This is a genomic window from Pseudomonas sp. GW822-FHT06B12, assembly GCF_058799675.1.
This window is the reverse complement of sequence record NZ_JBXALR010000013.1, coordinates 56357-113680: the sequence shown is the minus strand read 5'-3', so window position 1 is coordinate 113680 and position 57324 is coordinate 56357. Positions and strand designations below refer to the sequence as shown.

The window sequence follows — 57324 nt, the reverse complement described above, 5'->3', positions numbered from 1 at the left end:
AAAGGCGGCTTGAAGCGCCTCGGCGAGCGCGTGTTCGCGCCGTTGGCCGACGGCAGCGTGATCGAAGCGGAAATCGTTTCTTCGGTGTTCTTCGATCCGAAAGGCGATCGCCAGAACATTTGATGGCCTCGGGTCCTGTGGGGTGGCAGCTGAACCGCGTTGACTGCATCGCGAGCAGGCTCGCTCCCACAGGATCGAAGTCACCAAGGGAATTTGAGTCAGGCATCAATCAATGTGGGAGCGGGCTTGCTCGCGAAGACGGCAGTCCAGTCACCACAAGGGTCGAGACCAACCGCACAACAGAATTGAAGACAGGTGCTTTATGACCACAGCCAACGTTTACCAACAGCGCCCAACCACTGGGGCAAAGGCCGAGTCGTCGCTGCACCACGCGGGCCTGCAAAGCCTGGTGGGCAAGGGCCGTAAAAACGCCGGTGTCACCGTGCGTGAGAAAAAACTCCTGGGTCACCTGACCATTCGTGGCGATGCCCACAACCCGGCATTCGCCGCTGGCGTGCACAAGGCCCTGGGCCTGGAACTGCCAGTCGCCCTGACCGTGGTCGCCAAAGGCGAAACCAGCCTGCAATGGATGGGCCCGGACGAGTGGCTGCTGATCGTGCCGAGCGGTGAAGAATTCGCCGCCGAGAAAAAACTGCGCGAAGCGCTGGGCGATCTGCACATCTCCATCGTCAACGTCAGCGGCGGTCAGCAGATTCTTGAACTGAGCGGCCCGAAAGTCCGCGAAGTGCTGATGAAGTCCACCAGCTACGACGTGCACCCCAACAATTTTCCGGTGGGCAAAGCGGTGGGCACGGTGTTCGCCAAGTCGCAACTGGTGATCCGCCATACCGCTGAAGACACCTGGGAACTGCTGATCCGCCGCAGCTTCTCGGATTACTGGTGGCTGTGGTTGCAGGATGCCGCGGCTGAGTATGGCCTTAGCGTTCAGGCTTGATCTGTGGCGAGGGAGCTTGCTCCCGCTGGGCTGCACAGCAGCCCCAAAGTCATCTATAGCGTTCTGTCAGTGAGATCGCATCCGTAGATTTACGACTGCTACGCAGCCGAGCGGGAGCAAGCTCCCTCGCCACACAGGAGTCACCGCATTATGAGCCGCGCCCCAGATACATGGATTTTGACCGCCGATTGCCCAAGCGTTTTGGGCACGGTGGATGCGGTGACCCGTTTTCTGTTCGAACAGGGTTGCTACGTCACCGAGCACCACTCCTTCGATGATCGGCTTTCGGGCCGCTTCTTCATTCGTGTGGAGTTCCGTCAGCCCGACGCCTTCGACGAACAGGCGTTTCGCGCAGGTCTGACCGAACGGACCGACGCGTTCGGCATGGTTTTCGAACTGACGCCGCCGCACCACCGGCCAAAAGTGGTGATCATGGTCTCCAAGGCCGATCACTGCCTCAACGACTTGCTCTATCGCCAGCGCATCGGCCAATTGTCGATGGACGTGGTGGCGGTGGTGTCCAACCACCCGGACCTCAAGCCGCTGGCCGACTGGCACGGGATTCCCTATTACCACTTCCCGCTCGACCCGAACGACAAACCCGCGCAAGAGCGGCAAGTCTGGCAGGTGATCGAAGAGTCCGGTGCAGAGCTGGTGGTGCTTGCGCGCTACATGCAAGTGCTGTCGCCGGAGCTGTGCCGCAAGCTCGACGGTAAAGCGATCAATATCCATCACTCGTTGCTGCCCGGTTTCAAAGGCGCCAAGCCGTATCACCAGGCCTACAACAAGGGCGTGAAACTGGTGGGCGCCACGGCGCACTACATCAACAACGACCTCGACGAAGGCCCGATCATTGCCCAAGGCGTGGAAGCGGTGGATCACAGCCATTACCCCGAAGATTTGATCGCCAAAGGGCGTGACATCGAAGGCCAGACATTGGCCCGGGCGGTTGGGTATCACATTGAGCGAAGGGTATTCCTCAACGCGAACCGTACCGTCGTTCTTTAGATCGCCATCGCGAGCAGGCTCGCTCCCACAGGGGAATGCGGTCAAATGTGGGAGCGAGCCTGCTCGCGATGGCGGCATAACAAACAACACAAAGCACACAGGCAATAAACCCGAGCAATCAACGCGCCGCCGATCCCTGGCGACGCGACCGCTACATAAAAACAACAGCGAGGTGAAAGCATGTCTGGTAATCGTGGTGTGGTGTATCTCGGCAATGGCCAGGTCGAAGTACAGAAAATCGACTATCCCAAAATGCAGGACCCGCGCGGCAGGAAGATCGAGCACGGTGTCATCCTGCGTGTGGTATCCACCAATATCTGTGGTTCCGACCAGCACATGGTGCGTGGCCGTACCACGGCCCAGACCGGTCTGGTGCTGGGTCACGAGATCACCGGTGAAGTGATCGAGAAGGGCAGTGATGTCGAGAACCTGAAGATCGGTGATCTGGTATCCGTGCCGTTCAACGTTGCTTGCGGGCGCTGCCGTTCCTGCAAAGAGATGCACACCGGTGTCTGCCTGAGCGTTAACCCGGCGCGTCCGGGTGGTGCCTATGGTTATGTCGACATGGGTGACTGGACCGGCGGCCAGGCCGAATACGCGATGGTGCCGTATGCCGACTTCAACTTGCTGAAACTGCCGGATCGCGACCGGGCCATGGAAAAAATCCGTGACCTGACCTGCCTCTCGGACATTCTGCCGACTGGTTACCACGGCGCTGTCACTGCGGGTGTTGGCCCGGGTAGCACTGTTTACATTGCTGGCGCTGGCCCGGTTGGCTTGGCAGCTGCCGCTTCCGCTCGTCTGCTGGGCGCGGCGGTGGTGATCATCGGTGACGTCAACCCGATCCGTCTGGCGCACGCCAAGGCTCAGGGTTTTGAAATCGCCGACCTGTCGACAGACACCCCGCTGCACGAACAGATCGCCGCGTTGTTGGGCGAGCCAGAAGTGGATTGCGCCGTCGATGCCGTGGGCTTCGAAGCCCGTGGTCACGGCCATGACGGCGTGAAACACGAAGCACCGGCTACCGTACTCAACTCGCTGATGGGCGTGGTTCGCGTTGCCGGCAAAATCGGTATCCCTGGCCTGTACGTAACTGAAGATCCGGGTGCAGTCGATGCGGCCGCGAAAATGGGCAGCCTGAGCATCCGCTTCGGTCTGGGCTGGGCCAAATCCCACAGCTTCCACACCGGCCAGACTCCGGTGATGAAGTACAACCGCCAGCTGATGCAGGCGATCATGTGGGACCGCATCAAGATTGCCGACATCGTGGGTGTTGAGGTCATCAGCCTCGACGACGCGCCACGTGGTTACGGCGAGTTCGATGCCGGTGTACCGAAGAAGTTTGTGATCGACCCGCACAAGTTGTTCAGCGCGGCGTAAGGCTTGGAGCAAGACGGAAAAAAGGGCGACAGTGATGTCGCCCTTTTTTGCATGCATGACAGCGCATCCCTTGTGGGAGCGAGCCCGCTCGCGATAGCAGTGGGTCAGTCGACACTCATGTTGAATGAGCTACCGCCATCGCGAGCAGGCTCGCTCCCACAGGTTTTGTACCTTGATTCAGAGTCCCGCCAACGCCCCTTGATACAACACCGGCCCGGTCGGTTGCCCGGTCGGCGAACCGCCTTCGGGCTCCAGGCTGACTGCCAGTGCTATCGGTTTACCCAGCAGCGCATGCTGTTCGTCGCTCAATGCGACCCGACCTTTACCGCCCGACGGGATCACGCCCAGGGAGATCGGTTTGCCATCCGCTGGAACTGCCCACAATTCGAGGCTGTGTCCGGGATCGACGGCGGCCAGGGTCAACGGTTCGATTTGCAGATAATCGTCGTGAGCCTTGATCCTCAGGGCAGGCTGCGCGCTGGCGCTGAGCAAGGTTGCGCTGTACTGGGCGCTGTCGCGGTTGTAGAGAATACCCAAAGTCACCGCCACCAGTAGCGAGCAGACCGCGACTGTCACGCGCAGCCAGTTCCAGAACGGACGTTTGGCCGGCACGTGCAATTCTTGCGGCTCAATCCGGGCATTGATGGCGGCCCACACCCGATCGGGTACGGGCACTTCGACCAACGGTTCGTTGAGGCTGGTCAGGCTTTCCTGCCACTTGGCCAGTTCAATGCGCAGTTCGGCGTCATCCAGCAGCAGCTGTTCGAAGCGTCGGCGAGCGGCGGCGGGCATCAGGCCAATGGCGTAGTCGGCGGCGAGGGCACGGCGCAGGCGTCTGTTTTGATAGTTCATGATTCAAGGCACCTGCGCAGGCGCTCCATGCCACGGCGAATCCAGGATTTTACCGAGCCCAGGGGCGCCGCCAGGTGGTCGGCCAGTTCAGCGCAGGACAAGCCCTGAAAGTAGGCCACGGTGATCGATTGACGCTGCATGCCTTCGAGGGTGTCCAGGCAGCGCTTCAGCGCGCGGGCTTCACGGTCGCTGCTGAGTAACTCTTGAGCCGAGGGCGCTTCGTCGACCAGCGCCTGTTCTTCCGGTTCGCTGAGGCGCCGGTCGCGGTGTTTGCGTAACTGGTCGATGGCCTGATTACGGGTGATGTTGATCATCCAGGTCATCGGTGCCGACAAATGCGCTTGGTAACGCGAGGCGTTGTTCCAGATGCGCACGAAGCTTTCCTGCAGCACTTCTTCAGCCAGGTCGCTGCGCCCCATGAAGCGCAGCGCCACGCCGTGCAGGCGCGGTGCAACACTGCGGTAGAGCGTCTCGAATGCACGGCGGTCGCCCAGTGAACATTGGGCGAGTAGTTGTCTGAGCGGTTCGGTGTCGGCGGTGGAAATGACCGTTCTCCAGATAATGTCGGTCGGCATGCGGCGCCGGTTGCAGGCAGAGGTTAGTTCACGGTGCGCAGTTGTTCCATTCACGGCGACAGACCTCAGGGCAACGCCGGCCCTGATGCACAGGGCCGGCGTCAGTGCTTAGCTTTTCGGCATCAGCACTTTGTCGATGACTTGAATCACGCCGTTGGACTGGTACACGTCGTAGGTAGTGATGTCGGCAGTGGCGCCTTTTTCGTCCTTGAGGGTGATGTTGTGCGGGCCGTTCATCGTCACCCACAGCTTGCCGCCGCTGACGGTGGTGAGTTCGGCTTTACCGCCGCCGGCCTTGATCTGCTGGGCCAACGCCGCCATGTCGAGTTTCCCGGCGACCACGTGGTAGGTGAGGATGTGGCTCAGCGTGGCTTTGTTGGCGGGTTTGAGCAGGGTATCGACGGTGCCGGCGGGCAGGGCGGCGAACGCCGAGTTGACCGGTGCGAACACGGTGAACGGGCCCTTGCCCTTGAGAGTATCGACCAGACCAGCGGCTTTCACGGCGGCGACCAGGGTGGTGTGATCCGCCGAGTTCACGGCGTTATCGATGATGTCTTTGCTCGGCATCATGGCCTGACCGCCGACCATCACAGTGTCGTGGCTCATGTCTGCCGCTTGCACAGTGTTGAGGGCTAAACCGCAAGTCACGGCCAGGCTCAGCAGGCTGGCGATCAACGGGGTTTTAATCGTAGTGCGCTTCATGGTGATTGTCCTTGGTGAGGAATCGGCCAGGAATGTCTGTCCGTGCTTGATATACGCAGCCAGGCAAACAGTGGATGCAGCGCAGGAAAAATATTTCTGAATTGGATTTCAGACGATCGGTGCGGTGCACAATGGCCGGGAACAATTAGTGTCACGACCAGTCAAACGGCTGGTTTCCACCACCTGATTGCAGGTGGCTTTCAGGGTTCAGGAGTTAGTTTCGATGAAGATTTCACGCGGTTTTGCTTTGGCTTCGCTCATGACCCTGGCGACCAGCCCGGTCTTCGCCGCCGGCTTCAGTCTGAACGATGTGGCGGGTGCCGTGTCCGGCATGCAGGGCGGCGACAATACGGCTGCCGCAGCACCGACTTCACAAACAGCCGGCTTGCTGAGCGCGCTGAGTGCGCTGGACGTGACCCCGGAACAGGCCATCGGTGGCACGGGTGCCATGCTGGGTCTGGCAAAGAACCAGTTGAGCTCGACCGATTATTCACAGTTGACCAAAGACGCGCCGGGGCTGGGCATGCTGTCGGGTAACGGCGGTCTGGGTATGCTTGGCGGACTGCTCGGTGGTTCGTCCGGCAAGTCGTCGCCTCTGGACAGCGCCTTGGGCAACCTGGACAACGTGAAGAATACCGATGACCTGAACAGCGCCTTCAGCGCGCTGGGCATGGACGGCGGCATGATCGGCCAGTTTGCCCCGATCCTTCTGCAATACCTCGGTCAGCAGGGTGTCGGCGGTTCGCTACTCAATAGCCTCGGCGGGATTTGGGGCGCCGGCGGCTGATTCAGCCCGCTCGGCGCGCAACGCGTCGATGCGTGAGTCCTTCTCGGTCCAGAGCTGGTTGACCCAGTTCTGGACGCTCTGGCGAAACGCCGGATCGTTTTCGTAATCGCCCTGCCACAACGCCGGATCAAGTTCACGGGTCTTGATGTCGATGATCACCCGTGGCACCGCGCCGCTAATCAAATCCCAGAAGCCCGGAATCTTCGTCTGTGGATAAACCACGGTCACATCAAGCACCGCATCCAGCTGCTCACCCAACGCCGCCAAAACAAACGCCACGCCGCCCGCCTTGGGCTTGAGCAAATGCTTGAAGGGCGATTGCTGTTCGGTGCGTTTGACCGGGGTGAAGCGAGTGCCTTCCAGGTAATTGACCACGCTCACCGGTTGGCGCTTGAACAGCTCGCAGGCGGTTTTGGTGATCTCCAGATCCTTGCCGTGCAACTCCGGGTGCCGGGCCAGAAAGGCTTTGCTGTAGCGCTTCATGAACGGGTAATCCAGTGCCCACCAGGCCAGGCCCAGAAACGGCACCCAGATCAGCTCTTTCTTCAGGAAGAACTTGAAGAACGGCGTGCGCCGGTTGAGGGTCTGGATCAACGCCGGGATGTCGACCCAGGACAGGTGGTTGCTGATCACCAGATACGAGGTGTCGACCCGCAGGCCGTCACCGCCGCGAATGTCCCATTGCGTGGGGATGCACAGGGCGAAAATCAGCTTGTCGATCTCGGCCCAGGTTTCGGCAATCCACATCACCGCCGCGCTGGCGTAATCGCGAAAACGTCCGGGCAGGAGTAGTTTGAGCAGGGCAAACACCATCAGCGGACCAAACAGGACCAGGGTGTTGAGTAACAGTAGCAAGGTGACGAAACAGCCGGTGAGCAGGCGGCGCATAAATAACTCTTGGAAACGTTTGGGCGCGCAATGATAAGCAGCTTCGGCCCTGAGGCCAAATCCAGGTGGCTGACGAATGTTTCACTTGTCTCGGGGTATGTTCGTTTCCTTAAGATTTTGTTGACCCGCAAAAGATCGCAGCCTGCGGCAGCTCCTACAAGGTTGCGACCTTTTGATCTTCAACGATACCGAACGAATTCAAAGGCAACGGTCTAAAATTCCGCTGTCCCTCTTCCGAAGGAAAACCATTACGTGAAATCCGTCCTTGCACTGCTTTCCCTTCTGGCTCTGCCGGTCATGGCGGCCGAGCCGACCCTGTATGGCCGTTACGAATACATCAAGCTGCCGGAAATCGGTGGCCAGGTCCTCAAGGCCAAGATGGACACCGGTGCGCTGACGGCTTCCCTGTCGGCCAAGGACATCGAAACCTTCACCCGCGATGGCGAAGACTGGGTGCGCTTCCGCCTGGGCACCAAGGATGCGAGCAACAAGGTTTTCGAACACAAGATCTCGCGGATCAGCAAAATCAAAAGCCGCGCCGACGAAGACGACGAGAAGAATGTGGCCGATGTGGCGAAGCGTCCGGTGATTGATCTGGAACTGTGCCTGGGCAGCATCAAGCGCACGGTCGAGGTCAACCTGACCGACCGCAGCAGTTTCAATTACCCGCTGCTGATCGGTGCCAAGGCCTTGCGTGAGTTCGGTGCGGCGGTGAATCCGGCCAGACGCTTCGTCGCGGAAAAACCTGACTGCTGATTTGCGCGACTACCGCAAATTCAAACCGGTGGTTGAGTCGCGAGCATCGACGGCCGCAGGCAGACCTCGGCATACCAGGCGCTGAGTTGCGGGTTGGTCTTGCGCCATTCCAGGTCCGGGTGGCGGAAATCCAGATAACCCAAGGCGCAGGCAACGCTGATGGCGGCGACGTCGAAATGGCTGGTCAGCTCGGCGATGGCGTCGGCTTCCAGCACTGCCAAGGCACGGCGGATCTTCTCGCGCTGGGCATCGAGCCATTGGTCCCAGTGTTTCTCCGGGGCGCGCAGGGCGAGTTCGTAACGGATCGTCACCGAGGCGTCCATGATCCCGTCGGCCAGCGCGGCCAGGGTCAGGCGCCGCCAGCGTGCCGAGCCTTCGCGAGGGATCAGCGGGTTGCCGACATGTTGCTGGTCGAGGTAATCGAGGATCACCCGGCTGTCGTACAACACGTTACCGTCGGCCAGGCGCAGCGCCGGGATCTTGCCCAGCGGGTTGTCCTGGTTCAACGTGGTGTCCGGGCTGACCGGGGTCAGTTGGCTGTGTTGCAGCGTCACGCGGTCCAGTTGACCGGTTTCAAGCAGCAGCACCATCACTTTGCGCACGTAAGGCGAGGCTGGGTTGTGGAACAAGGTCATGCTGGGAGCGGACATGGACATTCCTCGGCGGTATTCAGGGAGCATGGGCAAGCGTTCTAGCCTAGTAAGTTCCGGCGCGGCTGGCGAGGGGTTTGATGGCGCCCATTAAATCGCCATCGCGGGCATGGCCTTCAATTCGGCCGTGTCGCCCAACAGGTGGTCGACTTCGTGATGGAAGATCAACGGCAGCATCAGATGAGTGAAGCGGTGGGGCTTACCACCTGTAGTTCACACTGGCGACCACGTTGCGTTGGTCGCCGTAGTAGCACCAGAACCCATCGCAGGTGGACAGGTAGTCCTTGTTGAAAATATTTTTCGCATCCACCGCCACGGTTGCGCCCTTGAGGCTGTTGCTAAGGCGTCCGAGGTCGTAATGCACCGAGGCGTCATATACGGTGTACGAACCCACATGCCCCAGATAGGTGTTGCTCTGATTGCCGTAGGTGTCGCCGACATAACGGGCGCCGGCACCGATACCGAAGCCATCGAGCACGCCGTTGTGCCAGGTGTAGTCGCCGCGCAAGGTCGCCTGATTGCGTGGTACCTGAGGCATGCGGTTGCCGTTGCCGTCACCCTTTAGGATTTCGGTGTCGGTATAGCTATAGGCGCCCACCAGCCTCAGGTTTTCGGTCACGTCGGAGGTGGCCTCCAATTCGAGGCCGCGGACTTTGATTCCGCCAATCTGGCTGGTGATGTCGTGTTCGGTGATCGAAACATTCTTCTGACGCAGGTCGTACACGGCGGCGGACAGCAGAGTTTGGGTGCCGGGCGGCTGGTACTTGAGGCCGGCTTCGTATTGCTTGCCCTGGGTCGGCTTCAGCGACTCGGTGGCCGACACATTGATGCCGGCGGAAGACTGGAACGACTCGGTGTAAGAGACATACGGTGTGAGGCCGTTATCGAACACATAGCTCAAGCCGACGTTGGCGCTGAAATGCTTGTCGCGCTGGGTGCTGCTGGTATCGGTCTGGTTGAAGTCGGTACCGGTATGGACCCAGTCCTCTCGTCCGCCGAGGGTCAGCCGCCAGTTGTCCAGGGCCATCTGATCCTGGGCGTACAGACCGGTCTGCCGGGTTTTCTGGTTGTAGTCGTACAGGGTCGAGTACAGAACCTTGGAGAAATCCTGGCCGTACACCGGGCGGTTGACGTTGGTGCTCGGAACGTTGACGTTGCCAATGAGCCACTGGTAGTTGGTGTCGGAGCGCTGGTGATCCAGACCTAGCAGCAAGGTGTGGCTCAGGACGCCGGTCTGGAAGTCGGCCTGGAAATTGTTATCCACGGCGAACTGGCCGATGTCTTCGTTGACGATACCAGTGCTGCGTTCCACGGTGCCATCGGGGCTCACCGTGTCGGTGCCGGGGGCAACACGATGAGCGGTCTGGAACGACAGGTCACTCTTGGTGTAACGCAGGTTCTGACGGAACTGCCAGACGTCGTTCAGGCGATGGTCGAAGGCATAACCAAGGGCGAAATAGGTGCGGTCGTAGAACTCCCAGTCCGGGTCACCGAGGTTCTTGTGGCGGGAAATCTTGCCGGCGGCGGAATCGATCTTGGTTCCTTGCAACGGCAGGAATTGCGTGGTGATTCCGGTGTCATCGCGGGTGTATTGCGAGATGAAGGTCAGGTGGGTGTCGTCGTCGATGTTCCAGGTCAGACTGGGCGCGATGTTGTAGCGTTTGTCCGGGGTGTGATCCACCGGCGTATTGCTGTCTCGCACCACACCGCTGACGCGATAGAGGAACTGGTCTTCGTCGTCGATCTTGCCGGTGCTGTCGAAGTTGATCTGTTTGTGTCTGTTGCTGCCGGTCTGAAATTCGACTTCGTTGGTGCTTTCGGCCTGAGGGCGACGGCTGACCATGTCGAGCATGCCTCCGGGCGGGGTCTGACCGTAAACCGACGATGCCGGGCCGCGCAACACGGTGATGCGTTCCAGGTTCCAGGGCTCGACCTTCGGATTGGCGTAGGAGCCTTTGGGCAGCGGCAGACCATCGAGGAACTGGGCGGGATCGAAACCGCGAATTCGCAGCCAGTCGGCGCGGGAATCGGAGCCATAGCCACTGCTGGTGACGCCGGCGGTATAGCGCAAGGCATCGTTGAGGCTGAGCACCGAGCGGTCATCCATTTGATTGCGGGTGATCACCGACATCGAGCGCGGTGCTTCAACAACCGGCGTATCGGTCTTGGTACCGGCCGCAGTGCGGGTGGCGACGTAGCCTTCAACCGGGCCCCAGGCGGTTTCGTATGCCTCTTGGCCCACGATGCTGGTGGTCGGCAGGGTCATCGCGCCCTCCGGGACAGCCACCAGACTGAAGGTGCCGGCGTTGCTCTGTTCCAGTTGCAGATCGGTACTGCTCAAGGCTTCACGAAGGGCTCCGACAGCGTCGAACTGACCGTTGACCGGAGCCGATGTCTTGCCATTTGCCAGGGATGGATTTAACGCCAACGCCAGACCAGCCTGACTGGCGATCTGGTTCAAGGTGCCGGCCAACGGGGCGGCCGGTAGATTGTAGGCGCGAACGTTGGACGCCTGTTCGGCAGCTATCAGTGCAGTGCTGGTCAGCGGGGCGCTGAGGGCAATGGCCACGGCCAACAGGCTGGGGCGCAACAAGGTGTCTAGCGAGCGGGACATACGGCGGCTCCTGAATGGAAATATTTCTCAGTTGCCTGGGTGCCGTATGAAAGTTGAAAAGTGATAGGTGCGGGTGAAAATTATTTCGAATCAGGGGGCGGGGGGCGAAAAGATCGCAGCCTGCGGCAGCTCCTACGGGATGTGCGATGTTTCTTTGCGTAGGAGCTGCCGCAGGCTGCGATCCTTTAAGGAGCGGTCTTCGCCACGACTGTTACCCACCACGACGTGTGCCGTTCGATCTGCACCGGCAGGGTTGGCAGCAGCGCTGTCAGCGCCATGTCGGTGTCGTCCAGCGGGAAGCTGCCGGTGATGCGCAGGTCGGCGATGTTCGCGGCAACGCCGAGATGGCCGGGGCGATAGCGGCCGAGTTCGTGGACCAGGTCTTCCAATCGCGCGTTGTCCACCACCAGCATGCCGCGGGTCCAGGCGTCGGCGCTGGAATTGAATGCCACCAGCGGGCCGAGGCCGTCTCGGTGCATCAGCACTTGCTGGCCCTCGTGGAGAATCTGTTCGTCGGGGCTGGATTGCGGCTGTGCCGCCACCGCCGAATTCAACACGCTCAACCGCGTACCATCGTCCTCGCGCTTGACCAGAAACCGTGTACCGAGTGCATGCAGGTTGCCGTCGCGGGTTTCGACGATGAACGGCCGGGTATCGTTGTGGCCGGTTTCGATGAGGATTTCGCCTTCCTGAAGAATGATCCGCCGCTGTTTCTCATCGAAACGTACGTCCAGCGCGCTATGAGTGTTGAGGTTGATCAGCGTGCCGTCGGCCAGGTGTAGCGTGAGTTGCTCACCGGTTGCGGTGCGATGGTCGGCCAGCCAGTAGTCGAGTGGCAGATATCGCTCACCGGCAAACAGCGCCAGCCCGATAAACAGCAGTACGCTGGCCACGCCGCTGCCCAGTTTGCGCACGCGCCGCCGAATGCCTTCACGCGATTGCAGCAAGGCTGCGCGGGCCGGCCCACTGGCGACGCTGAAACGCTGATCGAGCATGCTCAGTTGTCGCCAGGCGCGCGCGTGTTCTTCATCGGCGGCGTGCCACTTGGCGAATTCTTCGCACTCCACCGGGCTGTCGCTGCCAGAGTCGAGAGACAGTTGCCAGGCGATGGCCGCGTCGAGCACCCGGGCCGAGACCGGTTTTGAGCTGATCTGATTCATGCCGGTTCGCCGTACAGCGCCACGTAACACTGGCGAATACCTTGCGCCAGGTACTGCCGCACGCGTGGTACGGAGACGCCAAGGCGTTCGGCAATTTCGGCATGACCGAGACCGTCGAGGCGGTTATAGAGGAAGGCTGCGCGGGCTTTGCTCGAGAGTTTGCCGAGCAGGCGGTCGATGGCCTTGAGGTCTTCGAGGATCAGTTGCTGCTCTTCCACGGACGGTTGTTGCGCTTCGGGAATCAGCATCAGTTCGCTGAGGTAGGCCTGCTCCAGCGCTGCGCGGCGGAAATAGTCGAACAACAGGCCCTTGGCGATAACCACCAGAAACGCCCGCGGTTCACGCGGCGCTTTGAGTTCTTCGCGATTGAGCAAACGTACGAAGGTGTCCTGACTCAGGTCTTCGGCCCGGGACGGACAGGCCACGTTGCGCCGCAGCCAGGCCAACAGCCAACCGCGATGGTCGCGATACAACGCACCAACGAGCTCACTGTGAGGGCTTTGGACTGACGACACGCAGCATTACCGATTGGGAAGTGTTAACTAACGAGAATTGTTCGCGATTGTGGCAGAGGCAATGGATGGGCGCAATTGGTGTTGGTCGGGTGAATGTATCCCCCTGTGGCGCTTAGAAAGAAGGCGCCTGCTGCCGGCGTTTCCACTGGCTCAACCGCTGTTGCAGATTCAACGGGCTGTGAATCTGCTGCGCCCGTGCGCGGTTGAACAGGATCAACGCCAATTCAGCGGTGGCCATGGCATCGGCGCTGGCGTTGTGGCGCTCAAAGACCTGCAACTTGAACCAGTCGATCCAGTCGTCCAGCCCGGCTTCGCGGATGTTGGCTTGCGGGCAAAGCAGCGGCGCCATGTCGGCGACGTCGAGGAACGGATGCTGCAAGCGATAACCCAGGCTGTCCTTCAGGGCGCGACCGAGCATGTGCTGGTCGAACGGTGCATGAAACGCCAGCAACGGACTGTCACCGACAAACTCCATGAAATCCAGCAAAGCCTCCAGCGGATCGCAGCCAGCGGCAATCGCGCTCGGGCCCAGGCCGTGCAGCAACACGCTAGGTCCGAGTTTATGGTCGCGGCGCTGCAAGGTTCGCTCGAACTGCTGACTGAAATCGATCGCGCCGTCTTCGATCACCACGGCACCGATCGACAGCACCACGTCCTTGTTCAGGTTCAACCCAGTGGTCTCCAGATCGACCACCACCCAGCGTTGCTCGCGCAGACTGCATTCGCCCAGCGTCGGGGCACTGGGCAGTTGATTCAGGCGTTGTTGCTGCGCGGCCGTCAATGTCGGACCTGCAGGGCGCAGCCAGGAAAACAGCTTCATAGCTGATACCGCAAGGTCAGGCTGCTTTGCAGGCGTTGGGCCTGACGCAGGGACTCGCGCAGGATGCGCCGGTCCAGATGATTCAGGCTGTCCGGATCGACCCGATTGGAGTAGGGCAAGTTCTCGCGGGACTGTCGCTGATGTTGCTGCATGCGGGTTTGCTGGATGAAGTGGTAGGCCTCTTCATAGGCCGCACCGTCCAGTGGGTCGATGACTTTTTTGGCCACCAGCTGGCGAAAGCGCTCCAGAGTATTGTTGACCCCAATGCCATGGGCCAGCGCCAACACTCGGGCACCGTCGACAAAAGGTGTCAGCCCTTGGACTTTCAGGTCGAGGGTGGCTTTTTCACCGTTCTTTTTCGCCAGCACGAATTCGCGGAAACGCCCAACGGGCGGGCGTTGGCGCAGGGAATTTGCGGCCAGCATGCGCTGGAACAGCCGATTGTCCGCCACCTGATCAAGAATCGCGCGGCGCAATTGCTCACAACCTTGTTCATCGCCCCAGACCACCCGCAGGTCGAAGTAGATGCTCGACCCCAGCAAGTTTTCGGGCGTTGCTTCGCGGATAAACGCCGCAAAACGCCGCGCCCATTCGGCACGGGACAAACACAGGTCCGGGTTGCCGGCCATGATATTGCCCTTGCACAGGGTAAAGCCGCAGAGCGCCAGGCTCTGGTTGATCTGCTGGGCAATCGGCAACAGCTTGCTGCGAATCTCGGCCGCATGCGCCGCATCGCGTGCTTCGAAGAGAATGCCGTTGTCCTGATCGGTGTGCAGGGCCTGCTCGCGGCGGCCTTCGCTGCCGAAACACAACCAGCTGAACGCTATGCCTGGGTCGCCTTTATCTGCCAGCGTCAGCTCAATGACCCGACACACGGTGTGATCGTTGAGCAAGGTGATGATGTGGGTAATTTGGGTCGAGGACGCGCCGTGGGCGAGCATGCGTTCGACCAGTTGGCCGATTTCACCGCGCATCGCCACCAGGTTTTCTACCCGTGGTGCGCTGCGAATGGTCCGTGCCAGGTGCACCAGATCGACGCGTTGCAGGGAAAACAGGTCGCGTTCCGAGACCACGCCGCATAACCGTTGGTCCTTCACGAGGCAGACGTGGGCGATGTGCCGCTCGGTCATGGCAATGGCCGCATCGAACGCGCTGTGGTCCGGCGTCAGGAAAAACGGCGCCTGAGTCATGTGCCGCTCGATGGACTGGTTGAAGTCGCTGGTGCCGTCGGCGACCACCTGACGCAAGTCGCGCAAGGTGAAAATCCCCAGCGGGGCCTTCCGTTCATCGACCACTACGATGCTGCCGACCTGTTGCTCGTGCATCAGGGTCACGGCTTCACGCAACGGGGTCGCAGGGCTACAGGTCACGGGATGGCGCATGGCCAATTCGCCGAGGCGGGTATTGAGCGAGTACTGGGTGCCGAGGGTTTCCACGGCTTTTTGCTGGACTTGCTGATTGACCTGATCCAGCAGGCTGCTGACGCCGCGTAGGGCAAAGTCGCGAAACGTGTTGGAAAGGGCGAACAGTTTGATAAAGGCCAGCTTGTTCAGCTGTAGGCAAAAGGTGTCTTCGGCGGCCAGGTGTTCAGTACGGGTCGCACGTTCACCCAGCAGTGCGGCGAGGGGGAAACACTCGCCGGTGGTGATTTCGAAGGTGGTTTCGGTGCCACCCTTGGCCGTGTGCGGACGTTCGCCGACCACCCGGCCTTGCTTGACGATGTAAAAGTGCTCAACCGGTCCGTCCGCGGGCTTGATGATACTGTCGCCCGGGCCGTAGAAGCGCAGTTGGCATTGTTCGACCAGATACGCCAGGTGCGCGTGTTCCATGTGATTGAACGGCGGGAAACGCTGAAGGAACTGCAGGGTGCCCTGGATGTTCTGCAACACCGCGGTTTTCCCTGCCTGGGTGAAGGCATCCGCTTTACTCATAACCATTACCGCAGTCTTTTTCGATTTGTTGTTGTCGGAGTCACTGCCATGGTCGGCCCCTGAGCGCAGGGTGCCCATTGGACGTAAGTCTAGGTACACGAAGCGAGATTTCGGAAATGCCCTACGCTATTAGTGCGCGAAACCGCTGGTTAGCCTACTTGGAAAACTATCCGGCGAAGCGCACATTTGAGCTCTGCTTAGCGATGTCCGACTATGGTGCTAGGGGATTGATCTGAACATGTAGAGAGATTTATGTCCGACCACGATATTTTGAGCGATGCCGAGCGTGAAGCGCTGAGTGCAGTCATGCACGAACCGGATTTGCCAGCACAACGTGTGCTGATCGTCGACGATGACAAGGACGCGCGGGAGCTGCTTTCGGAGATTCTTGCTCTGGACGGCATCCGCTGCATGACCGCAGCCAGTGGTGAAAGCGCACTCAAACTATTGGACTCGAACAAGTCGATCGGTTTGCTCATCACTGATCTACGGATGAACCGGCTCGACGGTCTGGGGCTGGTCAGCAAGGTTAGAGCGACGGAACGGGCGGCTTTGCCAGTCATCATCGTTTCCGGTGACGCCGACGCCCGTGACGTTATCGATGCCATGCATTTGAGTGTGGTGGATTTTTTGCTCAAGCCCATTGATAGCAAAGAGCTGCTGGCATTGGTCAAGCATCAGTTGGGGATGGATATGTGAGCCGCTGAAAAGATCCTGTTTCAAATAAAAAAGCCCCGATCTCTCGATCAGGGCTTTTTCATGTCGTTAACGCTTATTCACAGGCCATTGGCAGCCTTGAACTCGCGACGGCGACGGTGCAGGACCGGCTCGGTGTAGCCGTTTGGCTGTTTGGTGCCTTCGATCACCAGTTCGACCGCCGCCTGGAAGGCGATGTTGCTGTCGAAGTTCGGCGCCAGCGGGCGGTACAGCGGGTCGTTGGCATTCTGGCGGTCAACCACCGGCGCCATGCGCTTGAGGGTTTCCAGCACCTGGGCTTCGCTGACGATGCCATGGCGCAGCCAGTTGGCGATGTGCTGGCTGGAGATACGCAGCGTCGCACGGTCTTCCATCAGGCCGACGTCGTTGATGTCCGGCACTTTCGAACAGCCCACGCCCTGGTCGATCCAGCGCACCACATAACCGAGGATGCCCTGGGCGTTGTTGTCCAGTTCATTCTGGATCTGTTCTGCCGTCCAGTTGGGGTTGCTCGCCAACGGGATGGTCAGAATGTCGTCTACCGAAGCACGTGCGCGCTTGGCCAGTTCGGCCTGGCGGGCGAACACGTCAACCTTGTGGTAATGCAGCGCGTGCAACGCAGCGGCGGTCGGCGAAGGGACCCAGGCGGTGTTGGCGCCGGCCAGCGGGTGAGCGATTTTCTGCTCGAGCATGGCGGCCATCAGGTCGGGCATGGCCCACATGCCTTTGCCGATTTGCGCGCGACCCTGCAGGCCGGTGCTCAAACCGATGTCGACGTTCCAGTTTTCGTAGGCGCCGATCCACTTCTCAGCCTTCATGTCGGCCTTGCGCACCATCGCGCCAGCTTCCATGGAGGTGTGGATTTCATCGCCGGTGCGGTCGAGGAAGCCGGTGTTGATGAACACCACGCGCTCGCTGGCAGCCTTGATGCAGGCCTTGAGGTTGATCGTGGTGCGCCGCTCTTCGTCCATGATGCCGACTTTGAGGGTATTGCGTGGCAACTCCAGCACGTCTTCGATGCGCCCGAACAGCTCGTTGGTGAACGCTGCTTCTTCCGGACCGTGCATTTTCGGTTTAACGATGTAGACCGAACCGGTACGGCTGTTCTTGCGTGTGGTGTTGCCGTTGAGGCTGTGCAGCGCCGCGAGGTTGGTGACCAGGCCGTCGAGGATGCCTTCCGGCACTTCGTTGCCTTGACTGTCGAGGATCGCGTCGATGGTCATCAAGTGGCCAACGTTGCGCACGAACAAAAGCGAGCGGCCGTGCAGGCTCAGTTCGCTGCCGTCGAGGGCGGTGTAGGTGCGATCGGCGTTCATCGTGCGGGTAAAGGACTTGCCGCCCTTGACGACTTCTTCCGACAGATCGCCTTTCATCAGGCCGAGCCAGTTGCGGTAAATCACCACTTTGTCATCGGCATCGACGGCGGCAACGGAGTCTTCGCAGTCCATGATGGTGGTCAGCGCGGCTTCCATCAGGACGTCTTTGACGCCGGCGGCGTCGGTCTGGCCGACCGGTGTGCTGGCGTCGATCTGGATTTCGAAGTGCAGACCGTTGTTTTTCAGCAGGATCGCGGTCGGTGCCGCTGCGTCGCCGTGGAAACCGATCAGTTGGGCATCATTGCGCAGACCCGTGTTGCTGCCACCTTTAAGGCTGACAACCAGTTTGCGCTCAACAATCTTGTAGGCAGTGGAGTCGACGTGAGAGCCGGCAGCCAATGGCGCGGCCTCGTCGAGGAAGGCGCGAGCGAAGGCGATGACCTTGTCGCCGCGAACCTTGTTGTAGCCTTTGCCTTTTTCCGCGCCGTCGGCCTCGCTGATGGCATCAGTGCCATACAGCGCGTCGTACAACGAACCCCAGCGGGCGTTCGAGGCGTTGAGGGCGAAGCGGGCGTTCATCACCGGAACCACCAGTTGTGGACCGGCCATACGGGCGATTTCGTCGTCGACGTTTTGCGTCGTTGCCTGGAAATCGGCCGCTTCTGGCAGCAGATAACCGATGTCTTGCAGGAAGGCTTTATAGGCCACAGCGTCGTGCACTTGACCTGCACGGGACTGGTGCCAGGCATCAATACGCGCCTGGAGGTCGTCGCGTTTGGCGAGTAGGGCTTTGTTCTTCGGCGCCAGGTCGTGAATGACCTTGTCGGCACCGGCCCAGAACTTATCGGCGGTGAGGCCGGTACCGGGAATGGCTTCGTTGTTCACGAAGTCGAACAGGACTTTGGCGACCTGCAGGCCACCGACTTGAACGTGTTCAGTCATTGCTTGCCTCACTCTGCTCAGCTATTTCGCTTTTCAGCTCTTCAATTTGACAATGAAGCCTCTGGCCATTTAAACCACAAACCCCTCTACCAGTACATGCCATTGCTGGCGGCTGGGTGGTTCCAATCAACGGCGTAGCGCCTTGCTGACGGGGCTTTGAGGGTTGCGATGGCGCCTGGGCAGACATCGATCCAACGTTATGTAGTGCGCGCTGCGGCATACTACATGATGAATTGCGCTTGTGAAAATTAGACTAATTACGTCGTTCTGCGACCCCGTGACGCATTGCGGTCACGCCGGGGAACGGGATGTTCTCAAAAAACTATTGGATTGTTCCAGATAAATCTAAAAACTTGTACACATAATCTTCAATGCACTGCTATGGGGCTTTGGTTCCCACGCCACAAAAGCGGCACCGCGCTGAATCGAGTCCCTTGCCTATACTTGCCTTTCTATAACAAAAGTCATGACAAGAGGGCTGCGCCATGGACCATCTCGTACTCACCGTATTTGCCCCGGACAAGCCCGGCCAGGTCGAGCGCATTGCTCAATGTATCGCCGAGCATGGTGGTAACTGGCTAGAGAGCCGCATGTCACGGATGGCCGGGCAGTTTGCCGGGATCCTTCGGGTGGGCGTGCCGGCTGAGGCCTATGACGAACTGGTCGATGCTCTTCAGGCGCTGTCCTCCCAAGGCATTCGGGTGCTGATCGCCGAAAGCGGCATTGAGCAATCCTGCACCTGGAAGCCGATTGCCATGGAGTTGGTCGGTAACGACCGACCGGGGATCGTCCGTGACATCACGCGTTTACTGAGTGAGCAGGGGGTCAACCTTGAACGCTTGGTGACCGACGTGCGCCCGGCGCCGATGAGCAGCGAGCCGCTGTTCCACGCCGAAGCGATTCTTGCGGTGCCGCTGACCCTTTCCCTGGACGTGCTGCAGTCGCGGCTGGAGACTCTGGCCGATGATTTGATGGTGGAGTTGGTACTGCGCAGCGAGCCGTAAAGCGGGAGGAAAGGTTATCCAAGTAAAGCGTGCACCTGCCTGTGGATAACCTGTAGAGACACGTCGCCAGCCCACGTCGGCCGGGGCTTATCAGGGGTTGATCAAAAAACCAGCAGTTTCAAGGGCTTGTGCACAAACGGCGGGGATCACGCTGTGGATAACCTTGGGAAGGATGCTTGCAGGCCACGGCCGCCGTGGCCTGCAAGGGTTTGTGCGTTTTTTGATCAGCGGCGACGGCGCAAACTCATCCAGGCGTCGATGCTGTAAACCGCCAGACCTGCCCAGATAAACATGAAGGCCACCAGCGTGGTGGAAGAAAGGTGCTCGCCGAACAGCAGTACGGCTTGCAGCAGCACCAGCGTTGGCGCCAGGTATTGCAGGAAGCCGAGGGTGGTGTAGGGCAGATGCCGTGCAGCGGCGTTGAAACAGACCAACGGCACCAGCGTTATCGGACCGGCGGCGACCAGCCACCACGCTTCGGAGGTGCTCCAGAACGCGGCTTGGGCGCTGGTGGCTGTCGGGTTGAAGAGCAACCAGGCAAGGGCAATCGGCACCAGCATCCAGGTTTCCACCACCAGCCCGGGCAGCGCTTTGACCGGAGCCTGTTTGCGGATCAATCCGTAGAAACCGAAGGTCAGCGCCAGCACCAGCGACACCCACGGCAGGCTGCCGACTTGCCAGACCTGCTGCGCGACGCCAACGGTGGCCAGCCCGACGGCGAACCACTGCAGGCGTCGCAGCCGTTCACCGAGGATCAGCATGCCCAGCAGCACGTTCACCAGCGGGTTGATGTAGTAACCGAGGCTGGCTTCGAGCATGCGTCCGTTGTTCACCGACCAGACGTAGGTCAGCCAGTTGGCCGCGATCAGCGTGCCGCTCAGCGCGAGAACTGCCAGCCGCCGTGGGTTCTCGCGCAGTTCACGCCACCAGCCCGGGTGCTTCCAGACCATCAGCAGCAAGGCGCCGAACAGCGCCGACCAAAGTACCCGGTGGATGATGATTTCCACGGCAGGTACGTCGGCGATGGCTTTGAAGTAGAGCGGGAACAATCCCCAGATGATGTAGGCACTCAGGCCCAATATGTACCCGCGACGCGGGTTGGCGGCTTGCATGCAGAATCCTTGCTTAGGCAGCTAACAAAGCAGTGATTGTAAGGAGATTTGTCTTGATGTGCAGTGAACCTTTGTGGGAGCGAGCTTGCTCGCGATTGCATCACTGCGGTCATCCAGATACACCGCGGTGTTGGCATCGCGAGCAAGCTCGCTCCCACATTGGGTCTTCTTTTGGGCGTAGAAACGGGTGAGTCAGAAGAGCTTCAACGGTTCTTCGTTGAGCGCCGCCAGTTGCTCACGCAATGCCAGCACCTGGTTGCCCCAATAACGTTCGGTGCCAAACCACGGAAAGCTGTGGGGGAACGCCGGGTCATCCCAGCGACGGGCCAGCCATGCGCTGTAGTGCATCAGGCGCAAGGCCCGCAGCGGTTCGATCAGCGCCAGCTCGCGTGGGTTGAAGTCGTGGAACTCGCTGTAGCCGTCCATCAGTTCTGACAATTGACCGAGACATTCCTGACGATCGCCGGCGAGCATCATCCACAGGTCCTGCACCGCAGGTCCCATGCGACAGTCGTCGAGGTCGACGATATGGAACATTTCGTCACGGCACATCATGTTGCCGGGATGGCAATCGCCGTGCATGCGGATGTTCTGGTGCGGCGTGTCTTTGTAGACCTCTTCCACGCGCTTGAGCAGGTCGCGGGCGACCGACTCGTAGGCTGGCAGCAAACTGCGCGGTATGAAGTTGCCTTCGAGCAGCGTGGTCAGTGAGTCATGGCCGAAGTTTTTTACGCCCAGCGCTTCGCGGTGATCGAAGGGGCGGGTGGCGCCCACCGCGTGCAAGCGGCCAAGCAATTGGCCCAAACGGTAGAGCTGATCGAGATTGCCCGGCTCCGGCGCACGGCCGCCACGGCGCGGGAACAGGGTGAAGCGGAAACCGGCGTGTTCGTGCAGGCTCTCACCGTTGTGAATCATCGGCGCAACCACCGGCACCTCGCACTCGGCGAGTTCGAAGGTGAAACGGTGCTCTTCGAGGATGGCGGCGTTGGTCCAGCGTTGCGGACGGTAGAACTTGGCAATCAGCGGCTCGCCGTCTTCAATGCCAACCTGATAGACACGGTTTTCATAGCTGTTGAGCGCAAGGACACGGGCGTCGCTGAGAAAGCCAATGCTTTCTACGGCATCGAGCACCAGATCGGGGGTAAGTGTTTCAAACGGGTGAGACATGCTGACTCCTGCGCGCAGCAGGCTGCCGCGTCCGGCCAAGCATGGTAGCGCAGAAGGGGCGTCTTTAGTGGTTGGGCTTGAGATGAGTGTTGTTTTTACTGACGCCATCGCGAGCAAGCTCGCTCCCACAGGGTCATGTGTTCACAGATCCAATGTGGGAGCGAGCTTGCTCGCGATGAGGGCCTATCAGGCGCCGACGATCCCGCCGTCTTCTCGGGTAATCGCCATCACCGATGAGCGCGGCTTACCGTTCGGCAAATGCTCAGGGAAGGTCGACCCACCGTTTTCCCCCGGATGCTGAATCCCGACAAACAAGGTTTTCTGATCCGGTGAAAAGCTGATGCCGGTCACTTCGCAGCCTATTGGGCCGACCATGAAGCGGCGGATTTCACCGGTCGCAGGATCAGCGCAGAGCATCTGGTTGTTACCCATGCCGGCGAAATCCCCGGCGTTGCTGTAGTCCCCGTCGCTGAGAATCCACAGACGACCGGCCTTGTCGAAACCCAAACCATCCGGGCTGTTGAACATGTTGTGTGGCGTGATGTTCGACGAGCCGGCTTTCGCTGTCCCGGCGTGCACGCCCGGATTGCCCGCCACCACGAACAGATCCCAGGCGAACGTTAGCGACGCGTGGTCGTCGCGATCAGTGCGCCAGCGCAGAATTTGCCCATAGACGTTTTTCTCCCGAGGGTTAGGCCCACCCACCGGTTGCCCGTCTTCGCCGCGCTTGGCGTTGTTGGTCAGGGTGCAATAGACCTGGCCGTCTTGCGGGCTGACGACGATCCACTCCGGGCGGTCCATGCGCGTGGCGCCGACGACGCTGGCGGCCAGACGTGCGTGAATCAGCACCTCGGCCTGATCGGCAAAACCGCTGCTGGCGTCGATACCGTTCTTGCCGTGAGTCAGTTCAATCCACTGACCCTGACCTTTTGGATGGTCGGGGTTGCTATCACCCGCATCAAAACGTGCGACGTACAGCGTGCCGTGGTCCAGCAGGTCGTGGTTGGCCTTGGGGTTGGTGTGATTGATCTTGTCGCGGCTGACGAATTTGTAGATGAACTCGCCGCGCTCATCGTCGCCCATGTACACCACCGCGCGACCGTCATGGGTCTCGGCCAGAGCCGCGTTCTCGTGTTTGAAACGACCGAGGGCGGTGCGTTTGACCGGAGTCGATTGCGGGTCGAACGGGTCGATTTCCACCACCCAACCGTGTCGGTTGAGTTCGTTGGGGTTTTTCGCCAGGTCAAAACGCGGGTCGTGTTGGTGCCAGTTGATCTCTTTGCTGGCGACCGATGCGCCATAGCGCTTTTGTGCGGCGTCAAATTTATGTTCGGGATTGCTGCTGCCGAAGCAGTCAGTGAAGTTCTCTTCGCAGGTCAGATAAGTGCCCCACGGCGTCTTGCCATTGGCGCAGTTCTGGAAGGTTCCGAGCACTTTCTTACCGGCCTTGTCGTCGCCGGTTTTCATCAGGTCATGGCCTGCGGCCGGGCCGCTCAAATGCAGCGGCGAGTTGCCGTGGATTCGGCGGTTGTAGCGCGAGCCTTGAACGAACTGCCATTGGCCGTTTTTACGCTGCACTTCGATCACCGAAACGCCTTCGCAGGCCAGCGCTTTGCGCACTTCTTCGGCCGACTGCGGCATGTTGCCGTGGGCGTAGAGGTAGCGATAGTTGGTGTATTCATTGTTGATCGCCATCAGCGCGCGATTGTCGTCGCCGGGGAAGGCGAACAGGCTCATGCCGTCGTTGTTGTCGCCGAATTGGGCTTCCTGGGCCTGGGCGTTGCCATTGCCAGTCGGGTCGAAGGCCGGGCCGTCCTTGTGCAGCGGCTGGCCCCAACTGATCAACACCGAGGACTTGTAACCCGGCGGCAGGGTGATGGTGTCGCTGGTGGCGGCTGCAATGCTGTCGAAGCCCAGCAGTTTGCTCGAACCTGCGCTGACACTGGCAGCCAGCACGCTGCGGCTCAGCAGGTTGCCGCCGAGAAACATCGCGGCACCGCAGAGGGCGCCGGCGCTGATAAAACCACGACGACTGAGGCCGACGATTTTTTCGAGGTCGGTGGCTTGGTTTTCTTCTAATAGGCTCACATCAGGCTCCCTGCTGGTTTTTGCAGTCACCTTAAGGAGCGTCTATGACACAAATGTTGCAGTTGCGCGGTTGGGGAACGCCGCCAATCCGTAGCCGCAGCCTTGAGTCAGAGCGGTGTGCCGAGCAAAACATTGGAGGGTGAGAACTGCACCTGGACGGCCTTATTGGCGCTCAAACCCAGGGTTTTGAGGTGCAGCGGCTCGGCCAGGGCGCATAACGTCTGACCGTTGGGCAGGGCGATTCGGACTTCACTGGGGCCATCTTCGGCGTCGAGAATCTCCTCGATGGTGCCCTTCAGACAATTGTGTCCAGGTGTTGCGAGTTGACCGGCACCGAGCAAATCGAGCCAGCCGGCCTTGATCAGTGCCACCACTTCAGTGCCTGTTACAAGTTCCAGTCGCAGGGTGCTGTCGTGGGTGATTTGCGCCTGAATGATCAGCCCCTCAGCCAGTTCCAGGCTGATCAGATCGTTGCGCCCTTGAGTGTCGATGGTCGCAACCGTGCCGTGCAGCTGATTGCGCGCACTGGTCCTGAGCATCAAGCGCCCGAGCAAATCGAGGTCACTGGCGTCTTCGGCGGCTTCCAGCACCTGTGCCTGCAAGGCTTGCAGGCGCTGATAAAGTCGCAGCACCCGCTCACCTTCACTGGACAGCTTTGCGCCACCGCCGCCCTTGCCGCCGACGCTGCGCTCCACCAGTGGTTTTTGCGCCAGATTGTTCAGCTCGTCAATCGCGTCCCACGCCGCTTTGTAACTGAGCCCGGCGCTTTTCGCGGCGCGGGTGATCGAGCCTTGTTCGGCGATGTGTTGCAGCAAGGCAATGCGCTGCGGACGACGGACGATGTGCTGGGACAACAATGTGGGCAAGGACATGGTAAGGGGCTGCAAACGGGTAGTGATGGATTTGGACGTTGGCGGCTTGGGGCGCGAGAGTCAAGTCAGCTCCCCGGGTTTTGGTGTGCGCGCCAGACAATAAACGTCGACCCGCGCCGCGCCAGCCCGGATCAGCAAGCGAGCCAGGCTTTGCGCGGTGGCACCAGTGGTCAGCACGTCGTCGACCAGCGCCAGGTGGCGACCCTTGATCTGCGCCTCCGGCATCAGCGCGAAAGCGCTGAGCAGGTTCTGTTTGCGCGCCTTGGCGTCCAGATCCTGTTGCGCGGTGGTGTCCTGGGTGCGTAGCAACAGATTCTCATCGCAACGGATCTGCAGGCTGTCGCTGAGCCAGCGGGCGAGCATCGCGGCCTGGTTATAGCCACGCTCGCGCAGCCGTTTACGGGCCAAGGGCACCGGCACCAATGCGTCGGGGCGCTTGAGGCCTTCATCGAAGCGATGTTGCAGGGATTGAGCAAGAAGTTCGGCAAGCAGGCGGCCATATGGCCACTTCGCCGTGTGCTTGAAACGGGTGATCAAACTGTCGACCGGAAAACTGTAGGTCCAGGGCGCGATGACCTGCTCGAAGGCCGGTGGCTCCTGCAAGCACTGGCCGCAGGTGACACCGGCCACGGGCAGGGGCAGGGCGCAGACCTGGCAATGATCGCCAAGCCAGGGCAACTCGGTTTCACAAGAAGTGCAAATCGGCTGTGGGGTGTCAGACAGTTCATCGCAGAGCAAACAGCTTTGTTCGTTTTTTAACCAGATGTAAACCGGCCCTTTGTATCGTGGTTGACAGCGCATGACTCTTCCTTAAATATGCCGAACATCCGTGTCGCGTCTGTGGATATTCCGTTCCGCAGCCGCTTGCCAAGCATAAACAAGGAAACGCCCATGAGCGCCAGCACCACTGCAACCCTGCGTCATGACTGGTCTTTGGCTGAAGTCAAAGCACTCTTCGTTCAGCCATTCAACGACCTGTTGTTCCAGGCGCAGACGGTGCACCGCGCGCACTTCGACGCTAATCGCGTCCAGGTGTCGACGCTGCTGTCGATCAAAACCGGCGCTTGCCCGGAAGATTGCAAATATTGTCCGCAGTCCGGTCACTACAACACCGGCCTGGAAAAAGAAAAGCTGATGGAAGTGCAGAAGGTCCTCGAAGAGGCTGCTCGCGCCAAGGCCATCGGTTCGACCCGTTTCTGCATGGGCGCTGCCTGGAAGCATCCGTCGGCCAAAGACATGCCGTACGTGCTGGAGATGGTCAAAGGCGTGAAGGCCATGGGCCTGGAAACCTGCATGACTCTCGGCCGTCTCGATCAGGACCAGACCGTTGCGTTGGCAGACGCTGGCCTCGACTACTACAACCACAACCTTGATACCTCGCCTGAGTTCTACGGCAGCATCATCACCACCCGTACTTACAGCGAGCGCCTGCAAACCCTGGCCTATGTGCGTGAGTCGGGGATGAAGATCTGCTCGGGCGGTATTCTGGGCATGGGCGAGTCCCTCGACGACCGCGCCAACCTGCTGATTCAGCTGGCCAACCTGCCGGAGCACCCGGAGTCGGTGCCGATCAACATGCTGGTGAAAGTCGCCGGTACGCCGCTGGAAAATGCCGACGACATCGACCCGTTCGACTTCATCCGCATGCTCGCTGTCGCCCGTATCCTGATGCCGCAATCCCACGTGCGCTTGTCCGCTGGCCGCGAAGCGATGAACGAGCAGATGCAGGCCCTGGCGTTCTTCGCCGGTGCCAACTCGATTTTCTATGGCGACAAGCTGCTGACCACCGCCAACCCGCAGGCTGACAAGGACATGCAACTGTTCGGGCGCCTGGGCATCCTGCCGGAAGCGCGCGAAGAGCACGCTGATGAAGTGCATCAGGCAGCGATCGAGCAAGCACTGGTCGAACAGAAAAGCAGCGAGCAGTTCTACAACGCCGCTGTTTGACGTCTCCACCGATCCTGTTGAAGGAATACAAGACAATGTGGGAGCGAGCTTGCTCGCGATGAGGCCGGGAAATTCAACATCTATGTTGACTGTCAGACCGCCATCGCGAGCAAGCTCGCTCCCACATAAATTGTACCCACCTTGAGTTTGTGAGTTGACCTTCGAGGCCTGCATGTCTTTCGATCTCGCCGCACGCCTTGCTGCCCGTCGTGCCGAAAACCTCTATCGTCAGCGTCCATTGCTTGAGACCCCACAAGGTCCGCAAGTGGTGGTCGATGGCCAGCCATTGTTGGCGTTCTGCAACAACGACTACCTGGGCCTGGCCAATCACCCACAAGTGATTGAAGCCTGGCGTGCCGGTGCCGCCCGTTGGGGCGTTGGTGGCGGTGCTTCGCATTTGGTCATCGGTCATAGCCGCCCGCATCACGCGCTCGAAGAAGCCTTGGCCGACCTCACGGGTCGCCCGCGCGCGCTGCTGTTTACCACCGGTTACATGGCTAATCTGGGCGCGGTCACCGCGTTGGTCGGGCAGGGCGATACCGTGCTCGAAGACCGGCTCAATCACGCATCGTTACTGGATGCCGGGTTGTTGTCGGGGGCGCGCTTCAATCGCTATTTGCACAACGACGCGGTCAGCCTGGCCAAACGTCTGGAAAAGGCCACCGGCAATACGCTGGTGGTGACCGACGGGGTGTTCAGCATGGACGGCGACATCGCCGACCTGCCAGCGCTGGCTCGCGAGGCCAAGGCCAAAGGCGCGTGGCTGATGGTCGATGACGCCCACGGCTTTGGTCCCTTGGGCGCCAATGGCGGTGGGATCGTCGAGCACTTCGGTTTGGGTCTGGAGGATGTGCCGGTATTGGTCGGCACATTGGGTAAAGCGTTTGGCACTGCGGGCGCGTTTGTGGCAGGCAGTGATGACCTGATCGAAAGCCTGATCCAGTTCGCCCGACCTTACATTTACACCACCAGTCAGCCACCGGCCCTGGCCTGCGCAACCCTGAAAAGTCTTGAGTTGCTGCGCAGCGAACATTGGCGACGCGAGCACTTGAACGTGCTGATCCGCCAATTCCGAAAAGGCGCCGAGCAGATCGGTCTGGAGTTGATGGACAGCGCCACACCGATCCAGCCGATCATGATCGGTGACGCCGGCCGCGCAGTGCTTTTTTCGCAGATGCTGCGTCAGCGGGGACTGATGGTGACCGCGATCCGCCCCCCCACCGTGCCAGCCGGCAGTGCACGTTTGCGCGTGACCTTGACAGCGGCGCACAGTGAAGCGCAGGTGCAGCTATTGTTAGAAGGTCTGGCCGATTGTCTTCAGCAACTGGGAGCGGAGCCGAACCATGCGTGATCGTCTGATTCTGTTGCCCGGTTGGGGACTCGGCATTTCGCCGCTGGAGCCTTTGGCAGCGGCTTTGCAGGGACTGGACGAACACCTGCGAGTCGAAATCGAGCCGCTGCCCGAGCTGGAGTCGGGCGACCTCGATGAATGGCTCGACGAGCTGGACTCGACCCTGCCAAAAGATGCCTGGCTCGGCGGTTGGTCGCTCGGCGGGATGCTCGCTTCAGAGCTGGCGGCTCGACGTGGCGACCGCTGCTGCGGTTTGCTGACGCTGGCGAGCAACCCTTCTTTTGTGGCGCATGCCGAGTGGTCGAGCGCTATGCCGGGCGAGACTTTCGATGCGTTTCTGGACGGGTGCCGTACTGACCCGCGCATGACCCTCAAGCGCTTTAGCCTGCTCTGCGCCCAAGGTGCCGAAGACCCGCGCGGGCTGTCGCGTCTGCTGCTCGCGGGGGCGCCGAATACCCCGGTGCCGGTGTTGATGAGCGGGTTGGAAGTGCTCGCGCAACTGGACAATCGGCAAGCGTTGCAGGCCTTTCGTGGCCCGCAGTTGCACCTGTTCGCCGGGCTCGACGGGCTGGTCCCGGCCGAAGCCGCCAGTGAGCTTCTGGCGTTACTCCCTGATGTCGAAATTGGTCTGATTGAACAGGCCAGTCACGCGTTTCTTCTGGAAGACCCCCACGGTGTGGCGGGGGCCATCCAGGCCTTTTTGCATGAGTCCGGTGATGACTGATTTGTCCCTTCCCAACCTGCCCGGCGGCTTGCCCGACAAGCGTCAGGTTGCGGCATCCTTCTCCCGCGCAGCAGCCAGCTATGACAGCGTTGCCGAATTGCAGCGCGATGTCGGCAGTGAACTGCTGGGGCGATTGCCGGCTGATCGATCGCCCGTTCGCTGGCTGGATCTGGGCTGTGGCACGGGGTATTTCAGTCGTGCGCTGGCTGAGCGATTCAACGCCAGCGAAGGGCTGGCGCTGGATATCGCTGAAGGCATGCTCAATCACGCGCGGCCCTTGGGCGGCGCGACACATTTCATTGCTGGCGATGCCGAGCGCTTGCCGTTGCGGGACGCGAGCTGCGATCTGGTGTTTTCCAGTCTGGCGGTGCAGTGGTGTGCCGATTTCAGGGCGGTGCTGAGCGAGGCCAATCGGGTTCTTAAACCTGGCGGTGTGTTGGCGTTTGCCAGTCTCTGCGTGGGTACGCTGTATGAATTGCGCGACAGTTGGCGTCAGGTCGATGGCCTGGTACACGTCAACCGCTTCCGCGAGTTCAGCACGTATCAACAGCTGTGTGCGGCCAGTGGCTTGAACGTGATCAGTCTGCAAAGTTGCCCGCACGTGCTGCATTATCCGGATGTGCGTAGTCTGACTCACGAACTCAAGGCCTTGGGCGCGCATAATCTCAATCCTGGTCGGCCGGGCGGGCTGACAGGCCGGGCGCGGATCATGGGTTTGATCGACGCCTATGAGCAGTTTCGTCAGGCGCAAGGACTACCCGCGACTTATCAGGTGGTTTACGCCGTGTTGGAGAAGCCACAATGAGCGCAGCCTATTTCATCACTGGCACCGATACCGACGTCGGCAAGACCACCATTGCCGCCGGCCTGTTGCACGCAGCGCGGTTGGCGGGGTTGAGCACGGCGGCCGGGAAACCTGTGGCGTCCGGCTGCGAGGTGACGCCCAAAGGTTTGCGCAATGCCGATGCGTTGGCGCTGCTGGCGCAATGCTCGTTGCCGCTGACCTATGCCGAGGTCAATCCGGTGGCCTTCGAACCCGCCATCGCTCCGCATCTGGCTGCACGTGAGGCGGGTTTCGCGCTGACGGTCCAGTCGTTGCTGGCGCCGATGCGGCACATAGTGGACAAACAGGCCGATTTCACGCTGATCGAAGGTGCGGGTGGTTGGCGGGTGCCACTGGCTGACCAGGACAATCTTTCGGATCTGGCGATGGCGCTGGATTTGCCGGTGATCCTGGTGGTGGGCGTGCGTCTGGGTTGTATTAATCATGCGTTGCTGACGGCCGAGGCGATTGCCCGGGATGGTTTGCAACTGGCGGGTTGGGTGGCCAACATCATTGACCCCAAGACTTCGCGGCTGGAAGAAAACCTGGCCACGCTGGCTGAACGCCTGCCGGCACCGTGTCTGGGGCGAGTGCCGAAACTCAAGCTGGTCACGGCAGAAGCAGTGGCGGAGTATCTTCAGCTGGATTTGCTCGACTAGATTTTGCCTATGACAAGGCATTGTGCCATTAGTGTTTTTGTCGGGCCTTTTGTCAGTGTCTCTGGTTCAATGAGCGCTGTTTATCCTTTGCAGGGTGGAGTTGTCCCATGGAAATCTCGGGAAGCAGCGCTTTTTATGCCGGTCTGAGCACTATTCAGTCTGGGCAGAACCGTGTCGATCAGGCCGCCAGCCAGATCGCCAACACCACTGTCGAACGCTCCGCCACCAGCCAGTCCTCGGAAGCTCAAGTCGACCGGTTGCGCTCGGTCGATCGCAGCCAGCAGTCAGACCTGGCCAGCAATATGGTCGATATGTCCCAGGGCAAGATCCAGGCAGAGCTGGGCGTCAAAATCGCCAAGGCTTCTGACGAAATGCTCGGTACGCTGATCGATACTTTCGCTTGATCCCTCGCTGAACCTTTTGCCAGAACGCCGCCCTGGGCGCGGGGGTTCTGTCGGGCATGTCCTTCTCGTTCAACTAATCTTTCCTACACGGTTTGTTGCCTTACGCACCGGCTGCGGGCCATTGCGTGCGCGCTATTTACGTGGGTGATGACGAACGGCAAAGGATCGACGCTTGACAAGATTTCGGCGTAAACGTATGTTTCAAACAACTGTTTGACCGTCACAACAAATCATTGCGGTCGTTCATTCCCGGTTACATCAGCAGAGGTTTATCGCTATGCCTGACTACAAGGCCCCCTTGCGTGATATTCGCTTCGTTCGTGACGAACTGCTCGGCTACGAAGCGCACTATCAGAGCCTTCCGGCTTGCCAGGACGCTACCCCGGACATGGTTGACGCCATTCTCGAGGAAGGCGCCAAGTTTTGTGAGCAGGTGCTGGCTCCGCTGAACCGCGTGGGTGACACCGAAGGCTGTACCTGGAGCGAGTCCGGCGTTAAGACTCCGACTGGCTTCAAAGAAGCCTACAAACAATTCGTCGAAGGCGGCTGGCCAAGCCTGGCCCACGACGTAGAGCACGGTGGCCAAGGGCTGCCTGAGTCTCTGGGTCTGGCTGTCAGCGAAATGGTCGGCGAAGCCAACTGGTCGTGGGGCATGTACCCAGGCTTGTCCCATGGCGCGATGAACACCATTTCCGAGCACGGTACGCCTGAGCAGCAAGAGGCTTACCTGACCAAACTGGTTTCCGGCGAATGGACCGGCACCATGTGCCTGACCGAACCGCACTGCGGTACCGACCTTGGCATGCTGCGCACCAAGGCCGAGCCTCAGGCTGATGGTTCCTACAAAGTTTCCGGCACCAAGATCTTCATCTCGGCCGGTGAACACGACATGGCCGACAACATCGTCCACATCGTTCTGGCCCGTCTGCCGGATGCGCCTGCTGGCACCAAAGGCATTTCGCTGTTCATCGTTCCAAAGTTCCTGCCGAACGCTGACGGCAGCATCGGTGCGCGCAACGCTGTGACCTGTGGTTCCCTGGAACACAAAATGGGCATCCACGGTAACGCCACCTGCGTGATGAACTTCGACGCGGCCACCGGTTTCCTGATCGGCCCGGCGAACAAAGGCCTGAACTGCATGTTCACCTTTATGAACACCGCGCGTCTGGGGACTGCTCTGCAAGGTCTGGCTCACGCCGAGATCGGCTTCCAGGGCGGTCTGAAATACGCTCGCGATCGTCTGCAAATGCGTTCCCTGACTGGCCCGAAAGCGCCGGACAAAGCCGCTGACCCGATCATCGTTCACCCTGACGTACGTCGTATGCTGTTGACCATGAAGGCATTCGCCGAAGGCAACCGTGCGATGGTTTACTTCACTGCCAAGCAGGTCGACATCGTCAAGTACGGCGTGGATGAAGAAGAGAAGAAGAAAGCCGACGCACTGCTGGCCTTCATGACTCCGATTGCCAAAGCCTTCATGACTGAAGTCGGCTTCGAATCCGCTAACCACGGCGTGCAGATCTACGGTGGCCACGGCTTCATCGCCGAGTGGGGCATGGAGCAGAACGTTCGCGACAGCCGCATTTCCATGCTGTACGAAGGCACCACCGGTATCCAGGCTCTCGACTTGCTGGGCCGTAAAGTGCTGATGACTCAAGGCGAGGCTCTGAAAGGCTTCACCAAGATCGTCCACAAGTTCTGCCAGAGCAACGAAGGCAACGAAGCGGTCAAAGAGTTCGTCGAGCCGTTGGCTGCACTGAACAAGGAATGGGGCGAGCTGACCATGAAGGTCGGTATGGCCGCGATGAAAGATCGCGAAGAAGTCGGCGCTGCGTCGGTGGACTACCTGATGTACTCCGGTTACGCCTGCCTTGCCTACTTCTGGGCTGACATGGCGCGCCTGGCTGCCGAGAAACTGGCTGCCGGCACCACCGAAGAGGCGTTCTACACCGCCAAGTTGCAGACTGCACGCTTCTACTTCCAGCGCATCCTGCCGCGTACCCGCACGCACGTTGTAACCATGCTGTCGGGCGCTAACAACCTGATGGACATGAAAGAAGAAGACTTCGCACTGGGCTACTAAGTCCCACGCAGCTCTTCAAAAAGCCGCTGCTTCTTCGGGAGCAGCGGCTTTTTTGTGCCCGGCGCAAATGGCTGCAAATAATCCCGACTAAAACGCTAAGTAGAACGCTTTTGCTGCCGTTAAAGAGTGTGCGGTGTGATGCACGTCACATTGCATGTGCTTAACTGCCAAGAATGCAGGCACAATGACATCAATTGTTTTGCCGGGCCGGAGCTCTACCCTTGCCGCGTTCTTCCGCTGTACGTCTCAGTCACTTTTTGCCCTCATTACTGTTGTTGCTTGCGGGGCTTGCGGCTGCCTACGTCAAGGATCTCAACGTCTTCTTCACCTCACTGTTCAACGTGCTGCCGACTTTGGTGCTGTTGCTCGGTGGTTCGTACTGCGCGGTTTACCGACGTCAACGTGAACTGTTTCTGATGGTCACGGTGTACATCGCCTACTACCTGCTCGACACCCAAACCGATTACTACCGTGATTACGGCAAGGTGCGTGACGACGCGGCGGTGGTTTTCCATCTCTGTTGTTTGTTGTTGCCCTTGCTGTTCGGGCTGTTTGCTGCCTGGCAGGAGCGCACCCACCTGTTTCAGGACATGGTCGCGCGCTTCGCCGTATTGCTGGCGTTTGGCAGCGTTGCACTGGGACTTGAGCAAAGTTACCCGCAGGCGTTGTTGATGTGGCTGTCGGAAATACGCTGGCCGGCGCTGCATGGTGCCTGGATGAGCTTGATCCAGTTGTCCTATCCGGTGTTCTTCGCGTCCTTTCTGCTGTTGGCGTATCAATACTGGCGCAACCCACGCCCGCTGCATGCGGCGCAACTGGTGGGCCTGCTCGGGTTGTTCTGGATGTTGCCCAAGACCTTCATCCTGCCGTTTACCCTGAACATAATGTGCAGTCAGGTGATGTTGATGATTGCCGCGGCGGTCGCCCACGAAGCCTATCAAATGGCTTTTCGTGATGAGCTGACCGGTCTGCCGGGTCGTCGCGCCTTGAACGAGCGCATGCAGCGTCTGGGCCGCAACTATGTGTTGGCGATGAGTGACGTCGACCACTTCAAGAAATTCAATGACACCCATGGTCACGACGTTGGCGACCAGGTGCTGCGTCTGGTCGCCAGCAAGCTGTCGAAGATCGGCGGTGGTGGCCGGGCCTATCGTTACGGGGGCGAGGAGTTCGCCTTGGTATTCGCCGCGAAAACCCTCGAAGAGTGCATGCCGCACCTGGAAGTCATCCGCGAGTCGATTGCCACGTACAGCATTCAGTTGCGCAACCAGGACAACCGTCCGCAAGACGACCAACAAGGTCGGCAGCGCCGTGCGGGTTCCGGCGCCTCAAGTGTTTCGGTCACGGTGAGTATCGGCGTCGCCGAGCGACTGGAACAGCGAACTCCGGAAGATGTTCTGAAATCCGCTGACCAGGCGCTCTACAGCGCCAAGGGCGCGGGACGCAACTGCGTGATGGCATTCGGTCAAAACCGCCGTGGCGCGGTGCGTATGGACGGCGCTGCGGGTTGAGTGATGATGGCGCATTCAGCGTCTGGACTGTGATTGTTCGGGGCGATTCGCGGCAGTAGGTTTGAATGATCTGCTGACGGAGAAACGACCATGCCCGAGTACAAAGCTCCCCTGCGCGACATGCGCTTTCTGATCGACCATGTTTTTGACTTTCACGCCAGTTACGCGGCCCTCGGTGCTACCGACGCCAGCCCGGACATGGTCAATGCGATCCTTGAAGAAGGGGCGAAATTCTGTGAGAACGTTCTTGCGCCGCTGAATCGCAGCGGCGACGAAGAAGGCTGTCATTTCGACAACGGTGTGGTCACCACGCCTACGGGATTCAAGCAAGCATTCGCACAATACGTTGAGGGCGGCTGGCATGGTCTGGCGGCGGACCCGACTTATGGCGGTCAGGGTTTACCCAGTTCACTAGGGCTGGTGATCAGTGAAATGGTCGGCTCCAGCAACACTTCCTGGGGCATGTACCCAGGCCTGACCCACGGCGCGATGTCGGCGATCCATGCCCACGGCACCGAAGAGCAAAAACAGACCTACCTGAGCAAACTCACGGCCGGGCAGTGGACCGGCACCATGTGCCTGACCGAAGCGCATTGCGGCACGGACCTGGGGATCATCAAGACCCGCGCAGTGCCGCAAGCCGACGGCAGTTATGCGGTGACGGGCAGCAAGATTTTCATCTCCGCCGGTGAACACGACATGAGCGACAACATCATTCACCTGGTGTTGGCCAAACTGCCGGACGCGCCTGCCGGGACCAAGGGTATCTCGCTGTTCATCGTGCCCAAGTTCCTGCCTGATGCCCAAGGCGAAGCCGGTGAGCGCAACGGGGTTTCCTGCGGTTCGATCGAACACAAGATGGGCATCAAGGCGTCTGCCACTTGCGTGCTGAACTTCGATGGTGCCAAGGGCTTCCTGATTGGCGAGGCGAACAAGGGCCTGAACTGTATGTTCACTATGATGAACCACGCCCGGCTCGGCACCGGGATGCAGGGTTTGTGTCTGGGTGAAGCGAGCTTCCAGGGCGCGATCAAGTACGCCAACGATCGCTTGCAAATGCGCTCGCTGACCGGACCCAAAGCGCCGGAAAAGGCCGCCGATCCGATCATCGTCCACCCCGACGTACGGCGCATGCTGCTGACCATGAAAGCCTTCAACGAAGGTAACCGCGCGCTGACCTATTTCACCGCGCAATTGCTCGATGTCGCACACCTGAGTAGCGACGAAACCCAGCGCCAGGATGCCGAGAACCTGTTGGCGTTCCTGACGCCGATCTGCAAAGCCTTCATGACCGAAACCGGCCTGGAAGTGACCAACCATGGCATGCAGGTGTTCGGCGGCCATGGATTCATCCGCGAGTGGGGTATGGAGCAGTTGGTGCGTGACTGCCGTATTGCGCCCATTTATGAAGGCACCAACGGCATTCAGGCATTGGACTTGCTCGGGCGCAAGGTGCTTGGCAGCCAAGGCAAACTGCTGCGCGGGTTCACCAAAATTGTGCACAAGTTTTGCGAAGCCAATGCCGCACATCCGCAGCTAAAAGCGTATGTGGCGCAGCTCAACGGGTTGAACCAGCAGTGGGGCGAGTTGACCACCAAGGTCGGTATGGCGGCGATGAAAAATCCGGACGAGGTCGGCGCTGCGGCACTGGATTACTTGATGTACAGCGGCTACATCATTTTGGCTTACCTGTGGCTGCGCATGGCGCTGGTGGCTCAGGCACAGCTGGCGGCGGGCAGCGGTGACGCCGATTATTGCCGGGGCAAACTGGCCACTTGCGAGTTCTACTTCAAGCGCCTGTTGCCGCGTACGACCACGCATCAGGCGGCGGTGGAGGCGGGCAGTGATTGTCTGATGAAACTGCCTGCGGAGTTGTTTGCGCTCTGACATAAGGCGCTGCCTCTGAAAGATCGCAGCCTGCGGCAGCTCCTACAATTCAGGTGAACCTGTAGGAGTTGCCGCAGGCTGCGATCTTTTTGTTGGTGACTAAAAATTACAAATAGGTCACTAGCTGACCCTATGTGTCGTAAAAGTTGTTCGGGTACACTCGAGGCCTTGTTGAAACCCGATCCTACGAATCACTTTTCAAGTTCTCACGAGGTTTGCCATGGCTGACTACAAAGCGCCCCTGCGCGATATGCGCTTCGTCCTCAATGAAGTTTTCGAGGTTGCCAAACTGTGGGCGGAACTGCCCGCTCTGGCCGACACCGTCGATGCCGAGACCGTCGAGGCAATCCTTGAGGAAGCCGGTAAAGTCACCAGCAAAAGCATCGCGCCGCTGAGCCGTGCCGCCGACGAAGAAGGCTGTCACTGGAGCGACGGCGCTGTCACCACTCCAGCAGGTTTCCCACAGGCTTATCAGACCTACGCTGAAGGCGGTTGGGTCGGCGTCGGTGGTGATCCAGCCTACGGTGGCATGGGCATGCCGAAAGCGGTTTCGGCCCAGGTCGAAGAAATGGTCAACTCCGCCAGCCTGTCGTTCGGTCTGTACCCGATGCTCACCGCCGGGGCTTGCCTGTCGATCAACGCGCACGCCAGTGACGAACTGAAAGCCGCTTACCTGCCAAACATGTACGCCGGTGTCTGGGCAGGCTCCATGTGCCTGACCGAGCCACACGCGGGGACTGACTTGGGGATCATCCGTACCAAGGCTGAACCGCAAGCAGACGGTTCCTACAAGATCAGCGGCACCAAGATCTTCATCACTGGCGGTGAACACGACCTGACCGAAAACATCATTCACCTGGTACTGGCCAAACTGCCGGATGCACCCGCGGGTCCGAAAGGTATTTCGCTGTTCCTGGTGCCGAAGTTCATGGTCAACGCCGATGGCAGTCTCGGTGCGCGTAACCCGGCAAACTGCGGTTCGATCGAACACAAAATGGGCATCCAGGCCTCCGCTACCTGCGTGATGAACTTCGACGAAGCCGTGGGTTACCTCGTCGGTGAGCCGAACAAAGGCCTGGCGGCGATGTTCACCATGATGAACTACGAGCGTCTGGGCGTCGGTATCCAGGGCCTGGCCAGTGGCGAGCGCTCTTACCAGAACGCGGTTGAATACGCTCGTGATCGCCTGCAAAGCCGCTCGCCGACTGGCGCGCAGAACAAAGACAAGGTCGCCGACCCGATCATCGTTCACCCGGACGTGCGGCGCATGTTGCTGACCATGAAAGCCTCGAACGAAGGTGGTCGCGCATTCTCTACCTACGTGGCCATGCAACTGGACACTGCCAAGTTCAGCGAAGACACGACCACGCGCAAACGCGCTGAAGACCTGGTGGCCTTGCTGACCCCGGTCGCCAAGGCATTCCTCACTGATCTGGGCCTGGAAACCACGGTTCATGGACAGCAGGTCTTCGGTGGCCACGGCTACATTCGTGAGTGGGGCCAGGAACAACTGGTTCGCGACGTGCGGATTACCCAGATCTACGAAGGCACCAACGGTATTCAGGCGCTGGACCTGGTCGGGCGCAAAATCGTCGGCAGCGGCGGGGCGTACTACAAACTGTTCGCCGACGAGATTCGGCATTTCACCGCCACCGCGAGCGCCGATCTGGCCGAGTTCACCAAACCGTTGAACGACGCTGTAAGCACGCTGGACGACCTGACCGCCTGGCTGCTGGACCGGGTGAAAAATAACCCGAACGAAATCGGCGCGGCTTCGGTCGAGTATCTGCAAGTGTTCGGCTATGTGTCCTACGCCTACATGTGGGCACTGATGGCCAAGGCGGCCTTCGGTAAAGAGGCGCAGGAAGACTTCTACGCCAGCAAACTGGGCACCGCGCGTTTCTACTTCGCTCGCCTGCTGCCGCGGATTCATTCGCTGAGCGCTTCGGTCAAGGCCGGTAGTGAGTCGCTGTTCCTGTTGGACGCGGCGCAGTTCTGAGGAGGTAACATCATGTAAGCATTTGCTTACGTGACGTGCTGCCGTTTTCCCCTGTTCTAAGATTGGATCCAGAGCTAATCTACTTCACATGGACGTCGCGCAGGAAGCGCAAAGCAACAACACGGACACGTAGGATTCTGCCAGGATGGCGGAGTGAAATGGATGTCAGGGAAACAGTCTGCAAAGCCCCGCTTCGGCGGGGTTTTCTTTTGCCTGCGATTTATGTTTTTGCCGTTCAGCCCTGGATATCCAATACCGTCGGGCTCGCCATCTGCCTGTCCGGGCCATTCATCACGTCTTCCAGCAGATTGCGCAGCAACTCCAGCGTTGCTTGCTGACGTTGCACGTCGCGACAAACCAATCCTACTTTCAGAGGGACCCGAGGCTCGCTCAAGGGCTTCCACAAAAGTGCATTGTTTCCGTTTTCCTGCTGTGAACGGCCGGGTAGGACAGTGGCCAGTCTGGTGTGGGGCAAACTGTCGAGGATCCCCGCCATGTTGTTCAATTCCGCCTGCACTTGCGGGCGGCGTCCGAGATTGGCCAGTTGCCCCTGCCAGATCTGTCGGACCTGAAACTCTTCCCCCAGCAACAGCATCGGCAATTCCGCTGCCTGACTCATGGAGACTTTCTTGAATTCGCGCAATGGATGATCGGCGGGGATGACCAGGGTCAGTTCATCTTCATACAGCAAAACGCCGTGCAGTCCGGGTTGGCGCGGCGGCAAATAGCTGATGCCGATGTCGAGTGAGCCATTGAGCAGTCGACGTTCGATTTCCAGACCCGTGAGCTCGTAGATCTGTACCACCAGGTGCGGTTGCGCGGTGCGCACACGCTCCAGCATTTTTGGTACCAGGCTGGTGTGAACGGTCTGCAGTACACCGATGGCCAGAGTGCGCAGCGCCTGGCCCTTGAAGTTGCCCAAGGCCTCGCGCGCCCGTTGCATACCGTCAAGCAATGGCAGGGCGTGGTTGTACAAGGTATGTGCGGCCAGGGTGGGCAGCAGGCGTTTGCTGCTGCGTTCGAACAGACTCACATCAAGGTTTTGTTCCAGTTGGCGGATCTGTTGCGACAGCGCCGGTTGGGAGATCGACAGGCGTTCGGCGGCACGCCCGACATGGCCTTCTTCATACACCGCGACGAAATAACGCAGTTGCTTAAAATCCATAAGTAATTCTTATCGAAAAAGCTGGAAAATCGAAATGGCTCAGCGCCTGGCAGACGCCTAGTCTAACCGCATTCACAAGGCTTACAGGGCCAGAAAGCGCGATGAATACCGTTTACGTTGATGGTGTTTACATAGGCAAGGCAAAAAACCTCGGACAGGGTTTGCTCAGCGATACCGACAAACAGCGGATTGCCAATCGGCTCTGGTTGTGGCCGCAAGGTACACGCACCGGGCGCCTCGAGGATTGGTCGTCACGTCTGCTGGGCTTGCCGCTTGAGGGACTGCGCGCATGAACCTGTTCAACCTGCGTCGCCATCAGCCGAGCCTGGATGATCTGGCAGCGGAGCATTTTCCGCCTTCAAGGCACGACAACTTTTCCAGCGAGTGCCTGATGCCGAGTGTCGAGCGACCCCAGCAAGTTTTCGTTCGCGGCCAGGGTTCCTGGCTGTGGGACAGTGACGACCGCGCGTACCTGGATTTTATCCAGGGTGGCGCGGCCAACAGCCTCGGTCACAGCCCGTCGGTGCTGGTCAAAGCCATCGCCGCTCAGGCGCAAACACTGATCAATCCAGGTTCGGCATTGCTTAACCGTGGCCAGCTCAACCTGGCCGAGCGGCTGTGCATCAGTACCGGCAGCGATCAGGCTTATTTGCTCAACAGTGGCAGTGAAGCCTGCGAAGCGGCGATCAAACTGGCGCGTAAATGGGGGCAACTGCATCGCGGTGGCGCTTCGCGAATCATCACCGCCAGTGGTAGCTGCCACGGCCACGGTTTTGCGGCAATGTCCGCATCGGACTGTCAGAACAATCGCTTTGAGCCGCAGCTTCCGGGTTTCAGCCACGTTCCGTTCAATGATTTACCGGCGTTGCATGCGGCAGTGGATGCGCAGACTGTCGCCATCATGCTCGAACCTATCCAGAGTTCAGCCGGTGTCGTTCCGGCGACCGAGCATTACCTCAAAGGGGTCGAACGCCTGTGCCGTGAGTTGGGCATTCTGCTGATTCTCGATGAAGTGCAAACCGGGATGGGCCGTTGCGGCAGTTTGCTCGCCGAACAGGTTTACGGTGTGCGGGCCGACATTGTTGTGCTGGGCAAAGGTCTGGGTGGTGGGGTTCCGGTGGCGGCGCTTCTGGCTCGCGGCAACGCTTGCTGCTTTGAGTCGGGCGAACTGGATGGCACCCATCATGGCAACGCGTTGATGGCCTCGGCGGGGTTGGCGGTTCTGGACTGCGTGCTGAATCACGGCTTCCTCGAGCATGTTCGGGAAAGCGCCCAACACCTGCGTGAAGGCTTGAGCCGATTGGCCAACCGTTACGGACACGTTGAACTGCGTGGCCAAGGACTGCTCTGGGGCCTGACCTTGAGTGACGATTCGGCTGACGCAGTAGTGAAGGCAGCGCTGTACGAAGGTTTACTGCTGAGCGCTCCAAAACCCGATTGCCTGCGGTTCACGCCAGCGTTGACGGTCAGCAAGGCCAATATCGACGAAATGCTCCTGCGTCTGGCCCGAGCTTTCTCCCGGGTGCGCACGGCCCAACTCCAATGCCGCAAAGGCATCGCGGTCTGAACAAACCGCCACTTCTCTCATTCCCGAACCGTCTCGCGGTATAACGCGTCGCCCCATGCCTGCTCCTTTTGGCATGGGGCGTTTTTTTGTCTCAGCGATTTTCCAAACTCTACTCAGTGCTTGAGTGATTGCCAGATCAATGGCTTTTTAGCGGAGCCGGCAAGGACTGCCGATGCCATCACGCGTTGATGCTGCGGATGGCTTGGTTTGTAAGTATATACCACTGAGTGGTATGGTAATGGGAAGGGATATCCATGACGATCAGGTTGTTCAAGACCAAGCGTTTTACCGTCCAGGCAGGTAAAGCCTGGATCGGCGATGACGAGCTCAGGTCAGCGTTCCGCGAGTTGCTTAAAGGGCAAGCAGACAGCCTGGGAGGTGGAGTATGGAAAAAGCGCTTGAGCGAAAACCGTCACCGTTCGATTGTTCTGGCCAAGGGTGGGCGGTACTGGGTTTACCAGTTTCTGTTTTCCAAGAAAGACCAGAGCAACATCAGCCAAACGGAGTTGGTTGCCTTTCGAAAGTTGGCCAAAGCCTACGAGAGGCTGAGTGACACACAGGTCCAGCAACTGCTGGATATGAAGGAGTTTGTGGAGGTACATCATGAGTAAGAAGTTCAAGAGTGAAGCCCTTGAATCGGTTCACGACTCGGCCACTGCATTGTTGTCGATCGGTGCCATCAGCAAGACCACCATGCGCCAGTTCGACGAGTCATGCCTGGCACAGGTTCCAGAGGCGATTCCCGCCGAACAGATCAAGCAACTGCGCGAGCGTAACAATGTCAGCCAACCGGTGTTCGCCCGATATTTGAATACCAGTGCTTCTACCGTCAAACAGTGGGAAGCGGGCGACAAGCACCCCAGTGGCATGGCATTGAAGCTACTGAGCATCGTGCAGAAGCACGGGCTGGAAATACTGGCCTGAGATGATCGGCAAGCTCTGAAAGCCTGGATCGCGGCCCCAGTGGCTGCGATCTTTTCAAGTCGCTCCGATCCCCGCTACCGATCACACGTTCTGCTGATCCATCACCCCGCGATAAAACAACCACTCCTGTTCCAGCACATGCGCCTGGTTGTAGGCTTTGCGAAAGCCGTGGCGTTCATCCGGGTAGTAATGGGCCTGTGCGGGAATGCCGTTGTCTTGCAGGGCCTTGAGCATATAGCGGGTCTGTTGTGGCACCACCACGGCGTCGAGTTCGCCTTGGAAGAAGATGACCGGCACGCGGATTTCGCTCGCGTGCAGCAACGGTGTACGGGCGGCATAGCGCTCGGCATCTTGCTGTGGATCGCCGATCAGCCAATCCAGATAGTCGCCTTCGAATTTGTGAGTGGTGCGACTCAGGGCAACCGGGTCGCTGACGCCGTATAAACTGGCACCCGCGCTGAAGACATCCTGAAATGCCAGCGCGCAGAGCGTGGTGTAACCGCCGGCACTGCCGCCGCGAATGAACGCGTGATCGCCGTCGATCAAACCTTGCCCGGCGAGGTAGGCGACCACGGCGCAGGCGTCTTCGACATCCACTTCGCCCCAGCTCAGGTACAGCGCCTGTCGGTAGGCCCGACCATAACCGCTGCTGCCGCGATAGTTGAGGTCGGCAACCGCGAAGCCCCGGTGCGTCCAGTACTGGATGCGCGGGTCAAGCATCGGGTAGCAGGCCGACGTTGGCCCGCCATGAATGAACACCAGCAACGGCGGTTTGGCGACATCGGTCATGGCCGGATAAAAGAAACCATGGGCCTCACCGGCACCGCTTGGATAGCGCAGTGTCTGCGGCTGGCTGATGTGTTCTGCGGGCAACAGTGCAATGCCGCCGGCCAACACCCGGGCCTGATGGCTTTTACGGTCGATGGCAATCACCGCTGCAGGGCTGACCGGCGATGCGGCGATGCAGTAAACAAACTGCTGATCCAGCGCCAGATTGCGGAAGCGACTGTAGTCGCCGGTGAAATCCTCAGTGGAATCGCCAGAGCATAAACCGAGGCGGCCAAAGCCATCCACGGTCCAGCTTGCCAAAAAACTCTTTTCGCCTAGCGGCAACCAGGTGCAGGCACCGAGTTGCCATGGCGCTGGCGCATGATCGGCGTCGCTGCTAGGTAATGGCTGCAAGCCTGACTCAGTGTCGACCCACGGTTGCCAGAAGCCGGCGCGGTCGGTCAGGCAATACAGGCGACCGGCATCATCGAAACGCGGTTGTTGCAGGGACTCTTCAGAGGCGTCACCGGCCACACAGTGCGGCTGGCCGAAACCGCCGTTGGCATCGCGCTCGGCAACCATCAAGCGTGTCGCGGTCCAGGGTTGATGCGGTCGGCTCCATTCGATCCAGGCCAATCGCCGCGCATCCGGACTCAAGGTCGGTGCCGAGTAAAAGTCCGCGCCTTCAACCAACAGGTGACGCTTACCGTCTGCCAGATCGATGGCCACCAGGCGATGCTGATTGCCTTGCTCTTCGACGGCGAGTACCTGCCCGCCGGCAAATTGCAGATCGCCATAACGGCATTCACCCAAGGTCAGCGCCTGCGGTATTTCACCTGTCAGCGATTGCCGATACAACTGCTGATCTGTCTCGTTGACGAAGACCACGCCGTCATCGCTCAGGCAAAACGATCCGCCACCGTATTCATAAACCCGACTGCGCGCACTGAACCCCGGCGGAGTCAGGCAATGGGCGGTGTTGTCGCGCCAGTGCCAGATTCGACAGGCGCCATCTTCAGGACGGTATTCATTCCAGAACAAACCAGGAGCGCCGACGCGCAGGTCGGCGAAATCGACACCGGCCGCCACGGCTTTGATGGCGCTCAAAGGTTCAGCCTTTAACGATGAGGCGTGAGTTTCGTTCATTGCGAAAGACCAACTGTTCGATGGGCTGGGTGGCGTGCTCGGCTTCTTCGCGGGCCTTGAGGATCACGCCGTGATGTTGCGACTTGCTGCACACCGGGTCGGCGTTGCTCGCGTCACCGGTGAGCATGAACGCCTGACAACGGCAGCCGCCGAAGTCTTTTTCTTTCTCGTCGCAGGAGCGGCACGGCTCGGGCATCCAGTCGTAACCGCGAAAGCGGTTGAAGCCGAACGAGTCGTACCAGATGTGCTGCATGCTGTGATCGCGCACGTTCGGGAATTGCACCGGCATCTGCCGCGCACCATGGCACGGCAGGGCGGTGCCGTCCGGGGTGACGGTCAGGAAGATGCTGCCCCAGCCGTTCATGCAGGCTTTGGGGCGTTCTTCGTAGTAATCCGGGGTGACGAAGATTAGCTTGCACGGATGCCCTTCGGCTTCGAGCCTGGCGCGGTATTCGTTGGTGATGCGCTCGGCGCGCACCAGTTGTTCCTTGGTCGGCAGCAGGCCGACGCGGTTGAGCTGGGCCCAGCCGTAGAACTGGCAGGTGGCGAGCTCGACGAAGTCGGCTTCGAGGGCGATGCACAGCTCGATGATGCGGTCGATCTTGTCGATGTTGTGCCGGTGGGTGACGAAGTTCAGCACCATCGGGTAACCGTGGGCTTTCACCGCGCGGGCCATTTCGAGCTTCTGGGCGAAGGCTTTTTTCGAGCCGGCCAGCAAGTTGTTCACTTGTTCGTCGCTGGCCTGGAAACTGATCTGGATGTGATCGAGTCCGGCTTTCTTGAAGTCGCTGATTTTCTGCTCGGTGAGGCCAATCCCCGAGGTGATCAAATTGGTGTAGAAGCCCAGTTTGCGGGCCTCGGCGATCAGCTCTGCGAGGTCCTGGCGCACCAGCGGTTCACCCCCGGAGAAGCCCAGCTGCGCCGCGCCCATCTCCCGCGCCTCGCGAAACACCTTGAGCCACTGCTCGGTGCTGAGCTCTTTGCCTTGCTTGGCGAAGTCCAGCGGGTTCGAGCAGTAGGGGCATTGCAGCGGACAGCGGTAGGTCAGTTCGGCGAGCAGCCACAGCGGCAGGCCGATCTCGGGTTTGGGCGGCAATGGCAGGGCCGCTGATTCAGGCAAGCTCGATCCAGTGCTCTGCACGGGCGACCTCCATGAATTGCTCAATGTCGTCACCCAGCTGAGGCACGCCGGGGAATTTGGCGTCCAGTTCGGCAATGATCGCCGCAACGTTACGTTCACCATCAATCAAACCGCCAATCAGCGCGGCGCTTTCGTTGAGTTTGATCATGCCTTCCGGGTACAGCAGCACATGGCCTTTTTGCGCCGGTTCGTACTGGAAGCGGTAGCCGGGACGCCAGGTCGGGGTCTTGCTGCGGTCGAAACTCATAAGGCGATCCCTTTATGCCAGACCCGTTGTTCGGTCACGCTGTGATAAGGCGGGCGGTTCAGTTCATAGGCCATGCTCATGGCATCGAGCATGCTCCAAAGGATGTCCAGTTTGAACTGGAGAATTTCCAGCATGCGCTGCTGGCCTTCATACGTAGTGTAGTGCTGCAGGGTGATCGCCAGACCGTGCTCGACATCGCGCCGCGCCTGGCCCAGCCGGGTGCGGAAATACTCGTAACCGGCTGGATCGATCCACGGGTAGTGCTGCGGCCAGCTGTCGAGGCGCGACTGGTGGATTTGTGGCGCGAACAGTTCGGTCAGCGAGCTGCTGGCGGCTTCCTGCCAACTGGCCCGGCGGGCAAAGTTGACGTAGGCATCCACCGCGAAGCGCACGCCGGGCAGTACCAGCTCCTGGGAGCGCAGTTGATCCGGGTCCAGGCCCACGGCCTGGCCGAGGCGCAGCCAGGCTTCGATACCGCCGTCTTCACCCGGCGCGCCGTCGTGGTCGAGCAGGCGTTGAATCCACTCGCGGCGGATTTCCCGATCCGGGCAGTTGGCCAGAATCGCGGCGTCCTTGAGCGGGATGTTCACCTGATAGTAGAAGCGGTTGGCGACCCAGCCCTGGATCTGCTCGCGGGTCGCCCGGCCTTCATACATCGCCACGTGATACGGGTGATAGATGTGGTAGTAGGCGCCCTTGGCCCGAAGAGCCTGTTCGAACTCGTCGGGGGACAGTGGTGTGTCAGTCATTTCGGTTCTCCGGGGAATAACCGTAGATATATGGTGCTGTTGCCGGCCTCATCGCGAGCAGGCTCGCTCCCACAGTAGACCTGCTGTGCCACAGAAAATCGGGTCCGACTCGGCCCCCTGTGGGAGCGAGCCTGCTCGCGATAGACCGCGCAGCGGTCTCGGCTGTTACAGCTCGATGCTCATGCCGTCATACGCCACTTCAACATTGCGCCGAACCAGCTCGGCGCGCTCGGCCGAGTCCTCATCGAGGATCGGGTTGGTGTTGTTGATGTGGATAAGTACTTTGCGCTGTTTGGGCAGTTGCTCCAGCACTTCGAGCATGCCGCCGGGGCCGTTCTGTGCCAGGTGGCCCATCTCTCGGCCAGTACGGGTGCCGACGCCACGGCGCTGCATTTCATCGTCGTCCCACAGTGTGCCGTCCACCAGCAGGCAATCGCTGCCGGCCATGATCTCCAGTAGCGGCGTATCGACCTTGCCCAGCCCTGGCGCGTAGAACAACTTGCCGCCCGTTTGCAGGTCTTCGACGATCAGCCCGATGTTGTCGCCCGGGTGTGGGTCGAAGCGGTGTGGCGAGTAGGGCGGTGCGGCGCTACGCAGCGGCAACGGGGTAAAGCGCAGGTTCGGGCAGGCCGGGACGCTGAAGCTCTGGTCGAGTTCGATGCGGTTCCAGTTCAGCCCGCCGTTCCAGTGGGTGAGCATGGTGAACAGCGGGAAGCCGGTGCTCAGGTCTTCATGGACCATGTCGGTGCACCAGACCTGATGCGGGCAACCTTCGCGCAGGCTCAGCAGGCCGGTGGTGTGGTCGATCTGGCTGTCCATCAGGATGATCGCGCTGATGCCGGTGTCACGCAGGGCGCGGCCCGGTTGCATCGGGGCGAAGTTCTGGAGCTGTGCGCGGATGTCCGGCGAGGCGTTGCACAGCACCCAGTTCACGCCGTCATCGGAAATCGCGATAGACGACTGGGTCCGTGCCTCGGCCCGCAGGCTACCGTCGCGAAAACCTGCGCAGTTCACGCAGTTGCAGTTCCACTGCGGAAAACCACCGCCGGCGGCGGAACCTAGAATCTGGACAAACATGGCTGCTCCATCACTTCAACGCTAAAAATAAAAACGCCCCGGACGGGCCGAGGCGTTGCACTGCAGGTTCTACCCAAAGGCAGAATCAACGGCTGGCGAAGTACATGGTGACTTCAAAGCCGATACGCAGGTCGGTGTAAGCAGGTTTGGACCAAGTCATGAAAACGTTCCTTCAGGCGGGTGAGAAAAATTCACTCTATACATATAGTCCACCTCCCGAGGGAGATGTGCAGATGCTTGCCGGGCTATCTTACTGAAACGTTTCCGCTAATTGGAGACATCTCTCGAAGAAAGCCCATTACAGCCCCGGTAATGATCGGGTCGTCGGTTGCCAGGTGCTATCCGGACAGGCACCGCTGGCCAGGCATCTGCGGCCACCTTCTGCGTGAATCAAGCGCCTTGCCGCGTCGAGCAAGGCTGTGCGGTCCAGTTGCAACACGGCCTGTTGCAACTGAAACAGGTAATCCGACGAATGGCCACCCAGTTTGCCCTGCCACAGCAGTTCAAAGGCCTGGGCAAGCGGCATGGCATTGCCGTCGAGTTGTTCGGCCAGGATCTGTTGCTGATTGATCAAGACCCCATCATCGAGCGTTGAGATGAGTTCGGGCAATGGCTTCAGGAAGGCTTCGATGTGCTCAAGTATCTCTTTCACCGACGCATTCGGCGATTGCACGCCGAACAGCAGCCCGGTCTGCCCGTTGATCTGACGGACACCGCTGAATACCGCATAGCCCACTTGCAGTTCGACTCGCAGGCGCTGATAGAAAGGCGTTTGGCTGAGTTGGGACAGCAAGCGCCACGCGGCTTCGTCGGCCAGTTCCTGAGTGGGCGTCGGGCAAAACAGCAGCAGTGCATTCTCGTTGGTGTCGCTGGGTAGCTCAGACCAGAGACATCGACCGGCAATGGAGACGAGTGCTGCCATCTCGCTGTCGGGAACTCCAGGGACGCGGCTCAATGCGCGGGTGATTGCCGTTTGAACGGTTGCCGGCAGACCTGCAGCCAGCCCATCCCAGTGTGAGTCGGCCCAGATTTGCTGTAGGTCATCAGCGCTGGCCGGCGGCGATGTCGGGTGCGAATCTTGTCCCATACAATGTGCCGGCAACGCCTTGAGCAACTGCCGTATCGCAATCAGCGGCGCTGGCGATTCGGTATTGAGCCAGGCATCAGCGGCGGGTTTCGTCAGACACAGCAGCGCCTGTTCGAGAATTGCCGGCATTGATTCATGCAGCCCGCTCATTTTCAGCAACCATTGATTGCCCGTTTCGCTGAAGGACAGCTCGACGCCTGCCTGACGAGCGTCGTCGCACAGGCCTTGCAGACTGCGAGCCAGTGTCGGTTGAAGATTGGCTGGCGGTGTCGAGTCGAGGCACCAACGCAGGCAAACCGCCGCTTCGCCGCTGTCGTCTGCCAGTGCCGGGCTGAACTGCATGGGCGAACGTTCGCGGCGACTGCGTGTGCGATCCTGGGCAAACGTGCGCAAGCCCCGATGGGCGCTGGTTTGCCCACGGATCAGCCCGGCGGGTGCCGGCGCATCGGCCGAGCGCAGGAACGGATTGGACGGCGGCAGTTGCCAAGCGACAGCCAGCTTATCCACAGGCGTCGGATTCATTTGCCGCAAGATTGCCTTGAGGGCCGTAACGCCTGGCTCCGACAGTTCTGCTGCCAACCGTAGGTTATCCAGCTGGGCTAGCGCCAAAGCGTTGCCGGTTTGACGCTTGCGCTCTTGCAGCAGGGCATATTCTTCGCGCAATTCAGACCAATCGGCATGGTCGGCGAAGAAACCCAACCAATCACCCAGTAGCTCACTGATTGTCCCTGCCTGCGTTGCGGCGTTGGGCGTCAGGTCGAACTCGATGTGTAGCAGTGCTTGCCCGGCGAATTGGTACAGCGGCGCGGCCTTCAGGCTGTCGATCAATTGGCGATGGCGTAATTCGGCGAACAAGCCTCCCGGTTTCGAAGCGTTCAGCCAGGTGCAGAGAAAATCCAGCGCTTCACGGGATGCGTCGGGCAATGCTTCGAATGCAAACAGCAGGTTGAGTCGGTGTTCGTCAGCCTGTTGATAACTTGCCTCTGCGCTTGCCATCAAGGCAGGTGGGGCGCTTTGTGGTTGCTGCTCACCGACGGTGAAGTCGGCGCTCAAGCGCTCGGCCAGGCTACGCAATTCATCCACAGACTGTGGACCGGCAAGGCTCAGAGTTATTTGGCCGGTCTGGTAGAAACGCTGATAGAACGCGTTTAACGCCTGTTGAAACTCAGGCTGCTGCACCACCAGGCTGTCGCGATTACCGGCGTGGAAACCGCGCAAGGGGTGATCTGGCGATAGCCCGTTGAACAATGCGACCTGTCGCTGCGCCTCAACATCCTGAGACCAGGCGATGAATTCCGCTTCCAGTACTTCCCGTTCGCGCAACTGATCGTCTGGATTCAGACGTGGGTGGGCGAGCATGTCGCACAAACGCTCAAGCCCACCGGCGAAGGCCTGAGGCGGTAATTCGAAGAAGAAGTCGGTGGTGCGCTCGCGGGTACTCGCGTTCAGTTGCCCGCCGTGACGTTGCACGTAGGCCATCAACCCATGGTCAGCAAGAAAACGTTCGGTGCCGAGAAAGAACAGGTGTTCAAGAAAGTGCGCCAGCCCTGGCCAGGCCAGCGGGGCGTCGTGGCTGCCGGCGGCAACCCGTAAGGCAGCGGCGCAGCGTTTCAAACCGGGCGCATGACGAAGTGAAACCCGCAGGCCGTTGGCCAGGGTTTCGCTGTGAGGGAGAAGGTGGGTCGGCGCAGGCATGAGCACTTCCGCTACTGAAGAAGCGCTCATGCTAGCGAAAACCAGGGGGGCGTTCTCAATTAGTTTCCACACCGCGTTGTCGCCTTAAAGCGGGCCAGGCAAGGCGCAGGCCGCTGGGAATGGTTGCTCCCTTTCCAAGGCCTGCAACGCAGCCTGGCCCGCTTTAAGGCACAACCCGAAGGGCCGGGCCTGCTGTTGTGCAGGGCTGCGTTACTCGAAGCTTATTTGGAATGACCAAACCACGCTTCTCGCGCCTTGCCCTGCACAACAGCAGACCCGGCGCGGTGTGGAAACTAATTGAGAACGCCCCCAAGATCAGCGCTTGTTCAGCTCGCAGTAGAGCTCTGGCCGACGATCGAGAAAGTAGCGATTGGCGGCGCGCGAATCGAGCATTAACTGTCGATCCAGCGTGCCAACGATCAGCGCTTCATCCAGGCCGGCCTGGGCGATGCGACTACCATCCGGCGCGGCGATGCTGCTCTGACCGCAGTAATGGATCTCGCCCTCGTGCCCGCAGTAGTTGGCGTACGCCACGTAACACTGGTTCTCGAAGGCCCGCGAGCGCACGGTGACATCGGCGATGAAGTCGTAGGGAATCATGTTTGCCGTCGGCACCAGAATCAGCTCGGCACCCGCTAACGCCAAGCGCCGGGCGTTTTCCGGGAACTCCAGGTCGTAGCAGATCAAAAAGCCGAGCTTCCAGCCATTCAGTTCCACCAACGGAAACTCATCCGGTCCGACGCTGAACATCGAGCGATCGAGTTCGCCGAACAAATGCGTCTTGCGGTAATTGGCAAGACGCTGCCCATGGCTGTCGATCAACTGCACGGCGTTGTAGATCTGCCCGTCCTCCGCACGTTCCGGGTAGCCATACACAATGGCGATCCCGCAGGTCTTGGCGATGCTCGCGATGCGTTGCGCTGATGCGCCGTCTTGCGCCTCCGCCAATGCGCCAACTGCTTCGGCACCGATGTTGTAGCCGGTCAGGAACATCTCCGGGAACACCAGCAGGTCGGCGCCCGAGGCTTGCGTCGCGAGCTGTTGCAGGCGTTGCAGATTGCCGGCAACGTCGAGCGGCAGCGGCGGGCATTGGTAGAGAGCTACGCGCATTTTGGACTCCTCTTACTCGGGCAGGGCAATCGGGCCGATTTCATGGAACACATCGCCTGGGCCAGGGTTTTCGGCGTGGGTTTCGCCGCCGAAGTGATTCATGATGCCCCACACCGCGTTGAGCGAAGTCTGTACCGCGCCTTCGACCCAGGCCGGTGTCCACGAAACGTCGTCGCCAGCGATAAAAATCCCACGCTGTTCCGCGGGCATGTCTTGCTGCATGAAGTGCGCGTACATCCGCTGGTTGTAGCGATAGTGGCCGGGCAGGGCGCCTTTGAACGCACCCAGGAAATGCGGGTCGGCTTCCCAGGACACGGTAATCGGGTCGCCGATGATGCGCGCGGCGATGTCGACTTTCGGATAGATTTTCTTCAGTGCATCCAGCGCCAGCTTCACGCGTTTTTCGATCGGTTGCGGAAGCATTTTCAGCGCGTCGCTCATCCACGAATACGACAGGCAAATCACTCCCGGCTTGTCGTCGCCGTTGTCGAACAGGTAGGTGCCGCGAGTCAGGCGATCAGTGAGGGTCATGCTCATCAGGTCGCGACCGGTTTCCGGGTCTTTGTCTTTCCAGAACGGCCGGTCGACCATCACGAAGGTTTTCGACGATTGCATGTAGCGGGTGCGGTCCAGGGCCATCCACATCTTTTGCGAGAACAGCGACTCTTCGCACTCGATCTGCGTGGTCAGCAGCCAGCTCTGGCAGGTGGTCAGCACGGCTGCGTATTCGCGGGTGTCACCCCAGTTATCGGTCACGCTGAAACGGCCATCGGCGGCGTGCGCGATGCGTTTGACCCCAGTGCGCGGCGCGCCGTTGTGCAGGGAACTCAGGCTGGTGCCTTGCGGCCAGTGAGCGCAGCGCTCCGGCACATGGCGCCAGATGCCCAGCGGCACCTGTTCCACGCCGCCGACCACCAGGTGCTGGTGATCGTCGCAGTTGGTCATCACCACGCGGAAAATTTCCAGCATCGAGTTCGGGAAGTCAGAGTCCCAGCCGCCGGTGCCGAAACCGACCTGGCCAAACACTTCGCGGTGATGGAACGACAGCTTGGCGAAGGCTTTGGAGGTGGCAACGAAGTCGTAGAAGGTCCGGTCATCCCACAGCGGAACGAGGGTGTTCCACAACTCTTTGAGGCGTGGCACGTCGCGGTCGCGGATCGCTTGCTGGATCTCGCCAAAGCGCGAGCCGTCTTCCAGTGCATCAGCCCAGGCGTCAGCGACTTCCTGGAACAGTGCAGGAAGGTCGGCGAGTTTCTGTGCGTAATGGGTCTGGCCTTCCAGATCGATGACAGTGCTGCCGGAAGCCGGGGTCAGCGGGTTGGGGAAGGGCTTGGTCTCAAGGCCGAGCTTGTCGACATAGTGATAGAACGCCGTGGACGATACCGGGAAGCGCATACCGCCCAACTCGGCGATGATCCCTTCAGCACCTTCGAAGGCTTGGGAGCGCAAACGACCGCCCATTTTCGAGGCTTCGTAGACGACCGGCTTGAGGCCCAGCTTCATCAGCTCGTAAGCGGCCACCAGGCCTGCGATGCCGGCGCCGACAATCGCCACTTCCGCGCCGTGGTTGTGCGCGGGAATGCTGCCCAGACCGGCCGGGTGTTCGATCCAGTCGTCAAAGGCGAAAGGAAAGTCCGGGCCGAAAATGGTGATTGGTTTTTTACCGTCTGCAGGATGGCGATTGTTCTTGTTCATGGCTGACCTTGCTGGCGACTCGCACTCGGTGCTGAGTATAGGAAAAGACTGTCGCCATTCTAGGGAGCGTAGAGCACGTTAATAAGACGCAATGTGTCGTCGTTTTGCATGTTATTGATGCGATATGACGAGCTTATCGATCAAACTGGCTGGCCGCGGTCAATTTTGCTGCTGAGGATGATCGAGGTGGTGGTTTTTTCGACGCCGTCGACACTGCCGATCTGATCGAGCAATTGGTCGAGCTGTTCCGGTGAATCAGTACGCAGCCAGGCCACGTAATCGAATTCGCCACTGACCGCACACAACTGCTGAACCTGCGCCATGGCGCTGAGCCGACGCAGCACTTCCTTGCCGGAGCGCGGTTGCACGGTGATCCCGACATAAGCCTGCAAACCGCCATCGACCACCCGCTGCCCAAGCCGCACACCGTAACCGGTAATCACCCGAGCCTTTTCCAGTCGTGCCAGGCGTGACGTTACTGTGGTGCGCGCAATCCCCAATTGCCGGGCGAGCATGGCTACGCTTTCACGGGCATTGATCTGCAAGGCTGCGATCAACTGGCGGTCGATTTCGTCGAGGACGGGAGGGCGGGTGTCAGGCAAGGTCATCTCCGGCGGCACGTTGCGGTGGGGGAGCATGTTACACGTTCGCCAGATACACAAAAGCCGCGCAATGCGCGGCTTTGAGTATGGTGGGCCCACACGGACTTGAACCGTGGACCAAAGGATTATGAGTCCTCTGCTCTAACCAACTGAGCTATAGGCCCTCAGTAGGCCGCGGATTATAGCGACGGTTTCTCGGCTGTGCTATCCGAAAAGTCTGAAACTGCGATACGAAGAAAGGTTGCGGCAAATTCGTCGGGGGGCAGAGGCAGGCTGACGATGTAGCCCTGGATCTGTTCGCAGCCTTCGGCGGCCAGGAATTGCTGCTGCGCCTGGGTTTCGACGCCTTCGGCAATGATCGTGAATTGCATACTGCGGCCCAGGGCAATGATTGCGCGGACGATGGCGACATCGTGTGGGTCGTCCGGCAGTCCACGGACAAAGGACTGGTCGATTTTCAGGAAGTCCAGCGGCAGGCGTTTGAGGTAGCTCAACGAGGAATAACCGGTGCCAAAATCGTCGATGGCCAACTGCACGCCCAGGCGTTTGAGCTGATGCAGGACTTCAAGGGCCTCTTCGGCCTGGCTCATGATGAAGTTTTCGGTGATTTCCAGTTGCAGGAAGCCCGGTTTGAGGCGGTTGTCCTTGAGCAGTTGTTCGATGCGGACCAGCAGGTTCGGCTGGCGTAGCTGCGCTCCGGCGAGGTTGACTGACAGCGGGCCGAAACCGTCATAGCGCTTGTTCCACTCGTGCATCTGCAGGCAGGCCTGTTCCAGCACCCAGTCACCGATTTGCAGGATCATGCCGTTTTCTTCGGCCAGCGGGATGAAGTGCTCGGGCGGCACGTCGCCAAAGGCTGGATGCCGCCAGCGGATCAGGGCTTCGGCGCCTACCAGGCGCGGATGGTTGAGGCTGACTTTGGGTTGATAGTACAGCGTCAGCTCATTGCGCTCGATGGCGCGGCGCAGTTCATGTTCCAGTGCCACGCGTTCGCTGGCCTGTGCGGTCAGGTCGCGGGTATAGCTTTCAACCCGGTTGCGACCTTTGGCTTTGGAACGGTACATCGCCGCATCGGCGTTTTTGACCAGCGTGGCGACGTCGCAGCCGTCCCTGGGGTAGAGGCTGGTGCCGATACTGGCACTGATGAAGAACTCGTGCTCGCCCGCCTGGAAGGGCGCTGTGAAGCAGTTCAGCAGCTTGTTGGCGATATGGTCGGCGTCGCTGGCTTGCTGCAAGCCCGGTAGCAGGATGATGAACTCGTCACCGCCCAGTCGTGCCACGGTATCGATGTCCCGAAGTTGCTCTTTCAGCCGCACCGCGATGCCTTTGAGCAGCAGGTCGCCGACCGGATGACCCAGGCTGTCGTTGATGTGTTTGAAGCGATCGAGGTCCAGGAACAGCACCGCGCCCTGGCCACCGTTTTCTTGCTGGCTGTTGAGTGCAGTCAGCAGCCGGCTTTCGAACAATGTCCGGTTTGGCAGACCGGTCAACGGGTCGTGGTGGGCTTGATAGTCGAGTTTGGCCTGGGCGTGCTTGAGGCTGGAAATATCGGCAAATACCGCAACGAAGTGGGTAATGAATCGGTCTTTGTTGCGCACCGCGCTGATGGTCAGCCAGCTGGGGTACAGCTCGCCATTTTTGCGTCGGTTGGAAATCTCGCCCTGCCAATGCCCTTCGGCGGTCAGTTGATGCCACATCGCAGCGTAGAAGGCGCTGTCATGCAGGCCTGAGGCGAGCAGTCTTGGCGTGTGGCCCAGGGCTTCGGTTTCGCTGTAGCCGGTGATCTCGGTAAACGCGCGATTGACGGCACTGATGTGCTGTTGGGTGTCGGTGATCAATACACCTTCTGCGGTGCTCTCGAATACCGTGGCAGCCTGTTGCAGTTTTTCCTGCATCAGGTGCCGATCGGTGATGTCCCGGGCGATGGTCAGCATGCAATCGTCATCGCCAATCGGCAATGGTCGGCTGGACATCTCGCAGAGACGGATCTGCCCGTCGTTGCGGCGGATGTGACAACTGAAATCACGCACGAAGCCATCGCGTTTCAACAAGTCGAGCATCTGTCTGCGTTCATGCAGGTTGACCCAGATGCCGAGGTCGAGGGTCGAACGGTCCAGCGACATCGCGCTGTTGAAACCGGTGATGCGGCTGAAGCCTTCGTTGACCTCGATCAGCACCCCGTCACTCACCCGTGACAGCAACAAGCCGTCAGGCGAAGCATGGAAGGCTTTGGCGAATTTCTCTTCAGAGGTTTGCAGTTGCTGTTGTGTTTCCTTGAGCTGGCTGATGTCGCGCACCACCACGACCAGCGCCGGGGTGGTGTCGAGCTCGAAGGGTTCGGCAGAGATCAGGCCGGTGAACACCTGGCCATTGCTGCGACGAAAGGGCATCTCCAGATTACGAATGCTGCCGGCCTGCAAACGCTTCAAGAGCCCGGGGCCGACACCGGCGATGCCCCAGATGTTCAGCTCGGTGGCGGTCTGTCCGATCACGTCCTCGGCGCTGAGGCCGATTTGATCTTCGAACGCCTCGTTGACCTCCAGCAGGCAACCGTCAGACAAGCGTGCAATGACCAGAATGTCCGGGCATTGCTGGAATACCGAGGCAAATTTCTGCTCGGAGAGGCGCAAGGCTTCTTCGGTTCTTTTAGCTTCGCTGATGTCGATCATCAGCCCGCGCAGTATCGGTTCGTGGCCGTGTTCGATCAGGCTGACGATGTCGCGTACCCAGAGGCAGCGCCCGTCGGCGGTGATCACCCGGTAGTCGAGGCTGTGATCGCGCCCGGCGAGCACTTCGTGATCGCAAAATGCCTGGGCGCGTGTGAGGTCGGCGGGGTGGATGATGTTGCGCCAGAAGCCCGGAATCAACCAGTGGGACAGGGGGTAACCGAGCAGGTTTTCGGCATGGGGTGACACATAGCTGTAGGTGAAATCGCTGATTCGCGCCTCCCAGGCTATCGCCGAAAGGCTCTCCACCAGGCCGCGGTAATGGTATTCGCTGGTGCGCAGCTCTTGCTCCAACGCGACCCGGCGGGAAATTTCCGAGCTCAAGCGGCGATTGATGCGGATTACCACCGCCAGCACGGTGACCAGCAGCAGTACACCGGGCAGGCCGTACATCAGCAGGTCGGACCAGAAGGTGCGATGGTCGAGGACATTTCCGACCCAGCGTTCATGGATGGCGCTGATTTCTCCCGGGCTCATGTCCGCCAGCACTTTATCCAGAATGCCGACCAGTATTTTGTCGTCTCGCGGTACGCCCATCGCCAGTTGGTAGCGATAGGGCGTTTCGCCGCTGACGTAGAGCCCGTCGAGCTTGAGTTGGCGAAGACTCCAGACGCTTGAAGCCAGATCGCCGACTACGGCGTCCACCTTGTCGGTGGCCAGTGCCTGCAAGGTTGAGGCGACATTGGACATGGGGACCAGATTGAGGTCGGGATGATGCGTGCGTAGCAGTTCATGGGGGGCGTAGTTTTCCACTACGGCGATTTTCAAGCCGTAAAGGTCTTCCAGTTTATGCGGTTGTGCGCCTCCCACATGGGACAGGATGACGATTGGAAAGTCCAGGTAGGGCCGAGTGAACGAGAGATAGTTCTGCCGTTCGGGCGTCGACATGACACCGGGCAGAAGGTCCAGATTGCCTTGTTTGGCCTGCGCCAGGACTTCGGTCCAGCTGACAGGCTCAATGGGCGTGACCTTGATCGCCAGGCGCTCACGCACGATGTTGATGTAGTCAGCCGCGAGCCCCTGATAGCGGCCTTGCTCATCACGAAACTCAAATGGTGGCCAAGAGGCGTCGACGCCCAGGCGTAGTTCGGGGTGAGCCGCAAGCCAGCCACGTTCTTCGTCGGTCAGAGTCAGCGCGCCAGCCGTTGCGGTCCAGGTCATCAGCAATAGCAAAAGCATGGCCGGTAGTCTGGGCATAACGGTCTCGTTATGGCTCGAGGGGAATGTTTCGAGTGTAGACGGGCTATGCGGGGCGGGAGCGAAGCGAGGGGGATTTAATCTACAGAAAGCAAAACCCCCGGCAGGGCCGGGGGTTTTGTGATCACTCGTCGAGGAAGGAGCGTAAATGCTCGCTTCTCGTCGGGTGGCGCAGCTTGCGCAGCGCCTTGGCTTCGATCTGACGAATCCGCTCACGGGTAACGTCGAACTGCTTACCAACCTCCTCAAG

At 59.9% G+C, this 57324-nt stretch carries 51 protein-coding genes and 1 tRNA gene (2 of these 52 only partly in view); 22 read left to right on the top strand and 30 right to left on the bottom strand.

The features are described 5' to 3' along the window. The 4 genes from AC1RKH_RS24255 to fdhA form a co-directional block, all read left to right on the top strand. On the top strand, positions 1-123 hold the 3' portion of the coding sequence (locus AC1RKH_RS24255; RefSeq protein WP_493063907.1) for a sarcosine oxidase subunit alpha. 2895 nt of this gene lie to the left of the window's left edge; the window shows 123 of its 3018 coding nt (coding positions 2896-3018); its start codon lies beyond the left edge, outside the window; it ends in the stop codon at positions 121-123. A 199-nt stretch (positions 124-322) separates the two neighbouring features. Further along, positions 323-955 carry a sarcosine oxidase subunit gamma gene (locus AC1RKH_RS24250; protein ID WP_019693990.1) on the top strand — a complete coding sequence of 211 codons (633 nt, stop codon included), beginning with the start codon at positions 323-325 and terminating at the stop codon, positions 953-955. Between the two features lie 150 nt (positions 956-1105). Further along, positions 1106-1963 (top strand): formyltetrahydrofolate deformylase, encoded by an 858-nt coding sequence (purU, locus tag AC1RKH_RS24245; RefSeq protein WP_493063908.1) that lies wholly within the window; start codon positions 1106-1108, stop codon positions 1961-1963. A 180-nt stretch (positions 1964-2143) separates the two neighbouring features. Continuing rightward, positions 2144-3343: a formaldehyde dehydrogenase, glutathione-independent gene (gene fdhA, locus AC1RKH_RS24240; RefSeq protein ID WP_123426522.1), complete on the top strand. Its 1200-nt coding sequence runs from the start codon at positions 2144-2146 to the stop codon at positions 3341-3343. 177 nt (positions 3344-3520) lie between these two features. Here fdhA and AC1RKH_RS24235 read toward each other — a convergent pair whose 3' ends face one another. From AC1RKH_RS24235 to AC1RKH_RS24225, 3 genes are read right to left on the bottom strand one after another with little or no spacing between them, the layout of a single operon-like run. Continuing rightward, entirely contained in the window at positions 3521-4195 is a 675-nt protein-coding gene (locus AC1RKH_RS24235) for an anti-sigma factor (protein WP_493063909.1), read from the bottom strand. Next, complete coding sequence (locus AC1RKH_RS24230; RefSeq protein ID WP_493063910.1) at positions 4192-4824, bottom strand: sigma-70 family RNA polymerase sigma factor; 633 nt, start codon at positions 4822-4824, stop codon at positions 4192-4194. Before AC1RKH_RS24230 ends, AC1RKH_RS24235 begins: the two co-directional genes overlap by 4 nt. 54 nt (positions 4825-4878) lie before the next feature. Then, on the bottom strand, positions 4879-5472 hold the full coding sequence (locus AC1RKH_RS24225) for a fasciclin domain-containing protein (protein ID WP_493063911.1): 594 nt from the start codon (positions 5470-5472) through the stop codon (positions 4879-4881). 223 nt (positions 5473-5695) lie between these two features. On the opposite strand from AC1RKH_RS24225, the gene AC1RKH_RS24220 reads away from it, so the two are divergent. Then, on the top strand, positions 5696-6259 hold the full coding sequence (locus AC1RKH_RS24220; protein ID WP_493063912.1) for a DUF2780 domain-containing protein: 564 nt from the start codon (positions 5696-5698) through the stop codon (positions 6257-6259). Here the strand turns inward: AC1RKH_RS24220 and yihG are convergent. After that, the gene (gene yihG, locus AC1RKH_RS24215) at positions 6218-7147 is read right to left on the bottom strand and encodes a 1-acylglycerol-3-phosphate O-acyltransferase, YihG family (RefSeq protein ID WP_493063913.1); all 930 of its coding nucleotides are present in this window, start codon (positions 7145-7147) and stop codon (positions 6218-6220) included. The two genes, AC1RKH_RS24220 and yihG, sit on opposite strands and share 42 nt — an antisense overlap. A gap of 252 nt (positions 7148-7399) precedes the next feature. Here yihG and rloA2 point away from each other — a divergent pair, with 252 nt between their 5' ends. Further along, entirely contained in the window at positions 7400-7903 is a 504-nt protein-coding gene (gene rloA2, locus AC1RKH_RS24210; RefSeq protein ID WP_123426529.1) for a retropepsin-like aspartic peptidase RloA2, read from the top strand. A gap of 20 nt (positions 7904-7923) precedes the next feature. On the opposite strand, the gene AC1RKH_RS24205 is transcribed toward rloA2, so the two are convergent. The 6 genes from AC1RKH_RS24205 to AC1RKH_RS24180 form a co-directional block, all read right to left on the bottom strand. After that, positions 7924-8553 carry a glutathione S-transferase N-terminal domain-containing protein gene (locus AC1RKH_RS24205; protein ID WP_493063914.1) on the bottom strand — a complete coding sequence of 210 codons (630 nt, stop codon included), beginning with the start codon at positions 8551-8553 and terminating at the stop codon, positions 7924-7926. Positions 8554-8752: 199 nt separating this feature from the next. Then, a complete protein-coding gene (locus tag AC1RKH_RS24200) occupies positions 8753-11167 on the bottom strand; it encodes a TonB-dependent siderophore receptor (RefSeq protein WP_493063915.1) in 2415 nt (804 codons plus the stop codon). A gap of 185 nt (positions 11168-11352) precedes the next feature. After that, positions 11353-12327: a FecR domain-containing protein gene (locus tag AC1RKH_RS24195; RefSeq protein WP_493063916.1), complete on the bottom strand. Its 975-nt coding sequence runs from the start codon at positions 12325-12327 to the stop codon at positions 11353-11355. Next, complete coding sequence (locus AC1RKH_RS24190) at positions 12324-12842, bottom strand: RNA polymerase sigma factor (RefSeq protein WP_493063917.1); 519 nt, start codon at positions 12840-12842, stop codon at positions 12324-12326. Before AC1RKH_RS24190 ends, AC1RKH_RS24195 begins: the two co-directional genes overlap by 4 nt. A 112-nt stretch (positions 12843-12954) precedes the next feature. Then, complete coding sequence (locus AC1RKH_RS24185) at positions 12955-13662, bottom strand: 3'-5' exonuclease (protein WP_493063918.1); 708 nt, start codon at positions 13660-13662, stop codon at positions 12955-12957. Further along, the gene (locus AC1RKH_RS24180) at positions 13659-15599 is read right to left on the bottom strand and encodes a putative nucleotidyltransferase substrate binding domain-containing protein (protein ID WP_493063919.1); all 1941 of its coding nucleotides are present in this window, start codon (positions 15597-15599) and stop codon (positions 13659-13661) included. The genes AC1RKH_RS24185 and AC1RKH_RS24180 overlap by 4 nt, the downstream gene beginning before the upstream one ends. A gap of 246 nt (positions 15600-15845) precedes the next feature. Between AC1RKH_RS24180 and AC1RKH_RS24175 the strand changes: the two genes are divergently transcribed. After that, positions 15846-16292: a response regulator gene (locus AC1RKH_RS24175; protein WP_493063920.1), complete on the top strand. Its 447-nt coding sequence runs from the start codon at positions 15846-15848 to the stop codon at positions 16290-16292. Positions 16293-16369: 77 nt separating this feature from the next. On the opposite strand, the gene AC1RKH_RS24170 is transcribed toward AC1RKH_RS24175, so the two are convergent. Further along, the gene (locus tag AC1RKH_RS24170; protein ID WP_493063921.1) at positions 16370-18547 is read right to left on the bottom strand and encodes a malate synthase G; all 2178 of its coding nucleotides are present in this window, start codon (positions 18545-18547) and stop codon (positions 16370-16372) included. Between the two features lie 485 nt (positions 18548-19032). On the opposite strand from AC1RKH_RS24170, the gene AC1RKH_RS24165 reads away from it, so the two are divergent. Continuing rightward, positions 19033-19551 carry a glycine cleavage system transcriptional repressor gene (locus AC1RKH_RS24165; protein WP_123426534.1) on the top strand — a complete coding sequence of 173 codons (519 nt, stop codon included), beginning with the start codon at positions 19033-19035 and terminating at the stop codon, positions 19549-19551. A 224-nt stretch (positions 19552-19775) separates the two neighbouring features. Here the strand turns inward: AC1RKH_RS24165 and rarD are convergent, their stop codons facing one another. The 5 genes from rarD to AC1RKH_RS24140 form a co-directional block, all read right to left on the bottom strand. Next, complete coding sequence (gene rarD, locus AC1RKH_RS24160) at positions 19776-20663, bottom strand: EamA family transporter RarD (RefSeq protein WP_493063922.1); 888 nt, start codon at positions 20661-20663, stop codon at positions 19776-19778. Between the two features lie 192 nt (positions 20664-20855). Further along, entirely contained in the window at positions 20856-21830 is a 975-nt protein-coding gene (locus tag AC1RKH_RS24155) for a serine/threonine protein kinase (RefSeq protein WP_493063923.1), read from the bottom strand. Between the two features lie 186 nt (positions 21831-22016). Further along, positions 22017-23918: a PhoX family protein gene (locus tag AC1RKH_RS24150; RefSeq protein WP_493063924.1), complete on the bottom strand. Its 1902-nt coding sequence runs from the start codon at positions 23916-23918 to the stop codon at positions 22017-22019. A 107-nt stretch (positions 23919-24025) separates the two neighbouring features. Continuing rightward, entirely contained in the window at positions 24026-24790 is a 765-nt protein-coding gene (locus AC1RKH_RS24145) for a TOBE domain-containing protein (protein WP_493063925.1), read from the bottom strand. 60 nt (positions 24791-24850) lie between these two features. Beyond that, positions 24851-25591 carry a ComFC family protein gene (locus tag AC1RKH_RS24140; protein WP_493063926.1) on the bottom strand — a complete coding sequence of 247 codons (741 nt, stop codon included), beginning with the start codon at positions 25589-25591 and terminating at the stop codon, positions 24851-24853. 90 nt (positions 25592-25681) lie between these two features. Here AC1RKH_RS24140 and bioB point away from each other — a divergent pair, with 90 nt between their 5' ends. The 10 genes from bioB (at position 25682) to AC1RKH_RS24090 (ending at position 38178) form a co-directional block, all read left to right on the top strand. Further along, positions 25682-26737 (top strand): biotin synthase BioB, encoded by a 1056-nt coding sequence (gene bioB, locus AC1RKH_RS24135; protein ID WP_129440595.1) that lies wholly within the window; start codon positions 25682-25684, stop codon positions 26735-26737. A gap of 172 nt (positions 26738-26909) precedes the next feature. Further along, the gene (gene bioF / locus AC1RKH_RS24130) at positions 26910-28088 is read left to right on the top strand and encodes an 8-amino-7-oxononanoate synthase (protein ID WP_493063927.1); all 1179 of its coding nucleotides are present in this window, start codon (positions 26910-26912) and stop codon (positions 28086-28088) included. Further along, the gene (locus AC1RKH_RS24125; protein WP_493063928.1) at positions 28081-28812 is read left to right on the top strand and encodes an alpha/beta fold hydrolase; all 732 of its coding nucleotides are present in this window, start codon (positions 28081-28083) and stop codon (positions 28810-28812) included. Before bioF ends, AC1RKH_RS24125 begins: the two co-directional genes overlap by 8 nt. Continuing rightward, positions 28805-29617 (top strand): malonyl-ACP O-methyltransferase BioC, encoded by an 813-nt coding sequence (bioC, locus tag AC1RKH_RS24120; RefSeq protein WP_493063929.1) that lies wholly within the window; start codon positions 28805-28807, stop codon positions 29615-29617. Before AC1RKH_RS24125 ends, bioC begins: the two co-directional genes overlap by 8 nt. Continuing rightward, complete coding sequence (gene bioD, locus AC1RKH_RS24115; protein WP_123426544.1) at positions 29614-30294, top strand: dethiobiotin synthase; 681 nt, start codon at positions 29614-29616, stop codon at positions 30292-30294. The genes bioC and bioD overlap by 4 nt, the downstream gene beginning before the upstream one ends. 107 nt (positions 30295-30401) lie before the next feature. Further along, positions 30402-30698 carry a pyrroloquinoline quinone biosynthesis protein PqqE gene (locus AC1RKH_RS24110; protein WP_493063930.1) on the top strand — a complete coding sequence of 99 codons (297 nt, stop codon included), beginning with the start codon at positions 30402-30404 and terminating at the stop codon, positions 30696-30698. Positions 30699-30975: 277 nt separating this feature from the next. Further along, positions 30976-32781, top strand: a complete 1806-nt coding sequence (locus tag AC1RKH_RS24105) for a phenylacyl-CoA dehydrogenase (protein ID WP_493063931.1) — start codon at positions 30976-30978, stop codon at positions 32779-32781. 221 nt (positions 32782-33002) lie between these two features. Further along, positions 33003-34292, top strand: a complete 1290-nt coding sequence (locus AC1RKH_RS24100) for a GGDEF domain-containing protein (protein ID WP_493063932.1) — start codon at positions 33003-33005, stop codon at positions 34290-34292. Between the two features lie 90 nt (positions 34293-34382). Beyond that, positions 34383-36179, top strand: coding sequence for an acyl-CoA dehydrogenase C-terminal domain-containing protein (locus tag AC1RKH_RS24095; RefSeq protein WP_493063933.1), 1797 nt, complete (start codon positions 34383-34385; stop codon positions 36177-36179). A gap of 220 nt (positions 36180-36399) precedes the next feature. After that, positions 36400-38178 carry an acyl-CoA dehydrogenase C-terminal domain-containing protein gene (locus AC1RKH_RS24090; RefSeq protein ID WP_493063934.1) on the top strand — a complete coding sequence of 593 codons (1779 nt, stop codon included), beginning with the start codon at positions 36400-36402 and terminating at the stop codon, positions 38176-38178. A 235-nt stretch (positions 38179-38413) separates the two neighbouring features. On the opposite strand, the gene AC1RKH_RS24085 is transcribed toward AC1RKH_RS24090, so the two are convergent. Continuing rightward, positions 38414-39343, bottom strand: coding sequence for a LysR family transcriptional regulator (locus AC1RKH_RS24085; RefSeq protein WP_493063935.1), 930 nt, complete (start codon positions 39341-39343; stop codon positions 38414-38416). 101 nt (positions 39344-39444) lie between these two features. Here AC1RKH_RS24085 and AC1RKH_RS24080 point away from each other — a divergent pair, with 101 nt between their 5' ends. The 4 genes from AC1RKH_RS24080 (at position 39445) to AC1RKH_RS24065 (ending at position 41834) form a co-directional block, all read left to right on the top strand. Continuing rightward, positions 39445-39636 (top strand): hypothetical protein, encoded by a 192-nt coding sequence (locus tag AC1RKH_RS24080; RefSeq protein ID WP_259740279.1) that lies wholly within the window; start codon positions 39445-39447, stop codon positions 39634-39636. Then, positions 39633-40910, top strand: a complete 1278-nt coding sequence (locus tag AC1RKH_RS24075) for an aspartate aminotransferase family protein (protein WP_493063936.1) — start codon at positions 39633-39635, stop codon at positions 40908-40910. The genes AC1RKH_RS24080 and AC1RKH_RS24075 overlap by 4 nt, the downstream gene beginning before the upstream one ends. Positions 40911-41164: 254 nt before the next feature. Further along, the gene (locus AC1RKH_RS24070) at positions 41165-41521 is read left to right on the top strand and encodes a type II toxin-antitoxin system RelE/ParE family toxin (protein WP_493063937.1); all 357 of its coding nucleotides are present in this window, start codon (positions 41165-41167) and stop codon (positions 41519-41521) included. Next, complete coding sequence (locus tag AC1RKH_RS24065) at positions 41514-41834, top strand: helix-turn-helix domain-containing protein (RefSeq protein ID WP_019693952.1); 321 nt, start codon at positions 41514-41516, stop codon at positions 41832-41834. The genes AC1RKH_RS24070 and AC1RKH_RS24065 overlap by 8 nt, the downstream gene beginning before the upstream one ends. Before the next feature lie 81 nt (positions 41835-41915). Here AC1RKH_RS24065 and AC1RKH_RS24060 read toward each other — a convergent pair whose 3' ends face one another. The 13 genes from AC1RKH_RS24060 to rpoD all read right to left on the bottom strand — a co-directional run. Beyond that, positions 41916-43748, bottom strand: coding sequence for a S9 family peptidase (locus tag AC1RKH_RS24060; protein WP_493063938.1), 1833 nt, complete (start codon positions 43746-43748; stop codon positions 41916-41918). Further along, positions 43714-44889, bottom strand: a complete 1176-nt coding sequence (gene pqqE / locus AC1RKH_RS24055; protein WP_493063939.1) for a pyrroloquinoline quinone biosynthesis protein PqqE — start codon at positions 44887-44889, stop codon at positions 43714-43716. The genes AC1RKH_RS24060 and pqqE overlap by 35 nt, the downstream gene beginning before the upstream one ends. After that, positions 44861-45136 carry a pyrroloquinoline quinone biosynthesis peptide chaperone PqqD gene (gene pqqD, locus AC1RKH_RS24050; protein WP_123426554.1) on the bottom strand — a complete coding sequence of 92 codons (276 nt, stop codon included), beginning with the start codon at positions 45134-45136 and terminating at the stop codon, positions 44861-44863. The genes pqqE and pqqD overlap by 29 nt, the downstream gene beginning before the upstream one ends. Further along, a complete protein-coding gene (gene pqqC, locus AC1RKH_RS24045) occupies positions 45133-45885 on the bottom strand; it encodes a pyrroloquinoline-quinone synthase PqqC (protein WP_493063940.1) in 753 nt (250 codons plus the stop codon). Before pqqC ends, pqqD begins: the two co-directional genes overlap by 4 nt. A gap of 165 nt (positions 45886-46050) precedes the next feature. Continuing rightward, positions 46051-46962: a pyrroloquinoline quinone biosynthesis protein PqqB gene (pqqB, locus tag AC1RKH_RS24040; protein WP_493063941.1), complete on the bottom strand. Its 912-nt coding sequence runs from the start codon at positions 46960-46962 to the stop codon at positions 46051-46053. An 85-nt stretch (positions 46963-47047) separates the two neighbouring features. Then, positions 47048-47122, bottom strand: coding sequence for a pyrroloquinoline quinone precursor peptide PqqA (gene pqqA / locus AC1RKH_RS24035; protein WP_003194766.1), 75 nt, complete (start codon positions 47120-47122; stop codon positions 47048-47050). A gap of 138 nt (positions 47123-47260) precedes the next feature. After that, complete coding sequence (pqqF, locus tag AC1RKH_RS24030) at positions 47261-49744, bottom strand: pyrroloquinoline quinone biosynthesis protein PqqF (protein WP_493063977.1); 2484 nt, start codon at positions 49742-49744, stop codon at positions 47261-47263. Positions 49745-50059: 315 nt separating this feature from the next. After that, positions 50060-50854, bottom strand: coding sequence for a carbon-nitrogen hydrolase family protein (locus AC1RKH_RS24025; protein ID WP_493063942.1), 795 nt, complete (start codon positions 50852-50854; stop codon positions 50060-50062). Positions 50855-50866: 12 nt separating this feature from the next. Next, complete coding sequence (locus AC1RKH_RS24020) at positions 50867-52549, bottom strand: flavin monoamine oxidase family protein (protein WP_493063943.1); 1683 nt, start codon at positions 52547-52549, stop codon at positions 50867-50869. Between the two features lie 140 nt (positions 52550-52689). Continuing rightward, positions 52690-53151 (bottom strand): Lrp/AsnC family transcriptional regulator, encoded by a 462-nt coding sequence (locus tag AC1RKH_RS24015; protein ID WP_008067391.1) that lies wholly within the window; start codon positions 53149-53151, stop codon positions 52690-52692. An 87-nt stretch (positions 53152-53238) separates the two neighbouring features. Then, positions 53239-53315: transfer RNA gene (locus AC1RKH_RS24010), tRNA-Ile, on the bottom strand. Between the two features lie 15 nt (positions 53316-53330). Then, positions 53331-57074: a bifunctional diguanylate cyclase/phosphodiesterase gene (locus AC1RKH_RS24005; RefSeq protein WP_493063944.1), complete on the bottom strand. Its 3744-nt coding sequence runs from the start codon at positions 57072-57074 to the stop codon at positions 53331-53333. Positions 57075-57198: 124 nt separating this feature from the next. Continuing rightward, positions 57199-57324 carry the end of an RNA polymerase sigma factor RpoD gene (gene rpoD, locus AC1RKH_RS24000; RefSeq protein WP_123424083.1) on the bottom strand. It continues 1722 nt past the right edge of the window, so only the last 126 of its 1848 coding nucleotides appear in the window; its start codon lies off the right edge, out of view — the gene reads right to left on this strand; it ends in the stop codon at positions 57199-57201.

Bases quoted from the DNA above. Each gene is read 5' to 3' on its own strand.
- AC1RKH_RS24250 (WP_019693990.1), top strand. From the start codon at position 323: ATGACCACAGCCAACGTTTACCAACAGCGCCCAACCACTGGGGCAAAG.
- purU (WP_493063908.1), top strand. From the start codon at position 1,106: ATGAGCCGCGCCCCAGATACATGGATTTTGACCGCCGATTGCCCAAGC.
- fdhA (WP_123426522.1), top strand. From the start codon at position 2,144: ATGTCTGGTAATCGTGGTGTGGTGTATCTCGGCAATGGCCAGGTCGAA.
- AC1RKH_RS24235 (WP_493063909.1), bottom strand. From the start codon at position 4,195: ATGAACTATCAAAACAGACGCCTGCGCCGTGCCCTCGCCGCCGACTAC.
- AC1RKH_RS24225 (WP_493063911.1), bottom strand. From the start codon at position 5,472: ATGAAGCGCACTACGATTAAAACCCCGTTGATCGCCAGCCTGCTGAGC.
- AC1RKH_RS24220 (WP_493063912.1), top strand. From the start codon at position 5,696: ATGAAGATTTCACGCGGTTTTGCTTTGGCTTCGCTCATGACCCTGGCG.
- yihG (WP_493063913.1), bottom strand. From the start codon at position 7,147: ATGCGCCGCCTGCTCACCGGCTGTTTCGTCACCTTGCTACTGTTACTC.
- AC1RKH_RS24205 (WP_493063914.1), bottom strand. From the start codon at position 8,553: ATGTCCGCTCCCAGCATGACCTTGTTCCACAACCCAGCCTCGCCTTAC.
- AC1RKH_RS24200 (WP_493063915.1), bottom strand. From the start codon at position 11,167: ATGTCCCGCTCGCTAGACACCTTGTTGCGCCCCAGCCTGTTGGCCGTG.
- AC1RKH_RS24195 (WP_493063916.1), bottom strand. From the start codon at position 12,327: ATGAATCAGATCAGCTCAAAACCGGTCTCGGCCCGGGTGCTCGACGCG.
- AC1RKH_RS24185 (WP_493063918.1), bottom strand. From the start codon at position 13,662: ATGAAGCTGTTTTCCTGGCTGCGCCCTGCAGGTCCGACATTGACGGCC.
- AC1RKH_RS24180 (WP_493063919.1), bottom strand. From the start codon at position 15,599: ATGGTTATGAGTAAAGCGGATGCCTTCACCCAGGCAGGGAAAACCGCG.
- AC1RKH_RS24175 (WP_493063920.1), top strand. From the start codon at position 15,846: ATGTCCGACCACGATATTTTGAGCGATGCCGAGCGTGAAGCGCTGAGT.
- AC1RKH_RS24170 (WP_493063921.1), bottom strand. From the start codon at position 18,547: ATGACTGAACACGTTCAAGTCGGTGGCCTGCAGGTCGCCAAAGTCCTG.
- AC1RKH_RS24165 (WP_123426534.1), top strand. From the start codon at position 19,033: ATGGACCATCTCGTACTCACCGTATTTGCCCCGGACAAGCCCGGCCAG.
- rarD (WP_493063922.1), bottom strand. From the start codon at position 20,663: ATGCAAGCCGCCAACCCGCGTCGCGGGTACATATTGGGCCTGAGTGCC.
- AC1RKH_RS24155 (WP_493063923.1), bottom strand. From the start codon at position 21,830: ATGTCTCACCCGTTTGAAACACTTACCCCCGATCTGGTGCTCGATGCC.
- AC1RKH_RS24145 (WP_493063925.1), bottom strand. From the start codon at position 24,790: ATGTCCTTGCCCACATTGTTGTCCCAGCACATCGTCCGTCGTCCGCAG.
- AC1RKH_RS24140 (WP_493063926.1), bottom strand. From the start codon at position 25,591: ATGCGCTGTCAACCACGATACAAAGGGCCGGTTTACATCTGGTTAAAA.
- bioB (WP_129440595.1), top strand. From the start codon at position 25,682: ATGAGCGCCAGCACCACTGCAACCCTGCGTCATGACTGGTCTTTGGCT.
- bioF (WP_493063927.1), top strand. From the start codon at position 26,910: ATGTCTTTCGATCTCGCCGCACGCCTTGCTGCCCGTCGTGCCGAAAAC.
- AC1RKH_RS24125 (WP_493063928.1), top strand. From the start codon at position 28,081: ATGCGTGATCGTCTGATTCTGTTGCCCGGTTGGGGACTCGGCATTTCG.
- bioC (WP_493063929.1), top strand. From the start codon at position 28,805: ATGACTGATTTGTCCCTTCCCAACCTGCCCGGCGGCTTGCCCGACAAG.
- bioD (WP_123426544.1), top strand. From the start codon at position 29,614: ATGAGCGCAGCCTATTTCATCACTGGCACCGATACCGACGTCGGCAAG.
- AC1RKH_RS24110 (WP_493063930.1), top strand. From the start codon at position 30,402: ATGGAAATCTCGGGAAGCAGCGCTTTTTATGCCGGTCTGAGCACTATT.
- AC1RKH_RS24105 (WP_493063931.1), top strand. From the start codon at position 30,976: ATGCCTGACTACAAGGCCCCCTTGCGTGATATTCGCTTCGTTCGTGAC.
- AC1RKH_RS24095 (WP_493063933.1), top strand. From the start codon at position 34,383: ATGCCCGAGTACAAAGCTCCCCTGCGCGACATGCGCTTTCTGATCGAC.
- AC1RKH_RS24090 (WP_493063934.1), top strand. From the start codon at position 36,400: ATGGCTGACTACAAAGCGCCCCTGCGCGATATGCGCTTCGTCCTCAAT.
- AC1RKH_RS24085 (WP_493063935.1), bottom strand. From the start codon at position 39,343: ATGGATTTTAAGCAACTGCGTTATTTCGTCGCGGTGTATGAAGAAGGC.
- AC1RKH_RS24080 (WP_259740279.1), top strand. From the start codon at position 39,445: ATGAATACCGTTTACGTTGATGGTGTTTACATAGGCAAGGCAAAAAAC.
- AC1RKH_RS24075 (WP_493063936.1), top strand. From the start codon at position 39,633: ATGAACCTGTTCAACCTGCGTCGCCATCAGCCGAGCCTGGATGATCTG.
- AC1RKH_RS24070 (WP_493063937.1), top strand. From the start codon at position 41,165: ATGACGATCAGGTTGTTCAAGACCAAGCGTTTTACCGTCCAGGCAGGT.
- AC1RKH_RS24065 (WP_019693952.1), top strand. From the start codon at position 41,514: ATGAGTAAGAAGTTCAAGAGTGAAGCCCTTGAATCGGTTCACGACTCG.
- AC1RKH_RS24060 (WP_493063938.1), bottom strand. From the start codon at position 43,748: ATGAACGAAACTCACGCCTCATCGTTAAAGGCTGAACCTTTGAGCGCC.
- pqqD (WP_123426554.1), bottom strand. From the start codon at position 45,136: ATGAGTTTCGACCGCAGCAAGACCCCGACCTGGCGTCCCGGCTACCGC.
- pqqC (WP_493063940.1), bottom strand. From the start codon at position 45,885: ATGACTGACACACCACTGTCCCCCGACGAGTTCGAACAGGCTCTTCGG.
- pqqB (WP_493063941.1), bottom strand. From the start codon at position 46,962: ATGTTTGTCCAGATTCTAGGTTCCGCCGCCGGCGGTGGTTTTCCGCAG.
- pqqF (WP_493063977.1), bottom strand. From the start codon at position 49,744: ATGCCTGCGCCGACCCACCTTCTCCCTCACAGCGAAACCCTGGCCAAC.
- AC1RKH_RS24025 (WP_493063942.1), bottom strand. From the start codon at position 50,854: ATGCGCGTAGCTCTCTACCAATGCCCGCCGCTGCCGCTCGACGTTGCC.
- AC1RKH_RS24020 (WP_493063943.1), bottom strand. From the start codon at position 52,549: ATGAACAAGAACAATCGCCATCCTGCAGACGGTAAAAAACCAATCACC.
- AC1RKH_RS24005 (WP_493063944.1), bottom strand. From the start codon at position 57,074: ATGCCCAGACTACCGGCCATGCTTTTGCTATTGCTGATGACCTGGACC.